We start from the raw sequence: 50,000 nt of genomic DNA, 5'->3' as shown, positions 1-50,000 counted from the left end.
GACTCGGTGAAGTCTTAGTGCCTGTGAAGATGCAGGCTGCCCGCGACTAGACGGAAAGACCCCATGGAGCTTCACTGCAGGTTGGCATTGGACCTGGGTGCGTGATGTACAGGATAGGCGGGAGGCAGAGAACCCGGCGCGCAAGCGCAGGGGGAGCCGACGTTGGGATACCGCCCTTGGCGCATCTAGGCTCTAACCGGACGCCGGAGACGGGCGACGGGACAGTGCCAGCCGGGCAGTTTGACTGGGGCGGTCGCCTCCTAAAGAGTAACGGAGGCGCCCAAAGATACCCTCAGCATGGATGGAAACCATGCAGCGAGTGCAAAGGCATAAGGGTGTCTGACTGCGAGACAGACAGGTCGAGCAGGGACGAAAGTCGGGCTTAGTGATCCGGCGGTGCCGAATGGAAGGGCCGTCGCTCAACGGATAAAAGCTACCCTGGGGATAACAGGCTGATCTCCCCCAAGAGTTCACATCGACGGGGAGGTTTGGCACCTCGATGTCGGCTCATCGCATCCTGGAGCTGAAGTCGGTTCCAAGGGTTGGGCTGTTCGCCCATTAAAGCGGTACGCGAGCTGGGTTCAGAACGTCGTGAGACAGTTCGGTCCCTATCTGTCGTGGGCGCAGGAGGTCTGAGGAGAGCTGTCCCCAGTACGAGAGGACCGGGGCGGACGGACCGATGGTGGACCAGTTGTCGCGCCAGCGGCACAGCTGGGTAGCCAAGTCCGGAAGGGATAAGCGCTGAAGGCATCTAAGTGCGAAGCCCCCTCCGAGATGAGACCTCCCACCGAAAGGGTAAGGCCCCTTGAAGACGACGAGGTGGATAGACCGGGAGTGCAAGCACGGTGACGTGCTGAGCGGACCGGCACTAATAGGCCGAGGACCTGACCGGAGAGAGAGTCAGAGAGCGAGAAGTATGGAATCCGGTTTTGAGGGACCGTCGGGAGATCCGGTGGTGAAGGCGTGATGGACACACCCGTTGCCCATACCGAACACGGAAGTTAAGCATCACAGCGGCGAAGATAGTCCGAGAGGGCGAAAGGAGCACGCTGCCGGGCAGAGAGAGGGCATCCCCCTCTTTTTTTGTATAATTTCATATCAATTCCAATAAAAAAAGAACTCTAAAGGAGTTCCTCCGGATTACTATATTCATTTCTTGCTGGTTGAACCAAATCCGCCATTTCTTGTTTCTGAAGTGCTGTCATCTTCAGTGATACCATATGTAAAGAAAATTCCTTGGGCAAATCCTTCACCTTGATTGATTGAAAGAGTTTTATTTTCTTTTGAGTCATTTGTAAGTTTTATAAACATATGCCCTTCATTATCTGAATAGAAATAATCACTGTCTATAATGCCTACGGTGTTATTAAGCTGAAGTCTATATTTAAATCCTAATCCGGATCTAGGAAAAATAGTAAGAACCCAGGAAGGATTCATTTTTACTCTTATACCTGTAGGAATAGTAACAGTTTCTCCGGGAGCCAGCACAAAAGAATAGGGAGCATAGAAATCATAGCCGGCTGATCCTTTTGTGGCACGCTTAGGAAGTTTAATAGCATCATATATTTCCTTATTATCACAGCTTTTGCTGAATTCTTTAAAACTGACTTTATAAAATTTTGCTTTTTTTATCATATTTTTATCTCCTCTTTTTTAATTATAACTTATTCGATAAAGAGAGACTATAAAAATTATCACAATCATGATATAATATTAAAAATTGTTAAAGGAGAATAATTATATGATCGGTTATTACAATTATACTGTTATTCTTACATATTGTAGTTTATTAAGTGCATTAGTAGGTACACATTTTGCCTTTTCACATAATTATGTATATGCATTATTTTGTTTGATGTTATGTGGTTTTTTTGATTCATTTGATGGAATTGTTGCAAGAAGTAAGAAGGATCGAACATTAGAAGAAAAGAAATTTGGAATACAAATAGATTCATTAGTGGATTTAGTGAGTTTTGGTGTATTTCCTGCTTTAATAGCCTATTCTATGGGATTTACGGATTTACCATGTCTTATCTTTTTTACTATTTATGTTTTGGGAGCGGTTATCAGATTAGGCTATTTTAATGTTATGGAAGATACCAGACAGCAGCAGACAACGGAAAAAAGAAAATATTATCAGGGACTTCCGGTTACCAGTTCATCTTTAATATTTCCTATGATTTATTGTCTGACAGCTTTTTTAAGTATCCATATTGTCCAGTCTATTTATTTTTTAGGATTAGGGGTAGTAGGCATACTGTTTGTCTCTGATATTAAAGTTATTAAACCCGGGTTAAAAGGAATTTTAGCTTTAATTGGCTGTGGTGCTATTATTCTTGCGATTATGGTAGCAGCCGGTTATGTAAGGATGAATGGATAATGGCTATTTATTTAAGAGATGGTTCATTATTTGAATATAATGAAAATCAGGATCGGCTGTTAGAAAAGCTTTATTCACATAAATTGGGAAGAAGTTTTGTTCAATGTCTTATTCATCCCTTTGTTAGTTATATAGGTGGTCTATATATGAATTCTGCTTTATCTGCGAAAAGAATAAAGTCATTCATTCAATCAAATGATATTGATATGAGTCAATATTTGAAAGAAGATTATGCAAGCTTTAATGAATTTTTTATCAGAAAGATTAAAGATGGAGAAAGAGAGATTAATCAGGCATCTAATGTTTTGATTGCTCCTTGTGATAGTAAATTATCGTGCTTTAAAATAGATCAGAATGTAAGATTAAAAATTAAGAATACAGTTTATTCTTTAGAAGATCTTTTGATGTCACCTACATTGGCTTCGAGGTATCAGAACGGGTATGCTTTGATTTTTAGACTTACTGTTGATGACTATCACCGTTATCATTTTTTTGATGATGGTACATCAGAAAAAGAAGTTCACATACCGGGATATTTTCATACAGTTAATCCAATCGCAAATGATTATTATCCTATTTATAAAACAAATAGCCGTACTTATACATTATTACATACAAAACATTTTGATGATGTCATAATGATGGAGGTAGGGGCATTGATGGTTGGTAAAATTACTAATCATCATAAAAAAGAGTTTAGCCGAGGTGAAGAGAAAGGCTATTTTGAATTTGGTGGAAGCACAGTCGTTCTTTTTATAAAAGACATTGTAGATATTGATCAGGATATTATAAATAATTCAGCAGAATATAATGAAACAAAAGTACTGCTGGGAGAAAGAATTGGTATATTAAAGTAGTTATTATTTAACTGCTTTTAGATAAGCAGGAGGAATATTATGGGGAAAATTATAGCCATTACGAATCAAAAAGGTGGAGTTGGTAAGACAACAACAAGTGTGAATTTATGTGCAGCACTTGCTTATATGAAAAAGAAAGTCCTGCTTGTAGATATGGATCCTCAGTCAAATGCGACTCAGGGAATAGGTATTGATCGCAGTTCTTTAGATAAAACATCATATGACTTATTAATGCAGGATGCCTTGATTAAAAATGTAATTATTAAAAGTGCTGTAGCACATTTAGATGTTGTACCTGCAAGCATAGATTTAGCGGGGATTGAATTACAGTTGTCTTCAGTTCCCAAAGGACGAGAACAAAGATTGAAGACAGCCTTAAAAGAAGTTAAGAATAATTATGATTATATTATTATAGATTGCCCGCCGGCATTAGGATTATTAAATACAAATGCATTGAGTGCAGCTGATTCAGTTTTGATTCCTGTACAATGTGAATACTATGCTTTAGAAGGATTGACGCAGCTATTAAATACTATTTTATTGACACAAAGTATCTTTAATAAGCATTTGACAATAGAAGGTGTCCTACTCACAATGCTTGATTCACGTACAAATTTAGGAATTGAAGTAACTCAGGAAGTTAGAAAATATTTTAAAGAAAAAGTCTATGAAACAATCATTCCTAGAAATATTAAGTTGTCAGAAGCACCAAGTGAAGGATTATGTATTTTTGATTATGATTCAAAATCACCCGGAGCTGTCGCTTATGGTAAATTAGCAAAAGAGGTGGTGAAGAGAAATGCCAAATAAAAAGAAAAAATCGGGATTAGGCAAAGGATTGAATGCGATTTTTAATGATGGTAACAGTGCATCGGATTTGGTTTCTATGATTGATGCGATTGAAAAGAATGCTCCTGAATTAACGCAAACAAAAATATTATTGAAGGATATTCGTACAAACCCTTATCAACCAAGAAAATATTTTGATGAGGAAAAATTAAATGAACTTGCTCAATCTATCAAAGAACATGGTGTTTTTCAGCCAATCTTATTAAAGAAGTCTATTCATGGCTATGATATTGTTGCCGGAGAAAGAAGATGGAGAGCAGCTAAAATAGCCGGTTTAGAAGATATTCCATCAATTATTGTTGATTTTACTGATGACCAGATGATGGAAATAGCATTGTTAGAGAATATACAAAGAGAAGATTTAAATGCGATCGAAGAAGCACAGGGTTATCAGGCAATGATGGATAAACTACATCTGACACAGGAAGAGTTGGCTCAGAGAGTAGGAAAATCTCGTACTCATGTTACTAATACATTGAGATTATTAAATATTTCCAAGACTCTTCAGAAATATATTCTGGATGGTATTTTATCTATGGGACATATAAGACCACTTATCGGCTTACCGGAGGATAAGGCATTACAGACAGCAAAAAAGGCTGTTGATGAAAAACTCTCTGTTAGGCAGGTAGAAGATATTGTTAAGGGTATTAAACTTTCTTTGTCAAAAAAGAATAAGTCTAAAGAAACTCAAGAGAGCCCTTATAATTATGCTGAGACTCTTATTAGAAAGAAATATGGAACAAAAGTAAAAATTCAGAATAAAACAATTACAATTAAGTATACTGATATAAAAGACCTTAATAGAATATTAGAACTTATGGGAGTTATAGAAGAAATTTAGACAGGATATTGTATTCCTGTTTTTTCTTTTTTAGAAATAAATAATATAAAAATAAAAGATTAATTATAATAGAGAAAAAGAGGAGTGAAGTATATGAAAAAAGAATTTCCAAAAGGATTTTTATGGGGAGGAGCAACGGCTGCCAACCAATTTGAAGGTGGATGGAAAGAAGGAGGTAAAGGAATCTCAGTATCAGACTGTGCAAGAAGTCATTTGGATGTAGATGTTCAAGACTATAAGAAGCAAAATGAAGTGACCACAAAAGATATTGAAGAAGCTTTAAAAACAGATGATGAAGTTTATTATCCAAAAAGACATGGAAGTAATTTTTATTACCACTATAAAGAAGATATAGCATTATTAGGAGAAATGGGATTTAAGGTTTTTAGATTATCTATTGCCTGGTCTAGAATATTTCCTAATGGAGATGATTTACAGCCAAATGAAGAAGGATTAAGATTCTATGATGCTGTTTTTGATGAATGTGCTAAATATCATATTGAACCTTTAGTAACTATTTCCCATTATGAACCGCCAATTAATCTTTTACTCAACTATGATGGATGGTATTCAAGAGAAGTTATTGATATGTTTGTAAGATATGTAAAAGTAATTGTAGATAGATATCAGCATAAAGTTAAGTACTGGTTAACATTTAATGAAGTAGACTCAATGATTAGGCATCCTTATACGACCGGCGCTTTAATTGAAGACCGATTCCCCGGGAAGAATTTTACAGAAGTTATTTTTCAGGCTATGCACCATCAGTTTGTTGCTTCTGCACTTGCAACAAAAATAATACATGAGTCTATACCGGATGCTAAAGTAGGCTGTATGCTGACAAAACTTACATATTATCCATATACATGTAAGCCAAAAGATGTGTTAAAAGCACAGCAGGATATGAGATCTACATATTGTTATAGTGATACACAAGTATTTGGTGAGTATCCGGCTTATCTGCTTGCTAAATTTAAAAATGAAGGCTTAAATATAAAAATGACAGAAGAAGATTTAAGAGTGATGAAAGAATATCCGGTAGATTTTGTATCATTCTCATACTATTCATCAAGTTGTGTTGCAGCTGATGATCAAGGTTTAAAAAAGACAGCTGCTAATACAAATATTGCGATTAAGAATCCTTATATTCCTTCATCAGATTGGGGATGGCAGATTGATCCTATTGGATTGAGAATTTCATTAGTAGACTTATATGATCGTTATAGAAAGCCTTTATTTATTGTGGAAAATGGATTAGGAGCAGTTGATGAGCTGGTCAATGGAACCGTAGATGATCAGTATCGTATAGACTATTTTGAAGCCCATTTTAAGGAAATGTATAACGCTATTGTAGAAGATGGAGTAGATTTGATGGGATATACATCTTGGGGATGTATAGACCTTGTTTCTGAGTCAACAAAACAGATGTCAAAAAGATATGGATTTATCTATGTAGATGCTGATGATTTAGGACAGGGAAGTTATAGAAGATATAAAAAGAAGTCATTTAACTGGTATAAACATATTATTGAAACAAATGGCAGGTGTTTATTTGAAAACGAATAGCTTAAAAAGAAGTAAACCCGGTTTCTTGGACATTGATTAAAGGACTGACTCCTGTAAAATACAGGAATCAGTCCTTTATAATAGTAATTAACTAATTTTTAAATTTTGTCCAACAAAACTATCTTTAATAAATCTGCTGCGATTGATTATAATGCATGGTGTTAATCTCAGCAACACCTCTATTGATACAAATAGCAAGAACAATCCATCCAATAATAATAAGTAATACAATTTTAAAAGAAATACCGCTAAATATAAACCAGAAATTCATATCCCATACTGCATGTAATCCAATGGACCATATTGCAAGTGATAGGAATTTTCCACTGGCAAGAACACCCCAATCAAAAGGACTTTTATTCAAAGCAATCATAATACCTGCTCCTTCAATAGAAGCCCAGACAACATGACCGCCAATAGTATAGATTCCTCTAGATAAGAAAATCATTCTTAACATTGTAGAAGGATCAAAACGAGAATTAATAGAATATCTAAAGATATATCCGGCTGATTCAAAGACTGCAAAGCCTGCTCCTACAGCAGCACCGATCAATATTCCGTTAAGGATATATTTATAGCGTCCTTTACCATTTTGAATAAGTGCACCAACAATAATAAACTTAGCTGTTTCTTCAACAATAGCAGTTACAATAGCACCAAAGGTATCATTACTAGCTGGAAAAATAGCATTAAGAATAAGTGTTAAAAATAATGATGTGACTCCGCCAATAAAAAACAAATAGATGATAGTAGCAAAACTAACATTTCTAGGTGTATTTGCTTCAAATAAGAAAATTAAGACAGTTAGTGGAAAAATAGCTGCACCAACAAACATTAATCCCGGAAGTAGATTAGTATTACCAAACATATTGTACATCAAAAACAACAAAATAGTAGTAATAGCTAAAATAAGAAAAATACGAGAATACAGCCAAGGTTTTGGCCAGTCTCTTAAAATATACTGTGGACTAGGTGTGGTATGTGCTGTACCGACTGAAAGTAAAGTCTCTGATTCTTCTCTTGAATGATGAACAAAAACATTTGAAAAGAAATCCTTATAATTGATTTTTACAAAACCTGTTCCTCCGGTCATTTTATCAACAGTACTGGTAAAGTCATCAACTAATTTAGAAGTTTCTTTACCTAAATCAGAAGCCAGTGAAGAATTCTGATTATATTTCATAGCAAGTGATTTACCGCAATAAATACAGAATTGATTTCTATCATCATTGGGTTTACCACAATTTGGACATAACATATTAATCATTCCCCCTTTTGCCTATTATAATAAATTTTAAGAAAAAAAAAAGCATAAATGCTTTTTTTAAAGATTTGATGCAATATATTGACCGGCTATAGCTCCATCATTAGCTGCTGTAACAATTTGTCTTAATTGTTTATTTGTAACATCACCAACCGCAAAAATTCCTTTTATTTTAGTTTGCATATGTTCATCAACTTCAATATAGCCTTTTTCATCAGTAATATCTAAATTACTTGCAAAGCCGGTCATAGGATCTAAGCCGATAAATGGGAAAATACCACTTACTTCTAATAATGATTCTTCATTTGTTTTAGAGTCAGTAAGCTTTAATCCTGTTACTTTATGACCATCACCAATAACCTCTAAAGGTTTTTTTAAAGTATGGAAAACAATATTATTCATAGACTTAGCTTTATCAATAATATATTTATCAGCTCTAAAAACATCTCTTCTTACAATAATATGTACCTTAGAAACAAAACCGGCTAAATAAACAGCTTCCTCAATAGCTGAATTACCTCCGCCAATAATTGCGGTTTCTTTTCCTTTAAAGAAAGGACCATCACATACAGCACAGTAAGAAACGCCTTTACCGGTGTATTCCTTTTCTCCCGGAATATTCATTAGTCTTTCTTTTGTACCGGTTGCAATAATGATATTCTTAGTTTCAATTTCACCATTTGTAGTCACTACTATCTTATGATGACCAAAATCTCTAATACCGGTTACTTCTGTCATTTCAAGTTCAGCTCCGAAATTTAATGCATGTTCATACATTTCATAGGCAAGTTCAGGACCCATTTTCTTTTTAATCCCGGGATAGTTTTCAATATCAGCAGTAGAATTTAATTTTCCTCCCGGTGCTCCGGATTCAATAATTTTAACTTTTGCACCTGCTCTTGTTGCATATAAAGCAGCTGTTAATCCGGCCGGACCGGCTCCAATAATTACAATATCTGTCATCCTATTCTCCTCCATTAAGTATTTTATATAGTAATGTATATAACTGATGCGCTTCCTGATCATTGAGTTTTACACAGATTCCTATTTTATTAGGAATATCTTTTGCTTTTAATTCTAAATCTCTTCCTTTTTGTGTAATACTCACATTTACAATTCTTTCATCATCAGCAGATCTTTCTCTTAAGACCAATCCCTTTGACTCCAACCTCTTTAACAAAGGAGTAAGAGTACCGGAATCAAGGAATAAGCAATGTCCTAATTCCTTTACATTAACAGTATTTCTTTCCCATAAAACCATCATCGTTATATATTGAGTATAAGTCAGATCAAGTTCATCTAAATAAGGTTTATATTTTTTTGTAATATAATGACTTGAGGCATATAAGGGAAAACATAACTGATTCTCCAATTTTAAACAATCATAACTCATAGTAACCTCCTCTTAGCCATATAATATCATGTTAAACAAAAGTATGTCAATTAAATTGACCACAATTAATATGGTGATATAACTGTTTATATATTCATTGGTTGAGTTTTCATTAAAAACATATATAATGTTAGAAATGAAGGTGATTATATGATTATTAATGGAAAAGAAATATCTCAAAAGATAAAAGATCAATTAAAAATACAAATAAATGAACTTAAACAACAAAAAAAGAGAGTACCATTATTAGCTGTTGTTTTAGTCGGTCATGATCAGGCAAGTGAAGTCTATGTTAGAAATAAAGTCAAAGCCTGTGAATATATTGGAATAGCTTCACAAGTGATCAGAAAAGAAAATAATTGTACACAAGATGAATTATTAAGTATTATAGAAAAGCTTAATAAAGATGTTCATGTTGATGGTATACTGGTACAGTTACCTTTACCTGCTCATATTGATGAAGAGATCATTATTCGTTCTATTAATCCGGATAAAGATGTGGATGGATTTCATCCTATTAATGTTGCAAAATTATTCTTAAATGAAGAAGGGTTTATTCCTTGTACACCACATGGAATGATGGTTATGCTGGATGAGATAGGATATAATCCGGGTGGTAAAGAAGTGGTAGTTGTGGGAAGAAGTAATATTGTTGGGAAACCTGTTTCTTTATTAATGCTTCATAAGAATGCAACAGTAACTATTGCACATAGTTATACGACTCATCTAAAAGAGATTACACAAAGAGCGGATGTATTGATAACCGCAGTCGGTAAAGCTAAATTTTTTGATCAGTCATATATCAAGGAGGGTGCCGTAGTCTTAGATGTGGGTATAAATAGAGATGAAAACGGAAAACTGTGCGGAGACTGCAATTATCAGGATATGGCGGAAAAAGCTTATGCGATCACTCCTGTTCCCGGCGGAGTAGGCCCAATGACAATCGCAATGCTGATGACAAATACATTGCTGGCTTATCATAGGAGGTCATATGGAATATAATTTACATGATATTATTGAGATGAAAAAACCGCATCCATGTAAGAAATCTATGGAATGGGAAATTATTAGAATGGGTGCTGATATTAAGGTTAAATGTCTGGGATGTGGAGCTATTGTTATGTTTTCCAGACGTGATTTTGAAAAAAGATTGAAGAAAGTAAAGAAACAGGAAGCCTAGCTTTCTGTTTTTAAATAAGATAAATAATAAAAGCAATAATGAATGCAGCAATAATATCACTTATATAATGTAAGCCGCACAATATACGAGTTATTCCAATAAGGATAGTCATTAAGAATAAAATTATCGAAAGAGGTAAAGAAAGAGGCAGACACATCAAAGAAATGATTGCTCCGCTGAATGTATGATTAGAAGGAAAAGATTCTCCGGGATTATGAAATACTGCAGGAGTTAAAGGTAAAATTTCAAATGGTCTAGGTCTGTTGAAAACTTTTCTCATACATTTTACAGTGATTAATCCTGATAAAGGTTTAATAAGAGTTATGAGCAGCAGTGGACTCTTTATTTTTATTAAATATATAATCATACAAGGATAAATAAAAATAAAGAGAGCAGTCAGATATTTCTCTAAAAAAGATATAATCTTTTTATAAGTATGATGATTATGAAGATAAATATTAAGTTTTAGATAGATATCATTCATTTTTTTCTCCTTTTTAGTAGTATAACATAATGAATATTGCATTTTGAATATGAAGTTGATAAAATGTGAGAGATATAAAGGAGTGAACAAATATTATGGCATTAACAGCAGGTATTGTGGGATTACCAAATGTAGGAAAGTCTACACTATTTAATGCAATCACAAATTCACAGGTAGAAGCAGCGAATTATCCTTTTGCAACAATTAATCCAAATGTCGGTGTGGTTGAAGTTCCCGATCACAGATTAGATGATTTAAGGACTTTATTCCAGCCTAAGAAAACGATTTATACAACGTTTGAGTTTACTGATATTGCCGGCTTAGTTAAAGGAGCCAGCAGAGGAGAAGGATTAGGAAATAAGTTTCTGGCAAATATTAGGGAAACGGATGCAATATGTGAAGTTGTCAGATGTTTTAGAGATAAAGATATTACTCATGTGGATGGTTCAGTAGATCCTATAAGAGATGTTGAGACAATTCATTTAGAGCTTGTCTTTGCAGATATAGAAACAGTAGAAAAAAGGATATCAAAGCTAGAAAGAAAAGCAAAGTCCGGTGAAAAAGAAGCTAAGGAAGAAATGGAAGTTTTAACACCTATTAAGGAAACATTAGAAAAAGGCTTGCCGGCAAGAACACTATCTTTTTCTAAAGAGGAATGGGTGTATGTAAAACAATACAATCTTTTAACTATGAAACCTATTATTTATGTAGCAAACATGGGGGAAGAAGATATTGAAAATCCTGATAATAATCCCTACTATTTGCAGCTTGTGGAATATGCACATAAAGAGAATGCTGATGTTGTACCTATCTGTGCTAAGATAGAAAGTGAATTAGCGGGACTTGGTGAAGATGATAAAGCTATATTTATGGATGATTTAGGAATTAAAGAAAGTGGCTTGGATAAGTTGATTAAAGAAACTTATCATTTATTAAATTTAAAAACATTCTTTACTGTAGGACCTGATGAATGCAGAGCATGGACTTTTAAGGATGGTATGACAGCTCCACAGATGGCGGGTATTATTCACACTGATTTTGAAAGAGGCTTTATTAGAGCAGAGACTTATTCATATGACGATATGATGATTTATAAGAGTGAAAATGCTTTAAGAGAAGCCGGTAAGATTAGACAGGAAGGGAAAACATATCAAGGACAGGATGGCGACATTATGTTCTTCAAATTCAATGTTTAAGATATTAGATAAAGGGGATTGACCAAAATTGTTCAATCCCCTTTATAATTTTCAATGCCATATGTCCAAGTATTGATACCGCCAAAATCATAAACATTTTTATATCCTAAATTCATCAGTATTATTGCAGCACGCTTGCTGCGATTACCGCTTCGGCAGTAAACCAAGATGGTTTTATTTTTATCAGGTATTTGTTTTTCAGCAAGTTTTTCTAAGTCATCTACATTAATGTTAATGGCGTTTTTAATATATCCTGATTGATATTCCTCGGAAGTTCTTACATCCAGAATGATTACATTTTCTTTTTTCATTTTATGGTATGCTTCTTCCTGAGTAATCTGATTTATTTTTGTCTTATTAGCGGTACAACCAAATAGAAAGAATAAAATAGACATAATCAATAATAATCTTTTCATTTTATCAGCTCCTTTTTATTAATTATACATACTATTTATTTCTAAGTCATTTGAGATGCTTTTAAGATTCTATTTCCTAACTGATAGGAAGTCTTTATAATTACTATAGGAAACTAATGATTATATAATATATAGAGGAGATAATCATGAATAAAAGACAAAGAAATATTATTGATATACTTCGAGATAATAATGACTGGATAACCGGTAAAAGATTATCAGAGATGTTAAATGTTTCTGATCGTACTGTAAGAACAGATATCTTAAAGATTAACGAAGAATATCATCAGCTTCTTATTATTGCCAGCAGACGTTATAGTTATCGTATAGATGAGAAAATATTCAGCAGAATAGGACTTGTGAGTGAAGCTTTAATTCCTCAGACATCAGAAGAAAGATGTAAATGGATACTTAAAGAATTATTATTAAATGATGATATAAATCTTATTAATTTAGAAGATAAGATTTTTGTGAGCGGTTTTTCTATTGAAAATGATATACAGAAAATAAAAAGAAATATTTCTGATTTTAAGACCTTATCTTTAAAAAAATCAGCAAAATATTTAAGTCTTATAGATGATGAAGCAGAGAAAAGACAATTATATAAAAGACTTCTTAACCGGGAGATTCAAGGTCATTTTATGAATCTTAATATGATAGCTGAATTATGGACACATTTTGATATATTAGAAGTTTCAAGACTCTTTGATATGATCTGTGAAAAATATCATTATTATGTTAGAGAAGATATTTATACAATGATCATGCTTCATGCAGGTATTGCGATTGAGAGAATTATGAGTCATGAATTTATTACTCATAACTGTGATGAAATGTTTGAAGATAATCAGGAATATAAAGTCAGCGAATGTTTTTTTCAAAAGGTGTCTATGAATCTTAAGATCCCTTTTGTAGAAACAGAAGTAATATGGTTTGCATCTCTATTAAGAGGAAAAGGAAATACTCTATCTTGTCAGAATAAAAAGGAAATACTCTATCTTGTCAGAATAAAGATGAAATAGAAAAAATCGTTTATCAGATGATTAGACAGATTAATCAGGTGTTTGAAATAGACTTTTTTAATGATCATGACCTCATTAACGGCTTAAATACACATATTGCTTCATTGATTATCAGGCAGGAAAATCATGTAAAGATTACTAATCTATATTTAAAAGAAATTAAAAAAACTATCCATTAATTTTTGATATGGCAGTGAATGCTTGTCAGAGAGCATTTTGTCAAGTACCTGTTTACTGTTCTGTGTTAGTTTTTATTAAATTGTTAGTTATACAAACTGTGGTTTGCTTTAATCTTTACTAAAAACAAGAATCTTCTGCGTAATCTTCTTCGCAATCGGAAGCCAGTCGATTAGCTTTAATGTAGGCATAAGAACACGCATACCACGTAATATGTTGTCATCTTTAATCTTATGAAACCCCTGAGCAATGTTCTTTATATCATCAAAGCTGTCTGCACCGAAAACGAATCTGGCTCCGGTTTGCTGAATGGATTTTTCAACCCCTTCTCGTTTTACCCACATCTTTGCAATACATTCCATTATGACCGTAGCGGTGTCAAAGTTTTTATGAATGATAGAAAGTATCTTGGCATTTTCTTCGGCAGTGAGATACATTGACAGTCCTTCTATAATAAAAAGTACATTCTCTCTGTTTTTTACTTCCTTGAACCAATTTGGATCTAAAGCAGATGCACTGATAGATGAAACTCTCCCGCTTTCTAAAAAAATCTGATCTCTGAGCTTTATAACATCAGGCAGATCCAGATTATACCAAGTGATAGTACCATTATCCACACGATAAAATCTTGTGTCCAGTCCACAGGCAATGTTCACTATTGTAGTAGTCGGGTTTCGCCCAATAAATTCTTTGACCAGTTCGTCAAAGACGAGTGTGCGTGCGATTACACCACTACTCATGGTACGATCTTTTGCTGCAGTTGAAAAGTCATAATCAATCTTATTTACAAGTTCTACTGCTTTTGCATCATAGAATTTATGCTTCTTTCTCTGTGAATACTCTGCACGTGCATAAAAACTTTGAAGCATAGTTTCTGCAGTGCCGTTCAAAACAGGTTTTATTTTCTCTTGCATTTCTATTTTCCCCAAATGTAAACGCCTCCTTCAAATTTTATTTTTTGTTTTCATTAGCTAATATTATACCATTTTCCCACTTGGTTTTATAGGTCTAACTCACTCCGTTTTACATATGATAGTTCCCTTGAATGTTCCTGTAACTGCTCTATGCAGTTCTTAACCTTTTCAGCTTGCTTAACTTCTTCTCGTATATCTAATATTTGATTATATAGGCTATTTTTCTTTTTCTTCCAAGTGGCAACTTCCGATTTCCATTTGGATACATTTAAGGTCTTGCTTTCTCCTAAATGTTCTTTCAAATATTTTTTGGCACTTTCAAACAAAATAATCTCTGCGGTGTGTTCATTGTAGAAAGTATCTTGCTTATTTTTCTTTAGCTTGGTATAGGCTTTATAGGTGTCTTTATGCTTCAAATATTTTTCGGCGTGGTCGATAAGTTGTACTCTATCATCAATCTGCTTTTCGGTATCTTTAATAGCTCTTGTGGTCTTGTAATTTTTATCTCTTAAAGTAACTATACTTTCTTTAAGTTCAGATACGGAAATAATATTTTTCTCTTTAAGAAGCTGATAGCTTTCAATATATTTTTCTAAGTCTGTATTATTGTTATCTGCATTTTTGCGGATAAGATTTTCAAAGATTGATAATAGATTTTCTTTTGATGAAAAGGTGGACTTTGTATTTTGAGTTTCTGCTTTTTCTTCTTTTCCATTTGACTTGCTGATACTTCTAAGTAAATGGTTGGTATTTGCTTTATGCCTTGTCTTGTTCATTTCAATCCACTGTATTGATTTTTCTTGTTTTGTAATTGCCATTTTTAAGTTTTACTTTTTCTCCGTTTTTATTAAGGATATATTCTTTTTTTGATTTTGCTCCCCATGTTTTGTCTTCATTTAACGGTCGCATAGTAAGTAGGATATGGGCGTGCGGATTTCCTTCATTTTTATCGTGTAGGGCAATATCGACACTTACAAAATTTTCTTTTACATATTCTTTTACAAGCTGTGAGTTTTTACTTTTTTCTATTTTCTCAACACTGTTCCATAATGTTCCTCTGTCTGAAAATTCCTGTGGTGCATTTTGTGGTAATAGAATTTCGGTATAGGCTATTCCACCGTTTCTTGTAAAGTCATGGACTATTCCGTCATATTCATTTTTTATCTTTTCGCCACTACGGTAGGAAGCTGCCGCAACAGGACTTGGAGAAGATGTGATGAAAGGCTGTATCTCCTATGAAATTGTTCGCTTAATGAAGGAAGGCTTATCACCACAGCAAGCTTGTGAACAGGCCGTCAGCATGTTTAATGATGAGTTAATAAAAAGAAGGGGAAAAGCCGGAGATATGTCTTTAATTGCTATTAATAATAAAGGAGAATGGAGATGTGATACAAATATTGAAGGATTCTCTTTTGTAGTTGCTACAGAAAAGCTCAAACTAACCGTATTCTTAGTAGAGTATTAGGATGATCATTGTCTTTTTAAAGAAGCATCAAAAGAATGGATGGATGAGTATATGAAAACACGTATGCTACCTTTGGAGGCTAAATAACATGGATAATACAGTTATTTTTAATAAAGTTGATCAGATTTCCAGGGAAATGATTGAAGGAATTAAGACTATTGTACAAATACCGAGCGTACAGTTATCACCGGAAATGTTTGGTAAAGATATTAAAGAAGCACTGAATTGAACATTAATATTAGCTGATCATTTAGGATTCTATACAAAAAATATTGATTATTATATGGGTTATGCCAGTTTAGGAAAAAGGGATAGTCAGGATTATATATGTGCTATAGGTCATCTGGATGTTGTGCCTGTAGGTGAAGGATGGAAGCATCCTCCATTTAGTGCTTATGAAGAAAATGGATATATTTATAGCAGAGGAATATTAGATAATAAAGGACCTATCTTAAGTTGTCTTTACGCTCTTTATGCTTTAAAAGAACTAGGATATAAACCTCGTCATGAAATACGTATTATTTTTGGTTGCAATGAAGAAACTGCTTTTAATGATCTTAAGTATTATCTGACAAAAGAAATACCTCCTATTGCCGGATTCACACCGGATTGTAAGTATCCTGTAGTTTATGCTGAAAGAGGAAGAGCTTTGATTCATTTTCATGCTTCCTCTACACATGATTTATTTGATTTTATGAATAAATATATCTTAAATGCTGATCATACCGGCATAAAATGAGGTATAGATTATTATAGTCAGAAGTTTGGTCAGCTAGAAACAAGAAATTACCAGCTGCTTGATAATAATATATTTGAATTAGCAGTTAGCTATCCTTCAGGAATTACTATTGATAAGATAATAAGTTTATTACAAGAAAAAATAAACTTGGCTGTTGAGCTTATATCTAATTATGATTCTGTATATTTTAATAAAGATAGTAAAATGGTTACTATTATGAAAGAAACTTATGAGGATGTTACCGGAAATGATGGAACTCCCGTAACTACAACAGGAGGGACTTATGCAAAAATTATGCTTCATATTGTACCATTCGGTCCTTCATTCCCGGGGCAGAAAGGAATAGGACACAATCCTAATGAGTGGATGAGAATAGAAGATATTATTACAAATGCTAAAATATATGCTTTAAATCTTTATCGATTATCGGAAGAAATAGATTAGAAAAAATGGATTGAAAATCTCTTTAGTATTTATTATATTGAATATACTCAGATAGAATAGGGGATTGATAATGGGACTTTTTATAGCAGTATTATTTTTTCATTTTATTATATTCATATTTATCGGATTGACTATATTTATGTATTTTAAACTTAGAAGCTTGGTGAAGAATAATCAGGAATTACCTTTATGGATATGTAAGCTTGGAGATATATTGAAAGGAAGAGAAGCGAATCCTTATGTAAATATTGCAGATGACTGTGCTTTAAGGGAAGTACATATTTTTCTATTAAGTATGTTATTGATAAACGGTATTGTATTTATTGTATTGCGACAAAGAGGATATTATGTTTTTTCAGCAATATATTTTTGTTTTAAGTTAGAGTTTCTTTTTACAGTTATTTTATTGATGTTAGGACAGCTTTTAAAAATAAGTATTTTTATTTTAAGAGTAGTCAAAAAAATATCAGGTGGCTATCTTAATTATGCTCCGAGTCATGTAATAATGACTATGGTTGTTATTGTATCTTTTATGTTTACAGGAACTATGTTTGTAACCGGATTTCCGGTAAAGCCGGTTGAAATTCAGATTGCAGAAAGCCGATTGACTATTGGTGTTACAAAAGCTTCAGAACTTTTAAAGGAGGGTTTTCAGTTTTATAACAAGAAACCTGATGATAAGATTATTAATTATAAAGATAATCGTCTCTATTATGGAGAATTAGTTGAATTAACTCGTAATGGGCAGTCTTATGGCACGGTTAGTTTGACTCCTACTTGGAAAGCTTCCGATAAGCTTAAAGATTGTGTAATAACCTATTATAATATTTCCGGTACCGGCAGACAGTTAAGTGCAATTAAGATTAATAATAAAAATATTTTTAAATTAAAATATTCCGATTTTAAAAACAATAAAATAATAGATGTTTTTTCATTAAAGCCTGCAGACTACAGAGAACAGATGGGCTATTATTCTTTTAGTCTACAAATGCAGACACATAGTTATGTATTATGGAAAAGATATACAATTGAAGGAAAATTTCATAAAAATGGAGATCCTTATCAATATGAAGTAAGGGCACAACATATAGTATGGGAATGGTAATCATATTGACATTAATAAAATATTTCTATAGAATATATTCTATAGAAATAAAGGAGAATATTAGTGAAAAAAGTTATCAGTATAATAGCCGATAAACCTTGGATTGTTTTTTTGATATTAACTATCTTCTTTTTTATCAGTATGATATATTTAATTTATTCCCAGAAAAAGAGGAAAAAATCATTTAAGCAAATTAAAATAATGAAAGAAGATGGTATCTTATCTAAAGTTTATCTACGTATTGATCATGGATATGGTGATTTTTATGATGTTAAAGTAACTATGGATGGTAGACAATGGTATGATGCTTTTTTTTCTGATGAGATTATGATACCTTCTCTGTTGCTTTTACCCGGTTATTATCAGGTACAGTTCTCCATAAAGGCTCGTTCGGGAGTATCACCTTATTATAAGAAAAAAGGTCCTTTCTGTTGTGAATTAGTGGTAGAGGATTATAAGAATACAGTACTTGTTTTTGATAATGATACATTAGCTTCTTGGCAAGAAGATTATGAGGAGGATAATTTATAATGGATATAAGAATTAATTTTGTTGATAATTGGGAAAAGAAAGATATTGATTTAAAAGAGCTGGAAGCAGCTTTAGAAACCGGTAATTCTACTCGCTACAACAATTCTAAATTAAATAAAATAGCAAGTAAGTGGAAGAAGTATAAAGAAAGAGGTGTTTCTAATCTCTACCTTATTAAAGAAGCAGATGATGATGGTGTGGCTTGTGCTTATTATGCTTATTCTATTAAGGATGGTATTATCCAAGAAGATGTTTTAGAAAGACTTAGAGATATCTGTTCACAGAAGCTTTCAGTAGGAGAGATGAGAGTTCATGGCTCTGACTGTAAACCTTCTGAATGGTGGGATACTAATGCAAAATATTTAATGAAATTAGTAGAATCCGGCAAAGCGGAAGACGTCTATGAATATTTAAATGGTGAATTATTTCCTTCAGGTATTATTTTAGATGCCAGAAGCATTAAAACAAAAAAAGCAGGATCTTTAGCTTGTTCAGCTATTGCCTGGGGAGTTAGTAATTCATTATTTAAAAAAGGAACTTATATGGGTGTTCTTATTCATAATGATTTATTATAGTTTTAAAGCAGTTATATGACGGCTTTTTAATTATCAATTTTATGAAGCAATTTCATAAAAGACTTACTAAGCTTATAACAGGCAAGATTGATCATATAATTTATATTATTTTTCTTGAATACTAGGAGTATGACTATTAATAATATATTTTGAATAAAATATTATTTGGTATACTGCTTCTTTCAGGATTAAGAGTCGCTGAAATGACGCATATAAAAAGATAAGTAGAGAGGAAACATCCTGTCTGCTTATCTTTTTTATTTTCATTTACTTTAATGTAATTTTTTAATGATTATTACGTATATATAATAGCAGTTTCACCGATCTTTAAATAATATGAAAATGCTTTAAAGCAGTATAGATGCCGTCATGATCCACATCATCAGTGACATAATCGGCAGCCTGTTTAACATGATCCATCGCATTACCCATGGCTATACCGACACCTGCATATTCCAGCATATCCAGATCATTCCCACCATCACCGAAGGCCATGGTTTCTTCACGATTAAAATGATAAATATCAAGAATTCCTTTAATTCCTTGGGACTTGCCACATTCTTTAGAAATAATATCATTAGCTCTATCCCACCATCTGACTATTTTTAAAGTTTTAGTATTTTCTAATAGAGGAAGATCTATTTCTTCTCTCCCTCCTGCCATCATTTGAAAAATATCTTCTTCAAGCAAATCATCATAATCATCGATCACAATATCAACATCTTTAGATATTTTGACATAATCAGATAAGTTTTTATTATAGAAATTAGCGCCAAAACGTTTAGCTCCTGAAAGCATAATAGGAAGGCCCATTTTCTTTCCGTTAGATATAACCTGTTTAATATCACTTTTGTTAATAGGATGCTTGAACAGCACCTGCTGATTATCATAGCAGTATGAACCGTTAAAACATATATACCCATCAAATTCTATTCCTTCAAAATGGGGAATCATAAAGGGCGGTCTGCCGGTTGAAATAAAGATCTTAATATCCTTTTTTTTCAGTTTATTTAATGTATCAATAATAATCGGAGCTATAGTTTTTTTGCTAAAGCTTTTTAAAGTACCGTCAATATCAAAAAATATTATTTTAGGAATCATAGTTTCACCTCTTGCTTCATTATATTAAATATCCCTAATAAGATAAAGAGTTTCTTTTTGCTTATCTGCTTAATAAAATGAAAGAATTCAAAATATGAAAAAATCTTTACATGAGTATTGCTTTTCTTATAGACTGAGAACAGGAGGAATAATTATGATTAAAGTAGTAGCAACAGATATGGATGGGACTTTTTTAAATTCTCATAATGATTATAATAGAGAACAATTTAAAGCAGTATTTGAGAAAATGAGAAAGAAAGGAGTAAAGCTGGTTATCATATCCGGTAATCAGTATTATCAGATAAAATCTTTCTTTAAAGGATTAGAAGATCAGATTACTTTTGTAGGAGAAAATGGAGCTTATTTTGTAGAAAATGATCAATTCATTAGAAGTGTCAGATTAGATAATGAATTAGTTAGAAAAGTATTAGATTATTTAAAGAATGAAAAATTGGATGATGAGCTGGTGCTATGTGGTGAAGAATCGGCTTATATTCTAAAGAAAGCATCTCAGGAAGCAAAGGATGACTTTGCGATTTATTATTACCGTTTAAAAGAAGTAGATTCTTTTGATATATTACCGGATGATCATTTTATGAAGTTTTCATTTAATACTCCTATTGAAAAGACAATGGAAATATGCGAACAGCTTAATATTATTTTAGGTGATAAGGTGCGGGCCGTAACAAGCGGACATGGTAATATTGATATTATTGCGAAAGGGATCAATAAAGGAAGTGCTTTAGAATATCTTTTAGAAAGATGGGATATATCACCTGATGATTTAGCCGGATTTGGTGATGGCGGAAATGATGTCGAATTATTAAGACTGGCTAAATATTCTTATGCTATGGCTAATGGATCGGAGCAGGCGAAAGCAGCTGCCAGATATATTGCTCCCTCAAATGATGATAGTGGAGTATTACAGACGGTTGAAAGACTATTGGAAGAAGAATAACGATTATGTTATTCTTTTTTGGTATATATTAGAGTATGAGCTTTATCAATCTATTTATAATTAGGAACTGGTAAAATTAATTGTTTTTACGATAATTTATAGTACATATCGGACTATCTATTTTTATTCTCTTAGTTGACTTATAATAATAAAGAGAGCATAATCTAGTTAGTAAATACTAACTTGAAAAGAGGGATTTATATGTCATATATGGAAGTAAAAGATCTTAAAAAGAATTATCAGGTGGGAGATAATCTTGTTGAAGTTTTAAAGGGTATTAACCTTAATATTGAAAAAGGTGAATTTTGTGTTTTACTTGGTCCCAGCGGGTGTGGGAAGTCAACTCTACTTAATATTATTGGCGGTATTGATGATATGACATCAGGAAGCATCTGCATTGATGGCATTTATCGAAAAACATTAAATAAGAAAGAATTAGCACAGTATAGACGAAAAAACTTAGGATTTATTTTTCAGCAATATAATCTCATTAATAATTTGACTATCAAGGAGAATATTGAGGTAGGTGCTTATTTAACTAAGAAACCTCTTGATATGAAAGAATTACTAAAGGTACTTGGATTAGAAGCACATAAGAATAAGCTGCCTAATCAGGTATCCGGAGGACAGCAACAAAGAACGGCTATTGGCAGGGCTGTTGTTAAAAATCCGGGACTGTTACTGTGTGATGAACCTACAGGTGCTTTAGATTATACAACTTCAAAAGAGATATTAAAACTGATCCAGTCACTAAATGAAACATATCATACTACAATTCTTATGGTGACTCATAATGACTCTATTAAATATATGGCTGATCATGTTATTTTATTACATGATGGGAATGTTAAAGATTCTTACTATAATAAAACAAAAAAATCAGTAGACGAATTGGAGTGGTAATATGAGAAATCCTTTATTAAAAAGATTACCGAGACAATTAAAAGAAGAAGTATTCAAATATTTTGTGATCGGAGCTTTACTTATCAGTACTATAGGTCTTGTATCAGGATTCCTGGTAGCTGATAATAGTATGATTAAAGCTTATAATGAATCATTTGAAAAATATCATATAGAAGATGGACATTTTATTATTTCATCTCCGCTTACACAAAGACAGAAAATAAATATAGAAAAACATCATGTTCATTTATATGAGCAAAACTTTTATGAAGAAGAATTCAGTAATAAGGCAAAAATAAGAATCTATCAGACAAGAAATGAAGTGAATAAAGCCTGCCTAATGAAAGGCACTTTTCCTAAAAATAAGAATGAAATCGCTATTGACAGACTTTATGCCGAGAATAATAAGATTAAACTGGGAGATTCATTGTCACATTATAAGGTAGTAGGATTAGTAGCTTTAAGTGATTATAGTGCATTATTTGAAAATAATTCAGATTCTATGTTTGATTCTATTAAGTTTGGAGTAGGAATAGTTTCAAAAGAAACATTTATAAGCAATCAAAAGAAATTAAACTATGAATATGCATGGACATATCATAAAAAGCCTAGTAATGAAAAAGAAGTATCTGAGTCGCTTATGAGTTCGATTAATAAGATAGTTACACTTAAAGAGTATGTACCAAGATATCTTAATCAGGCTATTAACTTTACCGGAGAAGATTTCGGCAGAGATAAAGCATCAATAGAAATACTGCTTGGAATCTTACTGGTAATTATTGCATTTGTTTTTGCGGTTACTATTTCTCATACTATTGATCGGGAAGCAATGGTTATTGGAACATTAATGGCATCCGGATATACTAAAAAAGAACTTATTATACATTATCTGACATTACCTGTTGTGATAACTCTGATATCAGCGTTAATAGGGAATATCTTAGGTTATAGCCTTTTTAAAGATTTGATGGCCGGCCTATATTATCAGAGTTATTCATTACCTTCTTATCAGACAATATGGAATGTAGAAGCATTTCTTTTTACAACAATATTGCCTATCTGTCTGATGATGATTATTAATCTTTTTATATTATCTTATAAATTATCGTTATCACCGCTTAAATTTATTAGAAATGATTTGAAAAGAAAACATAAGAAAAGAACATTAAGATTATCTGATAAAATACCATTTTTTGATCGTTTTAGATTACGTATTATTTTCAATAATATTTCTAATTATACAGTTATGTTTGTAGGTATTTTATTTGCTAATATTCTCTTGTTATTTGCACTAGGAATGTCTAGTATGATAGATAATTATCAACAAGAGATTAAAGATAATATGATCTCTAAATATCAGTATATTTTAAAGCTTCCTTATTCAGTCACAAATAATGATGATATGATTAGTTCATATATTCATTTAAATATCTTTCAATATGAAACATCTACTCATAATAAAGATGCTGAAAAATTTATGATTTATTCATTAAAAACAACAGGAAGCGATGGCAGTAAAATAGAGGACATTAATGTCTATGGTGTTAAAGAGAATAGCCGTTTTATATCTATAGGAAAGAATGATATAGCTATTAGCCGTTCCTATGCCGAGAAATATAATTTAAAAAAAGGAGATAGTATTATTCTTAATGAACCTTATAATACAAAATCATATCGTTTTACAGTGACGCGTATTTATAATTATACAGGAGCAGTCTGTATTTTTATGAATCAGAAAGCTTTAAATGAGAAATTGGGATTAGATAATAGCTTTTATAATGCATATTTTTCTAATAGTGCTATCAAGGATATTAAAGATGAATATATCGGTACGGTTATTGATCTGGATACACTCACAAAAATATCTGTACAATTAGAGCACTCTTTGGGTTCATTAGTGAATATATATAGTATTATGGTAGTGATATTATATGTTATACTTATTTATCTCCTGTCAAAGCTTATTATTGAAAAAAGCAGTCATGCGATTTCGATTATTAAAGTATTAGGATATGATGATCTTGAGATATCCGGATTGTATATAATAGCGACTTCTCTAATGGTTCTATTATTCCTTGTTCTTACTATACCTTTGGCATATGTCGGTATTAAGCCTTTCATAATTGCGGCGTTTAAGCGGACAATGTCCGGCTGGATCACATTTTATATTTCTAATAGTGTTTTCATAAGAATGTTTATTTATGGCAGTGCTACTTATTTAATAGTTCTCATTTATGAATTTATTAAGATTAAACGTATTGAAATGGCTCAAGCTTTAAAGATTATAGAATAAGTGTATAATAGAACTGGTGATAAAAATGAATTATAGTGCTATATTATTATGTGCCGGAAGTGGTAAAAGAACAGGTTTATCTTATAATAAAATGTTCTATCAAATAGAAGATAAGACAGTCTATCAGAAGATGATCTCCATGTTTATCAATGATCAAAGATGTACACAGATTATTGTAGTGTGTAAGGATGAAGAAAGAGAAAGTTTCAGAAGTTTAAATAATGATCAGAGGATCATTTTTGTATCGGGAGGAAAAGAAAGACAAAATTCTGTTTTTAATGGACTGCAAGAAACAGTGAATGATTATGTCTTAATTCATGATGGAGCGAGATGTTTTTTAAAAAAGAAAGTTATTGATGATATTCTGGAATGTCTGATATTTCATGATTCTTGTTTGGTAATGGTACCTTCTATTGATACAATTAAAAGAGTTGTTGATGGAAAAGTTATTGAAACACTTGATCGTAATGAATTATGGAATGCTCAGACACCTCAAGGATTTAAGACATCCGTCATTAAAAAAGCTTATCAATATGTAATGGATCATCATTTACAATTAACTGATGATGCAAGTGCTGTTGAGCTTTTAGGCTATGATATTTATGTGGTAAAAGGTGATTATTCTAATAAGAAGATTACTACGGTAGAAGATTTAGAATAGAAAGAAGGAAGTAATATGGAAAAGAAATTAGGCAGAAATGATAAATGCTGGTGTGGCAGCGGAAAGAAATATAAGAATTGTCATATCGATTTTGATGAAAAATTGGAGGAATATAAAAATAAAGGATTTAAGATTCCCAGTCATAAGATGATCAAGACAGATAAAGATATTGAAGGCATTAAAGAAAGTGCGAAAATTAATATTGCCTGTCTGGATGAAGTTGGAAGACAGATTAAAGCAGGCATGAGCACTCAGGATATTGATGATATTGTTTATAAGGTAACAACTGATATGGGCGGTATACCGGCTCCTCTTAATTATGAAGGCTTTCCAAAGAGTGTCTGTACATCTATTAATGATGAAGTCTGTCATGGAATACCGGATAAGGATATTATTCTTAAAGATGGTGATATTATTAATGTAGACTGTTCTACTATTTATAAAGGCTATTATTCAGACTCCTCACGTATGTTTATGATTGGTAATGTTTCAAAGGAAGACCAGGATTTAGTAAGAGTAACAAAAGAATCTATTGAAGAAGGTATTAAGGCTGTTAAGCCTTGGACACCATTAGGAAATGTAGGTGCAGCTGTTCATAAATATTGTAAAGATCATGGTTATAGTGTAGTTAGAGAAATTGGCGGTCATGGATGTGGTATAGAATTTCATGAAGATCCATTTGTCAGCTTTGTATCTAAACCAAATACGGGTGTTTTAATGGTTCCCGGGATGTGTTTTACTATTGAACCAATGGTCAATATAGGTAAAGATAAAATCTATCAGGATGCTGATAATGGCTGGACTATTTACACTGAAGATGGGGAAAAATCAGCTCAATGGGAAGTACAGCTTGTTGTTACTGAAGATGGCTGTGAAATACTCAGTTATTAAACGGGATTTCCCGTTTTTTATTTCCAAGGAAATAAAAAAACATCAAGTTTTGAAAATAATTATAACCGGGATATTATTTATGTATAATTAAAGAAAATACTAATAAGGAGAGAAAGTATGTTAGATAAGAATTTAAAAAAATTTCCAAAAGATTTTCTATGGGGAGCATCAACATCAGCCTATCAGGTAGAAGGAGCTAATTTATCTTATGGTAAAGGACCATCTTGTCAGGATGTTAAAGAATTACCGGAAGGGACAGCTTCATTAGATATCTGTGCAGATCATTATCATAGATATGAGGAAGATATTGCATTAATGGCTGAAATGGGATTTAAGACATATCGTTTTTCAATCGCATGGACTAGATTATTGCCTGAAGGTACCGGTAAAATAAATCAGGAAGGAATTGACCATTACAACAAGGTTATTGATACATGTTTAAAATATCATATTGAACCATTAGTAACTATGTTTCAACTTGCTCATCATTGTCCAAACTTATATTTAAATCTTCATCAATGATAGGAAGTTTAAAAGTAATTGATTTTAGCCATTGTCCATTCGGTTGCTTTTCTTCGTAAATTTGAATTTCAGAAATCAATGATGTAATTAACTGCCTACGCTCTACATCATTCATTACATTGTAGAGTTTATCAAAATAAATCAGAACCTTATATATATTGTCTCCTGTAAGTTTTTCAGCTTCAATAGTTTGTTTCTTTGCTTTCGCATCAATTAACAGCGACTCTAATTCTTCAATTTTGTCATACATACGATAGAGTCTATCATCTAAGTCCTGTTTTCTTCGCTTATAGTGCCTATCATCAACATCTAAATTATCTATTTCCTCAATTAGCTTAAATTTTGTGGAATGGCTTTTTCGCAGTTCTTTTTGATAATTATCTATTTCTTTTTCTATTTCAGAGGTATCCACCTTCATGTTGATTTTTTCTTGCATCATAGAAGCAAATTTGGGATTGCTTACTATCTTTATAATTACTTCAGCAACTGCATCATCTAACAATTCTTCTCTGATCTGCTTACTGAAAGTACACTTATGACCTCTTATCATCTGCCTATGTTTACAGCCATAGTAATAAAAATCTTTATACTTTGTACCATCTTTCTTTTTCTTGATACACTTGTTTCCAAACATTCCCACTCCACATATCGGGCATTTTACAATTCCTGATAACAAATGAGTTCTAACATCTTTTCCCTTGTTCACATGCTCATATTTCTTTGCTTGAGATTTTAACTTAACCTGAGCAGCCTGCCACAACTCATCAGAAATTATTGCTTCATGAATACCTTCAGCTATTAAATATTCATCTTGTTCAACTTGCTTATATTCATTTCTTGTACCATGAACTTTTTCTAAAGTTCTTCTTCCAAAGGCTATCTTCCCGTTATATACCGGATTCTTTAATATCTTTCTTATAAGACCCGCATCAAATAATGGATTTTTCCCATTCTGTCTTGGAATTTTTCTTATTCCATGATTTTCTAGGTATTTAGAAAGTCCATTCGCTCCAATGGTTGTGTTAACATATTGATTGAAAATAGTTCTTATAGCTACAGCTTCTTCTTCATTGATAAACAGTTTTCCATCGACAAGCTGATACCCATACGGGGCAAACCCTCCGTTCCATTTTCCCTCTCTTGCCTTTTGAATGCGACCTTCCATTGTTTGAACACGAATGTTTTCTCTTTCAATTTCAGCCACAGCTGATAAAACTGAAATCATCAATTTGCCTGCATCTTTGGATGAATCAATCCCATCCTCAACACAAATTAAATTGACTCCAAAATCTTGCATTGTTTGTAGAGTTGATAAAACATCAGCAGCATTTCTTGCAAATCTTGATAGCTTAAACACAAGAACAAAAGATACTCCATCCTTTCCGGATTTTATATCTTCCATCATGCGAGTAAACTGTATTCTTCCCTCAATAGATTTTCCAGACTTGCCCGCATCTTCATATTCTCCAACAATTTCATAATCATTATAAAGAGCGAAAGCCTTCATCCTTGATTTTTGTGCCTCTAAAGAATAACCATCTATCTGTATTGATGTAGATACTCTTGTGTAGAGGTATACTTTTATTTTTTCTTTTGACATAGCATTAACCTCAATATATTTCTCTATATCTTTATATTTCCCCAAAAAGTTTGGACTTATATATCAAGTATATTATAGCACTTTTATTTCTTTTTCTCAATCTGTGTTTTTGCCATGTCAAAAATATCTTCATTTTCAATGTTATTATCTACTGGCATTGGATCTGGCAGATTATCCAAATCTAAAACACCAGCATACTTTGTAATCAGATTTGCAAACAAATCAGCCAGTCCATTCCAGTCATTATCCACATACATCCCCCTTTCTTCAAACTCTTATATAATCAATCTATAGCTTTCTCATTTAACTAAGTTTTATGACATTAACGGGTGCTTAGGATTAGCAACATTGGAATCTCACCACCGCCCCTGTTAAGATGAGCCGGCTTTCACTAAAGAAGTATCATTATCATTACTTAGGTCAACGCTCACAAAGTTATCCCGTTCTTTGCTTTAAGAGAATTTATTTATCGCTCGTTTCCTTATATCCTTGTCTTTGACAGTATTCATTTAAACCGAATTTCTTCAGCAGAAAAGTCATGGCGTAAATTCCTTACGCTCACTAAGTAATTAAAAGTCCCGTCTTGGTCTATTCAATTGTCAAAGAACAACTGCCTAATGGCTATAAGAGAGAATTCCCTTTAAATATCTTGAATTTCATTTCCTATCTTCTAAAAAATTAAAGAGGACAGATCTCCCTTCACTTTATAAAGGAAAATCCGCCCTCACATACAGAGTATTTTCTACAATAATTTTTCTAAAATCTCTTTGAGCTTTCTTAAAATTCTATCCTTTCGCCATTGTATAGTCTGATAAGTTACTCCCTTATCTCTTGCAACACTTGATAAAGTTTCATCATTGAAATACAAGCGTTCAATAATATCTCTTTCTTCTGCATTGAGCTTGGATATAGCGTTTCTGACCGCTTCAATCATCATCTGTGTTTCGACAATCTTTTCGACATCAACGCTTTCATCAACAAGTGTTTCTGCAAAATGTCCATCCTGATCCAAGGACGAAAAAAAGAGCAAGTGGTTTTTTCTGTCCACCTGCTCTAAATACTTTTCATGTTCTCTTTCTCGCCAGTAGACTTTGTAAATATCTTCACTGACTTTTACCTTTTGTCCGTTTACATATAGATAAAATTCTTTTTTCTCTTTTTTCATTTTGAAGTCCTCCATTTCTTCTGACTGTTCGTTTTTCAGACAAAAAAAGGAGGACTTCTGCATCTGGGCATAAGAAGTCCTACACAATGAAAGAAATGTATCTTTACACTAATTATATTTAATTGTTTAAGAAAGTATGCGTAATCACAGACAACTACAAGGATTATAGAAAAAAGGAGTGTTTTTATTCCATTTCAATTCTACAAGGTAACTTATACACTTGTTCATCTCCCTTTCCCTCCGTTCATTATAGATAAATAGCATCCATACCTACAGCCTCTTTTGATTATTTTCGCTTTTATATCAAATGTTCTTGCATTTACGCTTTGTCTTTTCCCATTTTATTAAGTTCACTAAGCATCATAAGTATTCCAACAGTAATCATAATGAAATCCACCAGTGGTTGTGTGAACCATACCGCTTTTATTCCAAATACCATTGGTAAAAAGATCATTGCAGGAACAAATAAGAATAACTGTCTAAGCATAACAATAGTTCCGGCTTTCTTTCCGTTTCCGATTGATTGGAAGAATGTAATAGTCATCACCATTACTCCGTACAAGATAAATACAGAATAGAACAATCTGAAGTTTCCTACTCCCTGTGCAATAATGCCTGCTTCTACACCGAACAAGGAAAGGATCTGACTTGAAAACAGTAAAGATGGAATCCAAAAAATTGCTGCAAGGATAAGCCCTCCAACAGAAAATACTTTCATAGCCTGCCTTACTCTATCATATTGCTTTGCTCCAAAGTTTGTTCCGACAACAGGTTGTAAGCCTTGACTCATTCCCCAAAGAGGAATAAATGAAAAGGCATATACACGGAGTGATGCCGCCATCAAAATTCCGTTCGTATCTCCACCATACTTAAATGCCATTTTATAAAGCATTGTTTGTTGTATCATAAATAGGAGCTGCATCATCATGGCGGATGAACCGACAGAAAACATTTCTTTTTTAATTTCCGCATCAGATTGTATCTTATGAATTTTAACGACCTTACTCTTTTTCAAGAAATAATGTAGTGTTACAGCAGCTTGAACAAATTGGGCTGTGATCGTTGCAAGGGCAGCACCTTCAATGGCGTATTCTCCCATAACGATCATTAGTATCGGATCAAGTATGATATTAAGCAAAGCACCAAATCCCATAATCAGCATGGCTTTTTTCATCAGTCCTTCGCCACGCATTACCATGTTGGCAGACTGTGTAAAGTTCACAAATAGAGAACCGATAAAAATCACTCTAAGGTATCTGATACCATAGGCTTTAATTTCACCTGTCGCACCGACCATATCTAAAAAATGCGGTGCGAGGAGGATTCCTCCGATTGTAATGATAGCAGAGAACAAAATCACCCAAAAGATTAAGTTCCCCATAATTTTATCTACTGTTTTCTGATCCCCTTTTCCAATTGCTCTTGATAAAACAGAAGCGGAGCCTACACCGAGTAGGGTTGAAATCCCGCTGTTAAAAAAGGTGAGTGGCATCGCAACGCCGCAGGCAGTCATTGCTGTTTGTCCTATAATTTTTCCAGCAAATATTCCGTCCATCAAGGGATATAGACCGATGACTATCATTCCTATAACTGCTGGAACTGATAGCTGAAAGAGTAAGTCTATCGGTCTTTTGGTTAGTAGTTGTTCTTTTATATCCTGTTTCAAGTACTTATCTCCATTTATAATAAATATATTCTTACAGTATTTTTACGCCATTATTTTTATTTTGCAGCTCTACCATATTTTTATAAATCCCATTTAAAGCAATTAGCTCATTATGGGTTCCTTGTTCTGCAATATTACCTTCCTTGATTACAATAATATTGTCGGCATCTCTAATAGTATTTAATCTATGGGCGATAACTAATAATGTTTTATTCTTTACTAATTCACTGATTGCTTCCTGTATATAGCTTTCATTGTCCACATCAACACTTGCTGTTGCCTCGTCAAGAATTACAATAGGAGCATCTTTTAACATGCAACGGGCAATAGAAATTCTTTGTTTTTCACCACCGGATAAAGTTGCTCCTCCCTCTCCAATCATTGTGTCAAATCCATCAGGAAGTGCCATAATAAAATCATAGCATCTTGCTTTCTTGGCTGCTTCTATAACTTCTTCTTTCGTTGCATTTTCTTTCCCCATGGCAATATTGTTAAAAATCGTATCTTGAAATAAATAAACTCTCTGGAAAACCATACTGATTTCCGACATCAATTCAGATAGTGAAACATCCTTTATATTCACTCCTCTAATCAAAATTTCACCGGAGTCTACATCCCAAAATCTTGTCAAAAGATTTGCTACTGTGGATTTACCTCCCCCGGACTGTCCAACTAAAGCCGTCATTGTATTCTTATTCATTTTGAAACTCATATCATGCAAGACCTCTTTTTCACCATAAGAAAATTTAACATGATTAAAACAAATTTCAGGTTCTGAGGTATCAGATTTTGAAATATGTTTTTTGCCCACATCTTGCAGTTCAGTTTCATTTAACACTTCTTCAATACGATCCAATGCAGCGTTCATTACAGTAAGCCTTGTCGCTTCACCATAAAGTGTTTTTAAAGGGCTGAATAAGTCAAACACAAACAAAATAAGCCCCAACATATATGGAAGTCCCAAAGTTCCTTGATGATTAAGATATAAAGCCACTGCTAAAATAAATGTAATCCCAATTCCATAAATAATATTTAAACCAGTTGTCCATGGTGTTATTTTATTTTCAAATTTTATAGATGTGTCCTTTGAGGATATAAAATTATCTGTAAGAGATTTAGAATTTTCGCCTAAAAGGTTGTAACTTTTAATAACACTGATCCCCTCAGCAAATGACAAAACTGCATCGGTGAGTTTTTCACTTTGTTCTTGTCTAATAACTGCTTCAGATAAAGACATTTTATTCATGCTATTTGCAAGCAATGTTGCAACCAGTGTTACACACACCGCAATCAGTCCAATTCTGTAATCTAAAACAAACATGAATACTGTTAGTACAAGTGTTGATAATACATAGCTCATCATATTGGCAATCGTACTCATGGAAACTTCTTCAATAAAAGCCATGTCCGAACTTAAAACAGAATTTATTTTTCCTAAATTACCTGCTGTAAAATATCCCATCGGAAGCTTTCTAAGATGATTCCCAAGCTCCATTCTTTTATCAGCAAAAATCATAAAGCCGGCTGCACTTTGTAATTTATCGCTTAAGAAGTGAACCACAGCTTGTAATAAAACCACTAAAACAAGTCCTATTCCTACATATAGAAAAGTTTGGGACGTATTCCTTTTTTCATAAAATCCAATCAAAACGGTAAATGCAATAAATATCGGCATTTTACTTAATATAGATTCAACAAAGGCAAATATAAATGCGGACTTTATTCTGTTTTTGTATTTACCTGATAAATTTAAAATTCTTGAAATTAGTCTAAACATTCATTTCACCTTCCTTTCTGCTGATTTTCCAATCTTTACTAAATAGTGTCGCATCCCATAATTTGCGATATTCTGCTGAAGATTCTAATAAGTATTTATGCTTTCCATTTGCAACTAAATGACCATGATCCATAACTAATATCTGATCTGCATCTACAATAGATGGTAACTTGTGTGCAATAACAATTAAGGTTTTCCCTTTTACAAGTTCACGAATAGCTGCTTCCATTTTTTCTTCATTTTCAGGATCTGCATAGGCTGTTGCCTCATCAAGTACAACAATCGGAGCATTCTTCAAAATAGCTCTCGCTAACGATATTCTTTGTCTTTCTCCACCTGAAAGCATTTTTCCTGCTTCCCCTGCTAAAGAATAAATACCATCCGGAAGTCTATTTAAGAATTCCATACACTGAGCTTTTTTAGCTGCTTCAATAACCTCATCATCGCTTGCAGCTAAATTACCAATACGAATATTCTCTAAAAGCGAAGTATTAAATAAATATTGGTCTTGTGCTACATAAGAAATTTGCTTATTGAGAGATTCCAATCTTATATCTCGTAAGTCTTGTCCTCCAATACTTATGCTTCCATCTAAAACATCATAGTAGTGAATTAAAAGTTTAGCTAAAGTGCTTTTTCCTGAACCTGATTCACCGACAATCGCTGTCTTTTCACCAACTCTTGCCGTAAAACTTACATTATGAATAACATTCTTAATATAGGTTTCGGGCTGTCCATTTTCTCCCATCTTGTTTAGCTGATAGCCAAAGGTAACATTATCATATAAAATAGTCTGTCCTGTTCCCTTAAAATCATTTTCTCCCTGCTTTAAAGGAGCCATATTTAAGGCTTGTTCTAAAGCAGAAATCTTATAATTTAATTGTGGCATAGTTGGTAAAAATCCAAGAGCTTTCAAGAGTGGCAATCCTATACTTAAAGAAAGACATAACACTAATATTAAGTTAGAAAGACTTGCATAGCCCATATACACAAAATAACCACCAAGAGGCAATGTTAAAATAATCGTGCATGGAAGTAAAGCACTATATAACGCCATCCATGGCCATGCCGTCTTATACCAAGCAAGTGCATAATCTCTGTAATTACTTATATCTTTAGAAAGGCGTTCATAAGACTCTGTTTGCTTATTAAATACTTTTACAACTTCCATACCGTTTACATACTCAATAATGGTATTGTTCATTTTTCCACTTGCCATATAATATGGTCCCATTTGCTTCATACCTACAGAGTACATAATCATCATTGCAAGAATGCTAATCGGAATAGAAGCTAATGACATTAACGCTAATCTCCAGTCAATAAAAAACATTGAAATATAAACCATAATAGGTACAATTAGGTTCGCTATTCCTTCAGGAAGTGAATGAGCTAAAAGCACTTCTAAACTGCCAATATCATCCACGAACATTTTTTTGATTGTACCAGTCCCTTTTTCTTCAACAACACCCAATGGCAGATCTCCCATTTTTTTCTGTAAGGATGTTCGAAGTCCAAGTAGCGTGTTGTATGCTGCTTTATGGGATACATTAAGACCTAAACCTCCTAAGACAGCTTGCAACACTAAACAAACTAAAATACTGATCAATAAAATAGCAAGTCTTTCAAATTCTAATTGCTCACCTAAAATAAGTGGATTGATAATCTGATATGCAAATAGAAAGGGTAGCACACCCATAATTACACTAATAAGCATAATAAAACTTGCTAAGTGAATTGATTTTTTATGCGAACCTGCATATTCAAAAACCTTATTTAACATAGTTTTTCTCCTTCAATAAATTTCCTTTTTTATCCATAAAATCCATAATCAACGTTTCATTTCCCATTACAGATATTTTTTTATAATCCTTATCGCCGAGCATTAAGACGGAATGACAGGTTTTAAATAACAACTCTAAGTCATGAGTAATTATTATAATTGGAATCTCCTTTGCTTTTTCCGTCATTAAATCGGACATAATTTTCATACTTTTATAATCAAGACCTGATGTTGGTTCATCCAGAATTATCAACTTACGACCGGATAAAAACGAAGTAATAATCGCCAATCGTTGTTTTTGTCCACCGGATAATTTCTGCGGATGATTGGTTTTTTTATGCCACAGTTCTGTATCTTTTAGATATTCTCGTATTTTTTCTAAATCACTTTCCGAGTTTTTATCTTTACAAAATATCAATTCATTTTCTACTGTGTCTAAAAAAATCTGAGCATCTACATCTTGTAACACGCAATATGAATTTTTAAGCCTTTCTCTTTGTTTCTGTCCATAGCTGACATCTAAATATTTTTCAGATAATCCACATAATGCTTTTGCTAAGGTACTTTTTCCAATACCATTAGAACCAATCACTCCCATTATTTCGCTCTTTCCAAGCTCAAATGTTAATTCTTCTATCAAAGTTCTTTTGCCTTGATGAATGCAGGCTTTATTTACTTTGATATATCCTTTAGCTACAATGGGTTCTTTTTCTGATATCAATTCTCTTTCATTAAGTGTTCTTAACTCAAGTTCCTTACATTTATCATTACTAAGACTACCATTCGGAAAAATTTCACATATTGTACCGTTTTTTATATAAATCAATCTGCTAAAAATCTCTTTTAAATAATAGAGCCTATGTTCCGCTATAATTATTGTCTTTCCCATCGCCTTCAATCTGAGAAGTATTTCACTGAAATGTTTTATACTATCGTAATCAAGACTGCTTGATGGCTCATCAAAAAAAATAATATCCGTATCATAGATAAGAGTTCCAGCTATAGCTACCTTTTGCCTTTCCCCTCCTGATAACTCGAAGATAGACTTTTTTCTTAGATACTCTATTTCAAGTAACTGCATTGCTTCGTCAACTTTTTCTCTTAAGTTTTTTTTCTCTAACCCTAAATTTTCACCAACTAAAGCAATTTCATCTTCAACCACATCACAAAAAAATTGATCTTTAGGATTTTGAAATACATTGCCAATATATTTAGCTAACTCTCCCTTTTTATATGCCGTTATATCTTTCCCTAAAATCTTGATTTCTCCGTCAAAATCACCATCATAAAAGGATGGAATAAGTCCGTTTAGCAGTCTTAAAAGTGTCGTTTTTCCGCATCCGGAAAGACCTGTTAAGACTACAATTTCGCCTTTTTTTACAGACATTTTTAAATCTTTTAATATCAAATCCTCTCCATAATGAAAGCGCCTTATTTCTGCCTCTAAAATATTTTCCATAAACTCGCCCCCAACAAAATCACCCCTCCTACTATCATTGAGATATCAATAAATGTAATTTTCACCTCATGAAAACTTGTTTTTTCCCCATCGTATTCAATTCCTTTTGATATAATTGAACAAGTTAAGGTATCACTTATGTCTATGCACTTATACATAAGAGGAACAAAATATAATTCAAATGTTCTAATTGGTTTGAAAATGCTTGCTTTAAATCCTCTAATTTTCATACCATTATTTATTTCCTTCATCCTAATAGAGATTTCCGGAATAAAACGAAAAAATACTGTGATTCCTATACCTATTCCACCATCAATTCCAATTTTTCTAAATGCAGCAATTAGATGCGAAGAGCTATATGAAGACAGAACTCTTCCCAAGATGAAAAGTGGAGCAAACTTCAACACTATAAGTAGCATTGTATATATAGAACCAATCAAAACATTTCCTAAATGAGGTTTCAGCAAATAAATAAGTCCACATACTATAAGCAATGAACATATCGTTCTAAATGCTTTTTTAATTGAAAATAAGAATAATAGTCCTAAAACAAAAATAAGTGAAATTAAGTATTGCCATTGTTCTCCTACTGTTAAAATAACTGAAAACAGTAAAATCAACCCAACTATAGTAAGTGGGTTGATTTTGTCTGATAGTTGGTATTTGTTTATATTATTTTTTTCATCTCTACAAAACACTTTTTTTCTTCCTATCACTAAAAAATTTATTGTAAATATATGTTCCAAAATAGGCACCTATAACTGAAGCCACAATTGCAATCAATAAACAAATCAAGATATTTTTAGGTGTGTAAAAATTGTAAAGGAATGTTGCGTAATCGGTTGTAAACATCTTTGGAAATTGCTTTGTAAGTCCTTCTACACCAAATACAAACGTAAAATACATAGCATGTAAGGAATATATGAACATACCTGCTCCAAACGCAGCCCCAATCTTCATATTCTTATTCTCATAATTTTCCTTTTTACCAATTACAAGTTCTGCTAAAAGTCCTGCAATAGCACAAACAGCAATTACTGGCCACATTCCCATGAGAACATAGAAAACACCCATCAATAGGAAGTATAAAAATGCTGTACCTCTTTGCCCGACCTGCTTACACATAATAACAAAAACCGGTGCTACAATAATTGTTGGCAGGGCTGATGATAAATACAAACTTGGAAGCATTCCAAACGATCCCGTCAAAAAACCTAATCCCATTGTTAATACAAACCCAATAACAGAAAATACTGCTATTTTTACAATACCTTTTAAATTCATAATTTTGTCCTCCTTGTTTTTTCAATTCGATATATTTCTATTTTCATACAGAAACAATATCCGGTTTTATTTTTATTCTTCTGAGATCTCGAAATATAACTAAGTTATGTTTCGGGCGAAAAAATTTGTCTATATTCCTCGTATCTTTTTCCATCCCTCATTAAAGAACTCCGAAATCAAAGTTGCATTCAATTTCACTTCTTCTTTACTTTTAGAATGAACTGCTACTTCCGATAATGCATAAAAGTACGCATGGTTGATTAGATGAATTCCTCTATTAGTTATCACATTATTTACATGATCCGCTCCGTATATCATACTTAAAATTTCAAAGTGATTTTTATCTTCTTTCTCAATAATTCCGTCTAAAAAGTTGTTAAATTTTGTTCCATAAGAACCAAAGACCAGTAATTCAAATGCATCTTTATGTTCAAAGAAATATAGAACCATTTTAATAGCACCTTGTGCTTTTGATTCCAAAATCTTGGAAATAGTTTCTTTCTTTATATGATTTTCTCTTTTATAAACATCAAAACTCTCATCTTCATACATGGCATAAGAACTTTGTATCTGATTCACGATTGGCTCTACTAATTCGGTGAAAAGAGCTTCCTTATCTTCAAAATGACCATAAAAAGCACCAGTAGTTACACCCGCCGCTTTGCAGATTGCTCTTAAATTAGCTTTTTCAAATCCTTGTGTTTTAAAAATATTCTTTCCACAATCCAATATTTTTTTATGAGTTGCTTCGTAATCACCATTAGCCACGATTTACTCCTCCTTTCTCCAAATATAACTTAGTTATATTATACTACCTGCCATCTCAAATTTCAAGAACATTCTACATCAACACTTTCATCAACAATATTATCTACAAAGTGTCCGTCATGATCCAATGATGAAAAAAAGAGCAAGTGGTTTTTCTTGTCCACCTGCTCTAAATACTTTTCGTGTTCTTTTTCCTGCCAGTAGACTTTATAAATATCTTCACTGACTTTCACCTTTTGTCCTCTGACATAAAGGTAATACTCTTTTGCCATAAAGTTTCCTCCATTCTACTACAATATATTTATGGTTAATATCCCTTACAACCAGTAAGGAATTATCCATCTTGTTGCTTAGCTGTATAATGGTGGAGCAATCGGTATGTCGGCTTCCTTTCTTGGACTTAGTGTCCGCAAAAAAGACTGATAACCAGCTCCTCATTTGCAGCGTTCGTTTTATGCAGGTTGAACTGCCTTGGCACGTTCGTGTCACACCACAGTAGATAGAATAGGCAATGAGTAAAACTGGTGCTTATCCATTGCAATATTTTTTAAGGAGTGACAAATTATGAATGCAGTAGGTATTGATGTTTCTAAAGGTAAAAGTATGGTCGCAATCATGAGACCTTTTGGCGAGATTGTAGTATCACCTTTTGAAATCAAACACACATCTAGTGACATTAATTCACTAATTGAACTTATCCATTCTGTTGATGGTGAATCCCGCATTGTTATGGAACATACAGGACGCTATTACGAAGCTCTTGCGCATGAGCTTTCAGCAGCAAATCTCTTTGTTAGTGCTATTAATCCCAAACTTATTAAAGACTTTGACAATGATTCTCTTCGTAAAGTCAAGTCAGACAAAGCTGATTCTGTTAAGATTGCTCGCTATGCACTTGACAAATGGCAAAACCTAAAACAGTATAGTGTTATGGATGAATTAAGAATTCAACTTAAAACTATGAATCGTCAGTTTGGTTTTTACATGAAACACAAAACAGCTATGAAAAACAACCTTATCGGCATCCTTGATCAGACTTATCCTGGTTTGAATGCATACTTCGATAGTCCCGCCCGAAGTGACGGGAGTCAGAAATGGGTTGATTTTGCAGCAACCTACTGGCATGTAGATTGTGTTCGTAAAATGTCTCTCTATGCATTTACCTGCCATTATCAAAAATGGTGTAAACGCAAGAAGTACAACTTCAGTCAGTCAAAAGCTGAAGAAATCTACGGAAAAGCAAAGGAATTTGTTCCCGTACTTCCTAAAGATGAAATAACCAAGCTAATAATCAAACAAGCTGTAGAGCAGCTTAATAATGCATCAGCAACTGTCGAAGAGTTGCGTGCCCTAATGAACGAAACAGCTTCAAAGCTCCCGGAATATTCAATTGTTATGAATATGAAAGGTGTTGGTCCGTCTTTAGGTCCTCAACTTATGGCTGAAATTGGTGATGTGAGCAGATTTACGCACAAAGGAGCCATCACAGCATTTGCAGGTGTAGACCCCGGTGTAAATGAATCCGGCACATATGAACAGCGTAGTGTTCCCACTTCTAAAAGAGGTTCGTCTAATTTAAGAAAAACTCTTTTTCAGGTAATGGATGTACTTATTAAAACCATGCCACAAGACGATCCCGTCTATCAATTCTTAGATAAGAAACGTGCACAAGGCAAGCCTTATTATGTCTATATGACCGCTGGCGCAAACAAGTTTCTTAGGATTTATTATGGTCGAGTGAAAGAGTATCTTGCCACTCTGCCAGAGTCTAATTAGTCAAAGTTAATATCCTTCTTTAGACTGGCACTGGTTGTGATGGTCTTATTTTGGTGCCTTCTTTTTCAACCTGTATAAAATTTTCAATGTTCATTAGTTTAGCCTTGACTTTTTATTTGCAGGCTTTTTTGTCTGCTTGTTTTCAGGCAAAAAAGGAGGACTCCTGCATCTAAGCATAAGAAGTCCTCTAAAATGAAAGAAATACTTTCTTCTAAGAAATGTTTTTAATTGTTCAACGGAATATGCATAAGGATGAGATATTGTAGAATGCAATATAAGAAAAAGGGTTATTCATAATCTTATCAATCTTTATAATGCAATAAATGTTTTTTTGCATTTTCCCATCCACTCCTTATATCTTTTATAATTCACTCCTGCTAAATTCTTTTGTAATCCATCCTAATTTTCTCTAATATTCTTTTTTATCCATAATTGAAATAGATATTTTTATGGCAATCCCTATAATAACAAGTCCTACCAAGACTATTCCAATAAAAATCATTACCATTGAATACTTACTGAAAAGCTCCACCATATTCGCAAGTAAATCTGATTTTTCTTTTAAAAAAGTAGATAGAGCAAATATTGCAAAGTAGGTTATCACCATAATCAGCCTGCCCTTTTCAGCACCGTATTTTAGGATAAACGGTAGTTGAATCGCTGACATTAAAACACTTGCAACTAATGTAATCAGTGAGATACATACGATGTTATCTATCGACATCTCATTTTTAACTACAAATAGAACAAATAAACATACTGAACCAACTAACCCAAATACAAACGCAAAAAACAATTTACTTAATACAAAGCTGCTTTTTTTAATAGGCATCGAAAAGGCGAATTGTTCAAACTTCGATTTCGTATCATAGCCAAAAGCGATAGCAGTTAAAATTAACGGTATCATTGCACATATAAGTGGAATCATAAAAATCGCATTTTCATATATCCCATACACAGCGAGTGCAATACAAATAGTAATCGTCAATAGCAGCGTCTTTTTTAAAGTAGCTATATCTTTTAATATCAATGCAGTCATTACCTTTTATCTCCTTTCACAAAATAAATCATAATATCTTCGATAGACGGTTTTTGTAATGTTATTCCATCCGGAATAAGATTTCTTTTAACAAGCAGCTCTTGTCCAAATGAGTGTACCCTTCTTCCAATAATGGCTTCTTCATCAAGATTTTTAACTTCTTCATTAGATAAAGTACAGATACCATAGTTTTCCTTTAGTTCATCCTTTGTTTCCACAAAAAGAACCTTACCATCATTGATAAAAGCGATATAGTCTGCCACCTTCTCTAAATCCGATAAAATATGTGAAGAGATTAGAATTGTGTGATTTTCTTCTTGCATAAAGTCAAGAAGCAAATCTAAAATTTCCTCCCTTACAATTGGATCCAATCCACTTGTAGCTTCATCCAATATAAGAATTTCAGCATTATGAGATAAAGCTACTGCCATAGATAATTTCATTCTCATTCCACGAGAATAATTTTTAATAGTCTGTTTTTCAGATAAATTAAATTTCTTTTTTAGTTGATAGAAAAATTCTCTATCCCACTTTGAATAGACCCTTGAACAAAATTTTTCCAAATCAACAAGTGTCATCTCTTCCGGCACTAATAACTCATCGAACACAACTCCAAGTTTATCTTTCAACTCAATACTGTTAGGATTATCATAACCTAAAATTTTAATTTCTCCTGAATCTATTTTAAGCAATCCTAATAACAATTTTATTGTTGTACTTTTACCTGCTCCGTTTTGACCAATGTATCCGACGATAGTCCCTTTAGGAATAGACAAATCTATCGGCCCTAATGTAAAGCCATCAAACTTTTTAACCAAGTTTTTAATTTCAATAGCATAATTACTCATATTTCCCCTCCACATAACTCCTAAGCATCTGTACCAATTCATCATTGGATACACCTACAATTTCTGAAAGCTCAACAACCTCTTGCAGCTTTGATTCAATTCGCTTTAAATATTCTTCACGAATAAGTTCTCTATTCTGAGCCGCAACAAAATTACCTTTTCCTTGCACTGAATTAATGAAACCATCAAGTTCCAGTTCATCAAAAGCTCTTTTAGCAGTAATCATACTCACTCGAAGTTCTTTAGCTAAAAATCTAATAGATGGCAATTGCTCCCCAACCTTTAATTCTCCCGAAATAATCTGTGCCTTTATTTGATTTTTTATCTGCAAATAAATCGGATCATCACTTGAATTATTAATCTGTATATTCATCTTCCATATCCTCCGACTGTTATTTCTGTTCTATCTGTTTCTATTATGCCATAACAGTTATATAAGTTCAATATTTAAAAATCAGTAGAAGCGATCATGTTTAAAAATGATTACTTTTCTTTTGCAACTCCAAAATTTTTTTATGCTGACATTATCACTCTTATCTGGTATAATTAAATCATAGATTTTAAATTAGCTTAATGCTTGCTATCTTAATCGTTCTTTTGTAGCAAGCACAGTAAGTGTACGGACACTTACGGAAAAATTGATGAAGCAGCCCTTTGGGATCTGCTTCTTTTTTTATCAATTTTTAGCTTGTTAGGGAGAACCCTAAGACCCCGAAATACATATAAAGGAGGAATTACCTATGGCAAATAGGATACGAAATGAACGACTTGAAATTAAATTAACCGAAGAAGAAAAAGCTCTTTTTGAAGAGAAAAGGAAACTTGCAAAGTGCAGAAATATGAGTCATTTTATCCGCAAATGCGTTTTAGAAAAGGAAATATATCAAGTAGATTTAAAGCCTTTTCGAGATTTACAAGGATTACTTTCCAACGCTACAAACAACATCAATCAGATTGCAAAGCGAGTAAATTCGACAGGTGTAATCTACAAAGAGGACATAGGTGATATAAAAAAAGAGATTGAACATTTCTCAAAAGAGCTGTGGCAAATTCATTCACTACTTCTGAAGAGAACATCTGAAACGGAAGGTGAATAATAATGGCTATTACAAAAATACACCCAATAAAATCGACTCTTAATCTTGCTATCGACTACATTGTAAATGGAGATAAAACAGATGAGCAGATTTTAGTCAGCACTCATAAATGCCATCAGGAAACTGCCCATACACAATTTTTAAGGACACGAAATGATGCAGGAACAAAGGGAAATGTTCTTGCAAGGCATCTTATTCAATCCTTTTTACCGGGAGAAACTACGCCTGAAATAGCACACCAGATTGGCATGGAGCTGTGTAAAAAGATATTAAAAAATGAGTATGAATTTGTCTTATCTACTCACATAGACAAAGGACATATTCATAATCACATCATATTCAACAATGTAAATATGGTAACGGGTAGATGCTACCAGTCTAATAAGAAAAGCTATCATCAAATCCGTTATCAGAGCGACAAGCTATGCAAAGAAAACAACCTATCTGTGATTGATGAGTTCTACGAGAGCTATAAGAGAAAGTACAAAACAAAGGGTAAGTCATGGTATGAAAATGAGCAATCTAAGAAAGGTACTTCTTGGAAAAGTAAACTTCAATTTGACATTGATCGTTTGATAAAACAGTCTAAGGATTGGGAAGAATTTTTAAAGAAGATGGCTGATCTTGGCTATGAAATCAAATACGGTAAGCACATTGCTTTTAAGCCAAAAAATAAGGCAAGATTTACAAGGACTAAAACAATCGGAGAAGATTATACCGAAGAAAGATTAAAAGAACGAATTGCAAAAAGAGAGTTTATCAAGACTCCCGCCGTCAAAAAACGCATCGGCAATGTTATTGACATGAACTCCAATGCAAAGGTAAAGGAAAGCAAAGGCTACGAATATTGGGCAACCAAACATAACCTTCATACAATGGCTGAGTCTGTTATTTATATCAGAGAACATGGCATTAAATCCGTTAAACAGCTTGACGAGTATATTCAAAAAGCAGCAGATGAAAGGCAAAATATACAAGAGAAAATCAAGGCTATTGATAAGGAAATGCAGAAGCTTTCCACCACTATGGAGCAAGTTCATACCGTTAAAAAATACAGAGCGTGCTACAAGGAATATACTGCTAATCCGTCTGACAAGGCATTTTTTGAAGAATATAAAGCTCAGATTACCCTATATGAAAATGCTCTCTCAGAGCTTAAAAAATCTTATTCCAAGCTCCCAAATTCAAAGGATATTTTAGCTGAGTTTGATAAATTACAAGAAAAAAAGAATAGCCTTATGCAAGAGTATTCTTCCTCAAAATCCACTATGGACGAGCTTTATAAGATACGAAAAAATTACGGAATTTATATGGATAAGGAGATGGAGAGATAATCTTTATCTCCTTTTTTCGCAAATAAAAAAGAGTCGGTGCAGTCCCAAGACCACACCGACCATAAGTTTATCTCTCAGCTTCTTTTGATGTTTCTTTCTTTTCTTTAGGCTTTTCCTTATCTTCAGCCTGATATTTTTTGATAGCTCCAAGTACAGACTCTTTCTTTTCTTCTTGCCCTTTCATCTGTTCTTTTGCCTTTAACAGTTTTGAAGAAAGTACCCTGATGTTGGTATGTTCTTTACCGTTGTCATCAACAGAAGTTCTGATTTGTCCAAAAAGCTTAACAAAATCTCCCTGCTTAAAGTCCTTTGGAATATCACTCTTTTCTCCGTATGCAGAGCAATTATGATATACTTTATCTCCTTCATCATTTTTTGAAACAACGGAGAAATTCGCCACCTTAAAGGTTTCTCCGTTCTTATTCTCCCTTTCAACTATATCGACCTTTCCTACAATATTTCCAACGATATTGACAAGGTTATCTTTTTCTGTCTGTACATAAGGCAGGTCTTTTATCTGCCCCTGTTCTCTTAATTCTTCAATCATATAGTCAAATTCCTCATGTAGCAAATTAACGGTGTCATTGTCCATATAAGCGTCATATAGCTTGTCCAAAGCACTTTCATCATTGATGCCTTTTTCCATGCTTATAATCGCCTTTACAAAGTCCTTGTGGTTATCATTTACCATATCTTCTATTTGATTTCTCATTGCTTTGTAATCCATGTTTTTATCTCCTTTCATGGCAAAAGGGAGATTGCCCTCCCCTTATCTTAAAATTTCCTGTTCTTTTGTTTTTTGCTTTTCTTCTGTTTTACTTTCATTTTGATAGGCTCTTATCTGATCTAAAATAGACGGCTTATCCTCTGATTTTTGTGTGTTTTCTTCTTTGATATGAAAATTGTCCTCCACATCATAGGTTGACTCAAAATAATCACTGTCCTTAAAGTCATTATCATATCTATCCGGAATACCGTCATTATCGAGGTCTTTTGCAAGTGGATCATAGAAGTTTCCTTCATCATCAATATCGAGTCCCATTGCTGCTCTTAAATCTTCGGAATCAACATAAACTAAATCACTAAAAGAGGACATTTCTATTTCATTTTTCATATTCTTTAGAGCTTCTTTTTCTCTCTTATTTTCGTAATCAAAGCTCTCTGTTTTGATTGGCGTGTCATCAATATACTGAGTCCATGTCTTATCCTCTAAATTCAGTTCATACTGAATACCATGCCTTTCATCGGGTGTATTGGTATAGGCGATGCCTATATGCTTCAAATCAGGGTACAAGGTATTAAATTCATCATAGCTATGATTTTCTTCGTACTCTCTATTACAGAAGTCAATGATTGCTCTTTTTATATCTTCTATAAGCGGATTATCATTTCTCTTTTCTTCCACTTCTCCCATATCAAGGAGCTTATTCAGTTCTGCAAGTCTTAATACCTTACCTTTCAGCTCATCGGCTTTTTCAAAAGGCTTTTTTAATTCTTCTTTGGCATTTTCCAGTTGTTCCTTTGTGCTGATAAGTTTTTCTTCAAGTCTATTTAATTTCTCAGGCATTTTCTCAATGGCATTATCCAGTCTTATGATATTACCGTCTGCACTTGTGCCAAGCTCTCCTGAATGCTTTGCAGCACCATTTAAGCTGAAATTATGCTCATTGGTAAAGAAGTTATAACTGACCTCTAAATCCATATTTCTATACTTGCCTATCATCTTACTTTCATTGATTTTTACGGTCTTGATAGCTTCAAGTAGCTTTTCTCCTGCAATCTTTTTATCAAATATTCTCTCGTCTTTTATGGTAATCGAAGTAAACTTTTCCTCACCCTCTGCTTTAGGTTCTACATTTGCCATATCTTTCTTTACAGCTTCAATGAGTTTTTCCGTCCTTGCGATTTCTTCCGGATAGTTTTTTGCGACCTTATCCTCTAACCTGTAACGATTGGACTTGAAGTTTGCTTCCAGCATTTTAAGTTTTGTAACTTCATTATCCAGATCCATCTTTTCCTTGATTTTTGGATCACCTGTTGCAAGAGCCTTTATCTCAGCGTAGTTAAGGGAGCTTTCGTCCACATCTTCCGCAACACGAACGGGAGTTTTTGAAGTCATAATCTGTGAAATGAATTTCTGCTTATTTTCTATGGTCTGCCAAAGGTACGCATCAAAGGTATTCTCCGTTACATAACGATAGATATTAACCTCTTTATTTTCATTTCCCTGTCTTACAATTCTTCCTGCTCTCTGCTCTAAATCAGCAGGACGCCAAGGCACGTCCAAATCATGAAGTGCAATTAGCTTGTTTTGCACATTCGTACCTGCGCCCATTTTTTGTGTTGATCCCATGAGGATACGAATTTCTCCCTTACGCACTTTTGCAAAGAGTTCATCTTTCTGCTTGTCTGAGTTCGCTTCGTGAATAAAGGCTATTTCTTGTTTCGGAATTCCCATTGCAACAAGTTTTTCTCTAATATCATCATAGATATTAAACTCTCCATCGCCTTTCGGTGTGGACATATCGGAAAATAGAAGCTGTGTTGACCTATCATCTTTAGTCTTATCCCAAATGGCAAACACATTTTTCACGCAGACATTGACCTTGCTGTCAGGATTATCGGGTAGTAGAGGATTGATTAAACGCTGGTCTAAGGCAAGTTTCTTACCGTCATTGGTGATTTTCAGCATATTATCCTCATCAGGCTCTACCGCTTTGTTTCTGACATCATCAGCTCTTTCAGATAGGCTCTTTAGGATTTCCTTTTGTTCTTCACTTGGCAAAGTCTTAATAACTTCATAGTGTGCTTCAGGTGTTGGAAGATTGAGCATATCCGCTGTTTGAATGTCAGCCACTTCTTTAAACATACTCATTAGCTCAGGCAGATTATAAAACTTTGAAAATCTTGTCTTAACTCTATACCCCGTTCCCTCCGGAGAAAGCTCAAAAGCAGACTGCGTTTCTCCAAAAGTAGAAGCCCAAGAGTCAAAATGCTCCAAGTGATTTTTCTTTAGGTTTTCATACTGAAGATAACGCTGCATGGTATAAAGCTCTGTCATAGAGTTACTTACAGGCGTTCCTGTAGCAAAAACTATCCCTTTACCATTTGTCATTTCATCCATATATCTACACTTCATAAACATATCGGAGGACTTAAATGCTTCACTTTGACCGATACCTGCTACATTCCTCATTTTTGTGTAGAGATAGAGATTTTTGTAATTGTGTGCTTCGTCGATAAATAGCTTATCTACGCCGAGTTCTTCAAAGGTAATAACATCATCTTTCTTAAAATCATCATTTAATTTTTCAAGTCTTGTTTCAAGTTTCTTCTTGGTCTTTTCAAGCTGTTTTACTGTAAAGTTCTGATTTCTATCATGCTTATATTCCTCCACATAGTTAATGATTTCATCAATCTGATCCTGAATATGTTTCTCCTGATATTCCTTACTCATAGGAATTTTTTCAAACTGCGTATGCCCGATGACAACGGCATCATACTCTCCTGTGGCAATTTTACCGATAAATCTTTTTCTGTTTTTCGGCTCAAAATCTTTCTTATCTGCCACCATAATATTAGCTGACGGATATAGCTGCATAAACTCTCTGCCGATTTGCCCTGTCAAGTGATTCGGAACGACAAAAAGAGATTTACTGCACATTCCAAGTCTTTTACTTTCCATTGCGGAAGCTACCATTTCAAAAGTCTTACCACTTCCCACTACATGGGCAAGCAGCGTATTTCCTCCGTACAGACTTCTTGCAATAGCATTTCTTTGATGAGATCTTAAATCAATTTCTGTGGTCATTCCCTCAAAAGAAAGGTTACTTCCGTCATATTCTCTGTTACGGATGGAGTTAAAACGCTCATTATATAGCTTTACAAGCCTGTTTCTTCTTTCCTGATCACTAAATATCCAATTCTTAAATTCTTCTTTTAGAAGCTCCTGCTTCTGTCCTGCAAGAAGCGTTTCTTTTTTATTTAGCACAGAAGTTTTTGAGCCGTCCGAATTTACAATCTGGTCAAATACCTTTGTTTCTTTTAAATTTAGGGCATCTTCAATCAGCTTATAGGCATTTACCCTTGATGTACCGTAGGTCATTTCAGCAAGGTCATTTCCTCTGTCCTTGCTTTTTCCCTCAATATTCCATTCGCTTGTGAGATTTGAAAATTTAACCTTAATATCCCATCTTGCCCAGCCCGGAGTTTTCAGTGTTTCAAAGATAAACTTTTCAATATCTTTTATCGGTATCCAAGTTGCTCCAAGACGAACATTTATCTCACTTGCTTCAAGCTCCTTTGGTAAAACTTTGGTAAGCTCTGCCTTTTGGTATTCCAATCGGTTCATCTCATAGCTTATCAGTTCTTTTTCTTTGCCATCTTCCGCATATCCAAGATGAGGTAGTTCTCTTTCTGTTTGTCTAATTTTTGATAGATAACTGTCAACAATCGCAATCTTATCTCTGATATTTCCTGATAGGTACTCGTCTTTTGTTACATAACCATATTTATATGAATTGCTGCCATTTGCACAGGCAAAAGGTAAATCCCCATCTTCGAGGTTAAAGGATAACGGTCTATAAAAGTTTTGTTCTTCTCTAATATTTAAGTAGATTTCTCCCCTTAATTCTTCTATCAACGTTGGTCTGTCTTTTCCTGTAAGACTTCCCATATAGTCAAAGTCCACATAACCTTTTTCAGACATAGATAGCACAAGAGCTTCAAGAGAAGTATCTACATGGTCGATTATCTTTGCCTTTGTGATGGTTCTCTTACTGAAAATATCGCCCTTTGCCTTAAAATTTTCTTCTTCATCAAGGATTTCTATGGAGGAAACAAGTGGGAAATTGCTATCCTCTTTTAAGGCTCTGGTATTGCTTAAATTATTTATAAAGCCATGCTTCTTTGAAAAGTTGTCATAGACTTCATTGAGCTTTTCTTGAGCTTTCTTTACCTCATCATCGGAATAGTCCTCTTTCTGCTTGTAGATAACATCTTTAAGGGCAGTATTCAGTTCAAGATAGTCCTTAATCTTTTCCTTATTTTTCTCCGTTACTTCTTTCTTTACGAAAAGTGAGTTTTCTCTGTAATAGACTTCACCATCAATAACGGTATAGGAAAAGTTTTTGACATCATCCGTTGCAGGAACTGAAGTAATTTCATCATCTAAAAGCTCTATTTCTTCATAAGTTGATCCTTTGGATATTTCTTCACTTGCTTTTGTCAGAAGCTCTTTTAAGTCGGCATTTTCTTTCGGCAGGCACGCAAGTGTGTTTCCAAATCTTCCTGAAACTTCACGCATTGTGCCGAGTACCTGTTCAGGATGATCGACAAAGTATTTATTATATACAAACCCCTTTTCATCTTCAGCAAGGTGAATCCAGTCCTCATCCCTTTCTCTGATACTGTCCCTTTTCTTTAGGAAGATAATATCTGAAGTTACTTCTGTTCCGGCCACACCCTTAAAGGTGTCGTTCGGAAGTCTGATTGCCCCTAAAAACTCGGCTCTTGCTGCAAGATACCTTCTTACGCTTTCATCTTTTTTATCCATTGTTCCACTTGATGTGATAAAGGCGATAATGCCGCCGTTACGAACCTTATCAATGGACTTAGCAAAGAAATAGTCGTGGATAAGGAAGTTGTTTTTGTTATACTCCCTGTCATTTACCTT

General features: G+C 33.5%; 51 protein-coding genes, 2 rRNA genes and 1 pseudogene (1 of these 54 running past the window's edge). 28 read left to right on the top strand and 26 right to left on the bottom strand.

Going from position 1 to position 50,000, the window contains the following annotated elements; translation table 11 throughout:
* Nucleotides 1-892, top strand: a 23S ribosomal RNA gene (locus HMPREF9943_RS09470) (it extends 2,011 nt beyond the left edge of the window).
* A gap of 56 nt (nucleotides 893-948) precedes the next feature.
* Nucleotides 949-1,058 (top strand): 5S ribosomal RNA (gene rrf / locus HMPREF9943_RS09465).
* A 91-nt stretch (nucleotides 1,059-1,149) separates the two neighbouring features.
* Here rrf and HMPREF9943_RS09460 read toward each other — a convergent pair.
* A complete protein-coding gene (locus HMPREF9943_RS09460) occupies nucleotides 1,150-1,635 on the bottom strand; it encodes a dUTP diphosphatase (protein WP_004804410.1) in 486 nt (161 codons plus the stop codon).
* A gap of 106 nt (nucleotides 1,636-1,741) precedes the next feature.
* On the opposite strand from HMPREF9943_RS09460, the gene HMPREF9943_RS09455 reads away from it, so the two are divergent.
* The 5 genes from HMPREF9943_RS09455 (at nucleotide 1,742) to HMPREF9943_RS09435 (ending at nucleotide 6,496) form a co-directional block, all read left to right on the top strand.
* Nucleotides 1,742-2,380: a CDP-alcohol phosphatidyltransferase family protein gene (locus tag HMPREF9943_RS09455; RefSeq protein WP_004804409.1), complete on the top strand. Its 639-nt coding sequence runs from the start codon at nucleotides 1,742-1,744 to the stop codon at nucleotides 2,378-2,380.
* Nucleotides 2,380-3,237 carry a phosphatidylserine decarboxylase gene (locus HMPREF9943_RS09450; protein WP_004804407.1) on the top strand — a complete coding sequence of 286 codons (858 nt, stop codon included), beginning with the start codon at nucleotides 2,380-2,382 and terminating at the stop codon, nucleotides 3,235-3,237. Before HMPREF9943_RS09455 ends, HMPREF9943_RS09450 begins: the two co-directional genes overlap by 1 nt.
* Nucleotides 3,238-3,276: 39 nt before the next feature.
* Nucleotides 3,277-4,047 carry a ParA family protein gene (locus tag HMPREF9943_RS09445; RefSeq protein WP_004804405.1) on the top strand — a complete coding sequence of 257 codons (771 nt, stop codon included), beginning with the start codon at nucleotides 3,277-3,279 and terminating at the stop codon, nucleotides 4,045-4,047.
* Complete coding sequence (locus tag HMPREF9943_RS09440; RefSeq protein ID WP_004804404.1) at nucleotides 4,037-4,930, top strand: ParB/RepB/Spo0J family partition protein; 894 nt, start codon at nucleotides 4,037-4,039, stop codon at nucleotides 4,928-4,930. The genes HMPREF9943_RS09445 and HMPREF9943_RS09440 overlap by 11 nt, the downstream gene beginning before the upstream one ends.
* A gap of 93 nt (nucleotides 4,931-5,023) precedes the next feature.
* Nucleotides 5,024-6,496, top strand: coding sequence for a family 1 glycosylhydrolase (locus tag HMPREF9943_RS09435; RefSeq protein WP_004804401.1), 1,473 nt, complete (start codon nucleotides 5,024-5,026; stop codon nucleotides 6,494-6,496).
* 124 nt (nucleotides 6,497-6,620) lie between these two features.
* Here HMPREF9943_RS09435 and HMPREF9943_RS09430 read toward each other — a convergent pair whose 3' ends face one another.
* The 3 genes from HMPREF9943_RS09430 to HMPREF9943_RS09420 form a co-directional block, all read right to left on the bottom strand.
* Nucleotides 6,621-7,754 (bottom strand): PrsW family glutamic-type intramembrane protease, encoded by a 1,134-nt coding sequence (locus HMPREF9943_RS09430; protein ID WP_004804400.1) that lies wholly within the window; start codon nucleotides 7,752-7,754, stop codon nucleotides 6,621-6,623.
* Between the two features lie 66 nt (nucleotides 7,755-7,820).
* Nucleotides 7,821-8,723 (bottom strand): thioredoxin-disulfide reductase, encoded by a 903-nt coding sequence (trxB, locus tag HMPREF9943_RS09425; protein WP_004804397.1) that lies wholly within the window; start codon nucleotides 8,721-8,723, stop codon nucleotides 7,821-7,823.
* Nucleotide 8,724: 1 nt separating this feature from the next.
* A complete protein-coding gene (locus HMPREF9943_RS09420) occupies nucleotides 8,725-9,153 on the bottom strand; it encodes a MarR family winged helix-turn-helix transcriptional regulator (protein ID WP_004804395.1) in 429 nt (142 codons plus the stop codon).
* 150 nt (nucleotides 9,154-9,303) lie between these two features.
* On the opposite strand from HMPREF9943_RS09420, the gene folD reads away from it, so the two are divergent.
* Both folD and HMPREF9943_RS09410 read left to right on the top strand, forming a co-directional pair.
* Nucleotides 9,304-10,155, top strand: a complete 852-nt coding sequence (gene folD, locus HMPREF9943_RS09415) for a bifunctional methylenetetrahydrofolate dehydrogenase/methenyltetrahydrofolate cyclohydrolase FolD (RefSeq protein WP_004804393.1) — start codon at nucleotides 9,304-9,306, stop codon at nucleotides 10,153-10,155.
* Entirely contained in the window at nucleotides 10,145-10,333 is a 189-nt protein-coding gene (locus HMPREF9943_RS09410) for a DUF951 domain-containing protein (protein ID WP_004804392.1), read from the top strand. Before folD ends, HMPREF9943_RS09410 begins: the two co-directional genes overlap by 11 nt.
* Nucleotides 10,334-10,343: 10 nt before the next feature.
* Here HMPREF9943_RS09410 and HMPREF9943_RS09405 read toward each other — a convergent pair whose 3' ends face one another.
* Entirely contained in the window at nucleotides 10,344-10,817 is a 474-nt protein-coding gene (locus HMPREF9943_RS09405) for a phosphatase PAP2 family protein (RefSeq protein WP_004804389.1), read from the bottom strand.
* Between the two features lie 95 nt (nucleotides 10,818-10,912).
* Here HMPREF9943_RS09405 and ychF point away from each other — a divergent pair, with 95 nt between their 5' ends.
* Nucleotides 10,913-12,013 carry a redox-regulated ATPase YchF gene (ychF, locus tag HMPREF9943_RS09400; protein ID WP_004804386.1) on the top strand — a complete coding sequence of 367 codons (1,101 nt, stop codon included), beginning with the start codon at nucleotides 10,913-10,915 and terminating at the stop codon, nucleotides 12,011-12,013.
* 32 nt (nucleotides 12,014-12,045) lie between these two features.
* Here the strand turns inward: ychF and HMPREF9943_RS09395 are convergent, their stop codons facing one another.
* Nucleotides 12,046-12,429 (bottom strand): rhodanese-like domain-containing protein, encoded by a 384-nt coding sequence (locus HMPREF9943_RS09395; RefSeq protein ID WP_004804385.1) that lies wholly within the window; start codon nucleotides 12,427-12,429, stop codon nucleotides 12,046-12,048.
* A 146-nt stretch (nucleotides 12,430-12,575) separates the two neighbouring features.
* Between HMPREF9943_RS09395 and HMPREF9943_RS09390 the strand changes: the two genes are divergently transcribed.
* Nucleotides 12,576-13,451: a BglG family transcription antiterminator gene (locus HMPREF9943_RS09390; RefSeq protein WP_004804383.1), complete on the top strand. Its 876-nt coding sequence runs from the start codon at nucleotides 12,576-12,578 to the stop codon at nucleotides 13,449-13,451.
* Between the two features lie 17 nt (nucleotides 13,452-13,468).
* Nucleotides 13,469-13,630, top strand: a complete 162-nt coding sequence (locus tag HMPREF9943_RS09980) for a PRD domain-containing protein (protein ID WP_081602256.1) — start codon at nucleotides 13,469-13,471, stop codon at nucleotides 13,628-13,630.
* A gap of 108 nt (nucleotides 13,631-13,738) precedes the next feature.
* Here HMPREF9943_RS09980 and HMPREF9943_RS09385 read toward each other — a convergent pair whose 3' ends face one another.
* The 3 genes from HMPREF9943_RS09385 to HMPREF9943_RS10510 all read right to left on the bottom strand — a co-directional run bounded on the left by HMPREF9943_RS09385 (nucleotide 13,739) and on the right by HMPREF9943_RS10510 (nucleotide 15,685).
* Nucleotides 13,739-14,557: a class I SAM-dependent methyltransferase gene (locus tag HMPREF9943_RS09385; protein ID WP_004804380.1), complete on the bottom strand. Its 819-nt coding sequence runs from the start codon at nucleotides 14,555-14,557 to the stop codon at nucleotides 13,739-13,741.
* Between the two features lie 71 nt (nucleotides 14,558-14,628).
* On the bottom strand, nucleotides 14,629-15,360 hold the full coding sequence (locus HMPREF9943_RS10515) for a hypothetical protein (RefSeq protein WP_004804379.1): 732 nt from the start codon (nucleotides 15,358-15,360) through the stop codon (nucleotides 14,629-14,631).
* Nucleotides 15,320-15,685, bottom strand: a complete 366-nt coding sequence (locus HMPREF9943_RS10510; protein WP_482156158.1) for a MobA/MobL family protein — start codon at nucleotides 15,683-15,685, stop codon at nucleotides 15,320-15,322. The genes HMPREF9943_RS10515 and HMPREF9943_RS10510 overlap by 41 nt, the downstream gene beginning before the upstream one ends.
* 43 nt (nucleotides 15,686-15,728) lie before the next feature.
* Between HMPREF9943_RS10510 and HMPREF9943_RS09375 the strand changes: the two are divergent.
* The 7 genes and pseudogenes from HMPREF9943_RS09375 to HMPREF9943_RS09355 form a co-directional block, all read left to right on the top strand.
* Nucleotides 15,729-16,094, top strand: a pseudogene (locus HMPREF9943_RS09375) (isoaspartyl peptidase/L-asparaginase); the annotation flags it as partial.
* A gap of 1 nt (nucleotide 16,095) precedes the next feature.
* Nucleotides 16,096-16,236: a hypothetical protein gene (locus HMPREF9943_RS10455; protein ID WP_004804376.1), complete on the top strand. Its 141-nt coding sequence runs from the start codon at nucleotides 16,096-16,098 to the stop codon at nucleotides 16,234-16,236.
* Nucleotides 16,237-16,290: 54 nt separating this feature from the next.
* The gene (locus tag HMPREF9943_RS10450; RefSeq protein ID WP_004804373.1) at nucleotides 16,291-16,746 is read left to right on the top strand and encodes a M20/M25/M40 family metallo-hydrolase; all 456 of its coding nucleotides are present in this window, start codon (nucleotides 16,291-16,293) and stop codon (nucleotides 16,744-16,746) included.
* 147 nt (nucleotides 16,747-16,893) lie between these two features.
* Nucleotides 16,894-17,190 (top strand): M20/M25/M40 family metallo-hydrolase, encoded by a 297-nt coding sequence (locus HMPREF9943_RS10445; RefSeq protein WP_004804370.1) that lies wholly within the window; start codon nucleotides 16,894-16,896, stop codon nucleotides 17,188-17,190.
* 70 nt (nucleotides 17,191-17,260) lie between these two features.
* Nucleotides 17,261-18,295 (top strand): hypothetical protein, encoded by a 1,035-nt coding sequence (locus HMPREF9943_RS09365; RefSeq protein ID WP_004804369.1) that lies wholly within the window; start codon nucleotides 17,261-17,263, stop codon nucleotides 18,293-18,295.
* Nucleotides 18,296-18,358: 63 nt separating this feature from the next.
* Nucleotides 18,359-18,826, top strand: coding sequence for a hypothetical protein (locus HMPREF9943_RS09360; protein WP_004804367.1), 468 nt, complete (start codon nucleotides 18,359-18,361; stop codon nucleotides 18,824-18,826).
* Entirely contained in the window at nucleotides 18,826-19,401 is a 576-nt protein-coding gene (locus tag HMPREF9943_RS09355) for a hypothetical protein (protein ID WP_004804364.1), read from the top strand. Before HMPREF9943_RS09360 ends, HMPREF9943_RS09355 begins: the two co-directional genes overlap by 1 nt.
* 327 nt (nucleotides 19,402-19,728) lie before the next feature.
* Here the strand turns inward: HMPREF9943_RS09355 and HMPREF9943_RS09350 are convergent, their stop codons facing one another.
* On the bottom strand, nucleotides 19,729-20,502 hold the full coding sequence (locus HMPREF9943_RS09350; RefSeq protein ID WP_004804362.1) for a Cof-type HAD-IIB family hydrolase: 774 nt from the start codon (nucleotides 20,500-20,502) through the stop codon (nucleotides 19,729-19,731).
* Nucleotides 20,503-20,656: 154 nt separating this feature from the next.
* Here HMPREF9943_RS09350 and HMPREF9943_RS09345 point away from each other — a divergent pair, with 154 nt between their 5' ends.
* From HMPREF9943_RS09345 to HMPREF9943_RS09320, 6 genes are all read left to right on the top strand, one after another.
* Complete coding sequence (locus HMPREF9943_RS09345) at nucleotides 20,657-21,460, top strand: Cof-type HAD-IIB family hydrolase (protein ID WP_004804359.1); 804 nt, start codon at nucleotides 20,657-20,659, stop codon at nucleotides 21,458-21,460.
* Between the two features lie 201 nt (nucleotides 21,461-21,661).
* On the top strand, nucleotides 21,662-22,363 hold the full coding sequence (locus HMPREF9943_RS09340) for an ABC transporter ATP-binding protein (RefSeq protein ID WP_004804358.1): 702 nt from the start codon (nucleotides 21,662-21,664) through the stop codon (nucleotides 22,361-22,363).
* Between the two features lies 1 nt (nucleotide 22,364).
* Nucleotides 22,365-24,656, top strand: coding sequence for an ABC transporter permease (locus HMPREF9943_RS09335; RefSeq protein WP_004804355.1), 2,292 nt, complete (start codon nucleotides 22,365-22,367; stop codon nucleotides 24,654-24,656).
* 25 nt (nucleotides 24,657-24,681) lie between these two features.
* Entirely contained in the window at nucleotides 24,682-25,317 is a 636-nt protein-coding gene (gene ispD / locus HMPREF9943_RS09330) for a 2-C-methyl-D-erythritol 4-phosphate cytidylyltransferase (protein WP_004804352.1), read from the top strand.
* A gap of 15 nt (nucleotides 25,318-25,332) precedes the next feature.
* Complete coding sequence (locus HMPREF9943_RS09325; RefSeq protein ID WP_004804351.1) at nucleotides 25,333-26,208, top strand: methionyl aminopeptidase; 876 nt, start codon at nucleotides 25,333-25,335, stop codon at nucleotides 26,206-26,208.
* A 117-nt stretch (nucleotides 26,209-26,325) separates the two neighbouring features.
* Nucleotides 26,326-26,730 carry a family 1 glycosylhydrolase gene (locus tag HMPREF9943_RS09320; protein ID WP_004804348.1) on the top strand — a complete coding sequence of 135 codons (405 nt, stop codon included), beginning with the start codon at nucleotides 26,326-26,328 and terminating at the stop codon, nucleotides 26,728-26,730.
* Here the strand turns inward: HMPREF9943_RS09320 and HMPREF9943_RS09315 are convergent.
* The 11 genes from HMPREF9943_RS09315 to HMPREF9943_RS09265 form a co-directional block, all read right to left on the bottom strand.
* Nucleotides 26,675-28,330: a recombinase family protein gene (locus HMPREF9943_RS09315; protein ID WP_004804347.1), complete on the bottom strand. Its 1,656-nt coding sequence runs from the start codon at nucleotides 28,328-28,330 to the stop codon at nucleotides 26,675-26,677. The genes HMPREF9943_RS09320 and HMPREF9943_RS09315 overlap by 56 nt on opposite strands.
* A gap of 83 nt (nucleotides 28,331-28,413) precedes the next feature.
* Entirely contained in the window at nucleotides 28,414-28,581 is a 168-nt protein-coding gene (locus tag HMPREF9943_RS10200; protein WP_004804344.1) for a hypothetical protein, read from the bottom strand.
* 491 nt (nucleotides 28,582-29,072) lie between these two features.
* Nucleotides 29,073-29,495 (bottom strand): sigma factor-like helix-turn-helix DNA-binding protein, encoded by a 423-nt coding sequence (locus HMPREF9943_RS09305; protein ID WP_004804343.1) that lies wholly within the window; start codon nucleotides 29,493-29,495, stop codon nucleotides 29,073-29,075.
* A 319-nt stretch (nucleotides 29,496-29,814) separates the two neighbouring features.
* A complete protein-coding gene (locus tag HMPREF9943_RS09300) occupies nucleotides 29,815-31,161 on the bottom strand; it encodes an MATE family efflux transporter (RefSeq protein WP_004804341.1) in 1,347 nt (448 codons plus the stop codon).
* Between the two features lie 31 nt (nucleotides 31,162-31,192).
* Entirely contained in the window at nucleotides 31,193-32,938 is a 1,746-nt protein-coding gene (locus tag HMPREF9943_RS09295) for an ABC transporter ATP-binding protein (protein ID WP_004804340.1), read from the bottom strand.
* The gene (locus HMPREF9943_RS09290) at nucleotides 32,931-34,721 is read right to left on the bottom strand and encodes an ABC transporter ATP-binding protein (RefSeq protein WP_004804337.1); all 1,791 of its coding nucleotides are present in this window, start codon (nucleotides 34,719-34,721) and stop codon (nucleotides 32,931-32,933) included. The genes HMPREF9943_RS09295 and HMPREF9943_RS09290 overlap by 8 nt, the downstream gene beginning before the upstream one ends.
* Entirely contained in the window at nucleotides 34,711-36,180 is a 1,470-nt protein-coding gene (locus HMPREF9943_RS09285) for an ABC transporter ATP-binding protein (protein WP_004804334.1), read from the bottom strand. Before HMPREF9943_RS09285 ends, HMPREF9943_RS09290 begins: the two co-directional genes overlap by 11 nt.
* On the bottom strand, nucleotides 36,165-36,926 hold the full coding sequence (locus HMPREF9943_RS09280; protein WP_241431589.1) for an energy-coupling factor transporter transmembrane component T family protein: 762 nt from the start codon (nucleotides 36,924-36,926) through the stop codon (nucleotides 36,165-36,167). The genes HMPREF9943_RS09285 and HMPREF9943_RS09280 overlap by 16 nt, the downstream gene beginning before the upstream one ends.
* Nucleotides 36,868-37,464, bottom strand: coding sequence for an MptD family putative ECF transporter S component (locus HMPREF9943_RS09275; protein WP_004804330.1), 597 nt, complete (start codon nucleotides 37,462-37,464; stop codon nucleotides 36,868-36,870). Before HMPREF9943_RS09275 ends, HMPREF9943_RS09280 begins: the two co-directional genes overlap by 59 nt.
* A gap of 129 nt (nucleotides 37,465-37,593) precedes the next feature.
* Complete coding sequence (locus HMPREF9943_RS09270) at nucleotides 37,594-38,232, bottom strand: TetR/AcrR family transcriptional regulator (protein WP_004804327.1); 639 nt, start codon at nucleotides 38,230-38,232, stop codon at nucleotides 37,594-37,596.
* A gap of 62 nt (nucleotides 38,233-38,294) precedes the next feature.
* The gene (locus tag HMPREF9943_RS09265) at nucleotides 38,295-38,504 is read right to left on the bottom strand and encodes a hypothetical protein (protein WP_004804325.1); all 210 of its coding nucleotides are present in this window, start codon (nucleotides 38,502-38,504) and stop codon (nucleotides 38,295-38,297) included.
* 292 nt (nucleotides 38,505-38,796) lie between these two features.
* Between HMPREF9943_RS09265 and HMPREF9943_RS09260 the strand changes: the two genes are divergently transcribed.
* Entirely contained in the window at nucleotides 38,797-40,008 is a 1,212-nt protein-coding gene (locus HMPREF9943_RS09260) for an IS110 family RNA-guided transposase (protein WP_004804324.1), read from the top strand.
* A 409-nt stretch (nucleotides 40,009-40,417) separates the two neighbouring features.
* Here HMPREF9943_RS09260 and HMPREF9943_RS09255 read toward each other — a convergent pair whose 3' ends face one another.
* From HMPREF9943_RS09255 to HMPREF9943_RS09245, 3 genes are read right to left on the bottom strand one after another with little or no spacing between them, the layout of a single operon-like run.
* Nucleotides 40,418-41,047 (bottom strand): ABC-2 transporter permease, encoded by a 630-nt coding sequence (locus tag HMPREF9943_RS09255; protein WP_004804321.1) that lies wholly within the window; start codon nucleotides 41,045-41,047, stop codon nucleotides 40,418-40,420.
* Nucleotides 41,047-41,895, bottom strand: a complete 849-nt coding sequence (locus tag HMPREF9943_RS09250; RefSeq protein WP_004804320.1) for an ABC transporter ATP-binding protein — start codon at nucleotides 41,893-41,895, stop codon at nucleotides 41,047-41,049. Before HMPREF9943_RS09250 ends, HMPREF9943_RS09255 begins: the two co-directional genes overlap by 1 nt.
* Nucleotides 41,888-42,268 carry a GntR family transcriptional regulator gene (locus HMPREF9943_RS09245; protein ID WP_004804317.1) on the bottom strand — a complete coding sequence of 127 codons (381 nt, stop codon included), beginning with the start codon at nucleotides 42,266-42,268 and terminating at the stop codon, nucleotides 41,888-41,890. The genes HMPREF9943_RS09250 and HMPREF9943_RS09245 overlap by 8 nt, the downstream gene beginning before the upstream one ends.
* Before the next feature lie 367 nt (nucleotides 42,269-42,635).
* On the opposite strand from HMPREF9943_RS09245, the gene HMPREF9943_RS09240 reads away from it, so the two are divergent.
* Nucleotides 42,636-42,992 carry a plasmid mobilization protein gene (locus HMPREF9943_RS09240; RefSeq protein ID WP_004804315.1) on the top strand — a complete coding sequence of 119 codons (357 nt, stop codon included), beginning with the start codon at nucleotides 42,636-42,638 and terminating at the stop codon, nucleotides 42,990-42,992.
* A gap of 2 nt (nucleotides 42,993-42,994) precedes the next feature.
* Nucleotides 42,995-44,326, top strand: coding sequence for a relaxase/mobilization nuclease domain-containing protein (locus HMPREF9943_RS09235; RefSeq protein ID WP_004802606.1), 1,332 nt, complete (start codon nucleotides 42,995-42,997; stop codon nucleotides 44,324-44,326).
* A 67-nt stretch (nucleotides 44,327-44,393) separates the two neighbouring features.
* Here HMPREF9943_RS09235 and HMPREF9943_RS09230 read toward each other — a convergent pair whose 3' ends face one another.
* A complete protein-coding gene (locus tag HMPREF9943_RS09230; RefSeq protein ID WP_004832508.1) occupies nucleotides 44,394-45,071 on the bottom strand; it encodes a hypothetical protein in 678 nt (225 codons plus the stop codon).
* A gap of 24 nt (nucleotides 45,072-45,095) precedes the next feature.
* Nucleotides 45,096-50,000: helicase-related protein (locus HMPREF9943_RS09225; protein WP_004802602.1), on the bottom strand; the 4,905-nt coding region annotated here is incomplete at its 5' end.

Origin of the sequence: Eggerthia catenaformis OT 569 = DSM 20559 (assembly GCF_000340375.1) — a bacterium.
In the GTDB taxonomy this organism is placed as follows: domain Bacteria; phylum Bacillota_I; class Bacilli_A; order Erysipelotrichales; family Coprobacillaceae; genus Eggerthia; species Eggerthia catenaformis.
The sequence above is the reverse complement of the archived record's forward strand: the minus strand, read 5'-3'. Positions and strand labels throughout refer to the sequence as shown.

Excerpts from the sequence above, each read along its gene's own strand:
- HMPREF9943_RS09460 (WP_004804410.1), bottom strand. The coding sequence starts at position 1,635 with ATGATAAAAAAAGCAAAATTTTATAAAGTCAGTTTTAAAGAATTCAGC.
- HMPREF9943_RS09455 (WP_004804409.1), top strand. The coding sequence starts at position 1,742 with ATGATCGGTTATTACAATTATACTGTTATTCTTACATATTGTAGTTTA.
- HMPREF9943_RS09450 (WP_004804407.1), top strand. The coding sequence starts at position 2,380 with ATGGCTATTTATTTAAGAGATGGTTCATTATTTGAATATAATGAAAAT.
- HMPREF9943_RS09445 (WP_004804405.1), top strand. The coding sequence starts at position 3,277 with ATGGGGAAAATTATAGCCATTACGAATCAAAAAGGTGGAGTTGGTAAG.
- HMPREF9943_RS09440 (WP_004804404.1), top strand. The coding sequence starts at position 4,037 with ATGCCAAATAAAAAGAAAAAATCGGGATTAGGCAAAGGATTGAATGCG.
- HMPREF9943_RS09435 (WP_004804401.1), top strand. The coding sequence starts at position 5,024 with ATGAAAAAAGAATTTCCAAAAGGATTTTTATGGGGAGGAGCAACGGCT.
- HMPREF9943_RS09430 (WP_004804400.1), bottom strand. The coding sequence starts at position 7,754 with ATGTTATGTCCAAATTGTGGTAAACCCAATGATGATAGAAATCAATTC.
- trxB (WP_004804397.1), bottom strand. The coding sequence starts at position 8,723 with ATGACAGATATTGTAATTATTGGAGCCGGTCCGGCCGGATTAACAGCT.
- HMPREF9943_RS09420 (WP_004804395.1), bottom strand. The coding sequence starts at position 9,153 with ATGAGTTATGATTGTTTAAAATTGGAGAATCAGTTATGTTTTCCCTTA.
- folD (WP_004804393.1), top strand. The coding sequence starts at position 9,304 with ATGATTATTAATGGAAAAGAAATATCTCAAAAGATAAAAGATCAATTA.
- HMPREF9943_RS09410 (WP_004804392.1), top strand. The coding sequence starts at position 10,145 with ATGGAATATAATTTACATGATATTATTGAGATGAAAAAACCGCATCCA.
- HMPREF9943_RS09405 (WP_004804389.1), bottom strand. The coding sequence starts at position 10,817 with ATGAATGATATCTATCTAAAACTTAATATTTATCTTCATAATCATCAT.
- ychF (WP_004804386.1), top strand. The coding sequence starts at position 10,913 with ATGGCATTAACAGCAGGTATTGTGGGATTACCAAATGTAGGAAAGTCT.
- HMPREF9943_RS09395 (WP_004804385.1), bottom strand. The coding sequence starts at position 12,429 with ATGAAAAGATTATTATTGATTATGTCTATTTTATTCTTTCTATTTGGT.
- HMPREF9943_RS09390 (WP_004804383.1), top strand. The coding sequence starts at position 12,576 with ATGAATAAAAGACAAAGAAATATTATTGATATACTTCGAGATAATAAT.
- HMPREF9943_RS09980 (WP_081602256.1), top strand. The coding sequence starts at position 13,469 with ATGATTAGACAGATTAATCAGGTGTTTGAAATAGACTTTTTTAATGAT.
- HMPREF9943_RS10515 (WP_004804379.1), bottom strand. The coding sequence starts at position 15,360 with ATGGCAATTACAAAACAAGAAAAATCAATACAGTGGATTGAAATGAAC.
- HMPREF9943_RS10455 (WP_004804376.1), top strand. The coding sequence starts at position 16,096 with ATGGATAATACAGTTATTTTTAATAAAGTTGATCAGATTTCCAGGGAA.
- HMPREF9943_RS10450 (WP_004804373.1), top strand. The coding sequence starts at position 16,291 with ATGGGTTATGCCAGTTTAGGAAAAAGGGATAGTCAGGATTATATATGT.
- HMPREF9943_RS09365 (WP_004804369.1), top strand. The coding sequence starts at position 17,261 with ATGGGACTTTTTATAGCAGTATTATTTTTTCATTTTATTATATTCATA.
- HMPREF9943_RS09355 (WP_004804364.1), top strand. The coding sequence starts at position 18,826 with ATGGATATAAGAATTAATTTTGTTGATAATTGGGAAAAGAAAGATATT.
- HMPREF9943_RS09350 (WP_004804362.1), bottom strand. The coding sequence starts at position 20,502 with ATGATTCCTAAAATAATATTTTTTGATATTGACGGTACTTTAAAAAGC.
- HMPREF9943_RS09345 (WP_004804359.1), top strand. The coding sequence starts at position 20,657 with ATGATTAAAGTAGTAGCAACAGATATGGATGGGACTTTTTTAAATTCT.
- HMPREF9943_RS09340 (WP_004804358.1), top strand. The coding sequence starts at position 21,662 with ATGTCATATATGGAAGTAAAAGATCTTAAAAAGAATTATCAGGTGGGA.
- HMPREF9943_RS09335 (WP_004804355.1), top strand. The coding sequence starts at position 22,365 with ATGAGAAATCCTTTATTAAAAAGATTACCGAGACAATTAAAAGAAGAA.
- ispD (WP_004804352.1), top strand. The coding sequence starts at position 24,682 with ATGAATTATAGTGCTATATTATTATGTGCCGGAAGTGGTAAAAGAACA.
- HMPREF9943_RS09325 (WP_004804351.1), top strand. The coding sequence starts at position 25,333 with ATGGAAAAGAAATTAGGCAGAAATGATAAATGCTGGTGTGGCAGCGGA.
- HMPREF9943_RS09320 (WP_004804348.1), top strand. The coding sequence starts at position 26,326 with ATGTTAGATAAGAATTTAAAAAAATTTCCAAAAGATTTTCTATGGGGA.
- HMPREF9943_RS09315 (WP_004804347.1), bottom strand. The coding sequence starts at position 28,330 with ATGTCAAAAGAAAAAATAAAAGTATACCTCTACACAAGAGTATCTACA.
- HMPREF9943_RS09305 (WP_004804343.1), bottom strand. The coding sequence starts at position 29,495 with ATGAAAAAAGAGAAAAAAGAATTTTATCTATATGTAAACGGACAAAAG.
- HMPREF9943_RS09295 (WP_004804340.1), bottom strand. The coding sequence starts at position 32,938 with ATGTTTAGACTAATTTCAAGAATTTTAAATTTATCAGGTAAATACAAA.
- HMPREF9943_RS09290 (WP_004804337.1), bottom strand. The coding sequence starts at position 34,721 with ATGTTAAATAAGGTTTTTGAATATGCAGGTTCGCATAAAAAATCAATT.
- HMPREF9943_RS09285 (WP_004804334.1), bottom strand. The coding sequence starts at position 36,180 with ATGGAAAATATTTTAGAGGCAGAAATAAGGCGCTTTCATTATGGAGAG.
- HMPREF9943_RS09275 (WP_004804330.1), bottom strand. The coding sequence starts at position 37,464 with ATGAATTTAAAAGGTATTGTAAAAATAGCAGTATTTTCTGTTATTGGG.
- HMPREF9943_RS09265 (WP_004804325.1), bottom strand. The coding sequence starts at position 38,504 with ATGGCAAAAGAGTATTACCTTTATGTCAGAGGACAAAAGGTGAAAGTC.
- HMPREF9943_RS09260 (WP_004804324.1), top strand. The coding sequence starts at position 38,797 with ATGAATGCAGTAGGTATTGATGTTTCTAAAGGTAAAAGTATGGTCGCA.
- HMPREF9943_RS09255 (WP_004804321.1), bottom strand. The coding sequence starts at position 41,047 with ATGACTGCATTGATATTAAAAGATATAGCTACTTTAAAAAAGACGCTG.
- HMPREF9943_RS09250 (WP_004804320.1), bottom strand. The coding sequence starts at position 41,895 with ATGAGTAATTATGCTATTGAAATTAAAAACTTGGTTAAAAAGTTTGAT.
- HMPREF9943_RS09245 (WP_004804317.1), bottom strand. The coding sequence starts at position 42,268 with ATGAATATACAGATTAATAATTCAAGTGATGATCCGATTTATTTGCAG.
- HMPREF9943_RS09240 (WP_004804315.1), top strand. The coding sequence starts at position 42,636 with ATGGCAAATAGGATACGAAATGAACGACTTGAAATTAAATTAACCGAA.
- HMPREF9943_RS09235 (WP_004802606.1), top strand. The coding sequence starts at position 42,995 with ATGGCTATTACAAAAATACACCCAATAAAATCGACTCTTAATCTTGCT.
- HMPREF9943_RS09230 (WP_004832508.1), bottom strand. The coding sequence starts at position 45,071 with ATGAAAGGAGATAAAAACATGGATTACAAAGCAATGAGAAATCAAATA.